At 68.0% G+C, this 51,280-nt stretch carries 52 protein-coding genes and 1 tRNA gene; 22 read left to right on the top strand and 31 right to left on the bottom strand.

The window, feature by feature from the left end:
• The 3 genes from AX744_RS02705 to abc-f form a co-directional block, all read right to left on the bottom strand.
• The coding region (locus AX744_RS02705; protein WP_061015345.1) for a cupin domain-containing protein at positions 1–332 on the bottom strand (332 nt) is incomplete at its 3' end.
• On the bottom strand, positions 329–946 hold the full coding sequence (locus AX744_RS02710) for a pyridoxine/pyridoxamine 5'-phosphate oxidase (RefSeq protein WP_061015329.1): 618 nt from the start codon (positions 944–946) through the stop codon (positions 329–331). The genes AX744_RS02705 and AX744_RS02710, both read right to left, overlap by 4 nt.
• A gap of 89 nt (positions 947–1,035) precedes the next feature.
• The gene (abc-f, locus tag AX744_RS02715) at positions 1,036–2,634 is read right to left on the bottom strand and encodes a ribosomal protection-like ABC-F family protein (RefSeq protein WP_017202270.1); all 1,599 of its coding nucleotides are present in this window, start codon (positions 2,632–2,634) and stop codon (positions 1,036–1,038) included.
• 127 nt (positions 2,635–2,761) lie between these two features.
• Here abc-f and AX744_RS02720 point away from each other — a divergent pair, with 127 nt between their 5' ends.
• From AX744_RS02720 to AX744_RS02735, 4 genes are all read left to right on the top strand, one after another.
• A complete protein-coding gene (locus AX744_RS02720; protein WP_231728726.1) occupies positions 2,762–3,415 on the top strand; it encodes a DedA family protein in 654 nt (217 codons plus the stop codon).
• Positions 3,416–3,420: 5 nt separating this feature from the next.
• Positions 3,421–4,767 carry a sensor histidine kinase gene (locus AX744_RS02725; protein WP_082738381.1) on the top strand — a complete coding sequence of 449 codons (1,347 nt, stop codon included), beginning with the start codon at positions 3,421–3,423 and terminating at the stop codon, positions 4,765–4,767.
• Positions 4,764–5,435 carry a response regulator gene (locus AX744_RS02730; protein WP_046749141.1) on the top strand — a complete coding sequence of 224 codons (672 nt, stop codon included), beginning with the start codon at positions 4,764–4,766 and terminating at the stop codon, positions 5,433–5,435. Before AX744_RS02725 ends, AX744_RS02730 begins: the two co-directional genes overlap by 4 nt.
• 114 nt (positions 5,436–5,549) lie before the next feature.
• Entirely contained in the window at positions 5,550–6,866 is a 1,317-nt protein-coding gene (locus AX744_RS02735) for an acyltransferase family protein (protein WP_061015330.1), read from the top strand.
• A 1-nt stretch (position 6,867) separates the two neighbouring features.
• Here AX744_RS02735 and AX744_RS02740 read toward each other — a convergent pair whose 3' ends face one another.
• Both AX744_RS02740 and AX744_RS02745 read right to left on the bottom strand, forming a co-directional pair.
• The gene (locus tag AX744_RS02740; RefSeq protein ID WP_061015347.1) at positions 6,868–7,461 is read right to left on the bottom strand and encodes an energy-coupling factor transporter transmembrane component T family protein; all 594 of its coding nucleotides are present in this window, start codon (positions 7,459–7,461) and stop codon (positions 6,868–6,870) included.
• On the bottom strand, positions 7,458–8,156 hold the full coding sequence (locus AX744_RS02745) for an energy-coupling factor ABC transporter ATP-binding protein (RefSeq protein WP_058631015.1): 699 nt from the start codon (positions 8,154–8,156) through the stop codon (positions 7,458–7,460). The genes AX744_RS02740 and AX744_RS02745 overlap by 4 nt, the downstream gene beginning before the upstream one ends.
• 64 nt (positions 8,157–8,220) lie before the next feature.
• On the opposite strand from AX744_RS02745, the gene AX744_RS02750 reads away from it, so the two are divergent.
• Positions 8,221–8,805 carry a TetR family transcriptional regulator gene (locus tag AX744_RS02750; protein WP_046749404.1) on the top strand — a complete coding sequence of 195 codons (585 nt, stop codon included), beginning with the start codon at positions 8,221–8,223 and terminating at the stop codon, positions 8,803–8,805.
• On the opposite strand, the gene AX744_RS02755 is transcribed toward AX744_RS02750, so the two are convergent.
• The 7 genes from AX744_RS02755 to sufB all read right to left on the bottom strand — a co-directional run bounded on the left by AX744_RS02755 (position 8,768) and on the right by sufB (position 15,442).
• Complete coding sequence (locus tag AX744_RS02755) at positions 8,768–10,138, bottom strand: MFS transporter (protein ID WP_061015331.1); 1,371 nt, start codon at positions 10,136–10,138, stop codon at positions 8,768–8,770. The two genes, AX744_RS02750 and AX744_RS02755, sit on opposite strands and share 38 nt — an antisense overlap.
• Positions 10,135–11,289 (bottom strand): MalY/PatB family protein, encoded by a 1,155-nt coding sequence (locus tag AX744_RS02760; protein WP_058631013.1) that lies wholly within the window; start codon positions 11,287–11,289, stop codon positions 10,135–10,137. The genes AX744_RS02755 and AX744_RS02760 overlap by 4 nt, the downstream gene beginning before the upstream one ends.
• 92 nt (positions 11,290–11,381) lie before the next feature.
• Positions 11,382–11,711, bottom strand: coding sequence for a metal-sulfur cluster assembly factor (locus tag AX744_RS02765; protein ID WP_021200756.1), 330 nt, complete (start codon positions 11,709–11,711; stop codon positions 11,382–11,384).
• A gap of 9 nt (positions 11,712–11,720) precedes the next feature.
• Complete coding sequence (sufC, locus tag AX744_RS02770; RefSeq protein WP_046749145.1) at positions 11,721–12,491, bottom strand: Fe-S cluster assembly ATPase SufC; 771 nt, start codon at positions 12,489–12,491, stop codon at positions 11,721–11,723.
• Between the two features lie 3 nt (positions 12,492–12,494).
• Complete coding sequence (locus AX744_RS02775) at positions 12,495–12,821, bottom strand: non-heme iron oxygenase ferredoxin subunit (RefSeq protein ID WP_046749146.1); 327 nt, start codon at positions 12,819–12,821, stop codon at positions 12,495–12,497.
• The gene (gene sufD, locus AX744_RS02780; protein ID WP_058631012.1) at positions 12,818–14,023 is read right to left on the bottom strand and encodes a Fe-S cluster assembly protein SufD; all 1,206 of its coding nucleotides are present in this window, start codon (positions 14,021–14,023) and stop codon (positions 12,818–12,820) included. The genes AX744_RS02775 and sufD overlap by 4 nt, the downstream gene beginning before the upstream one ends.
• A complete protein-coding gene (gene sufB, locus AX744_RS02785; protein WP_021200759.1) occupies positions 14,024–15,442 on the bottom strand; it encodes a Fe-S cluster assembly protein SufB in 1,419 nt (472 codons plus the stop codon).
• 233 nt (positions 15,443–15,675) lie between these two features.
• Here sufB and AX744_RS02790 point away from each other — a divergent pair, with 233 nt between their 5' ends.
• The gene (locus AX744_RS02790) at positions 15,676–16,782 is read left to right on the top strand and encodes a COX15/CtaA family protein (RefSeq protein ID WP_061015332.1); all 1,107 of its coding nucleotides are present in this window, start codon (positions 15,676–15,678) and stop codon (positions 16,780–16,782) included.
• A 67-nt stretch (positions 16,783–16,849) separates the two neighbouring features.
• Positions 16,850–17,314 carry a hypothetical protein gene (locus tag AX744_RS02795; protein ID WP_046749148.1) on the top strand — a complete coding sequence of 155 codons (465 nt, stop codon included), beginning with the start codon at positions 16,850–16,852 and terminating at the stop codon, positions 17,312–17,314.
• 104 nt (positions 17,315–17,418) lie between these two features.
• Here AX744_RS02795 and AX744_RS02800 read toward each other — a convergent pair whose 3' ends face one another.
• Complete coding sequence (locus AX744_RS02800) at positions 17,419–18,324, bottom strand: heme o synthase (protein WP_046749149.1); 906 nt, start codon at positions 18,322–18,324, stop codon at positions 17,419–17,421.
• Positions 18,325–18,542: 218 nt separating this feature from the next.
• On the opposite strand from AX744_RS02800, the gene tkt reads away from it, so the two are divergent.
• Genes tkt through pgl form a run of 6 tightly spaced genes read left to right on the top strand, consistent with a single transcriptional unit; the run spans position 18,543 to position 26,656 of the window.
• Positions 18,543–20,654 carry a transketolase gene (gene tkt / locus AX744_RS02805; protein ID WP_061015348.1) on the top strand — a complete coding sequence of 704 codons (2,112 nt, stop codon included), beginning with the start codon at positions 18,543–18,545 and terminating at the stop codon, positions 20,652–20,654.
• A complete protein-coding gene (gene tal / locus AX744_RS02810) occupies positions 20,651–21,763 on the top strand; it encodes a transaldolase (protein ID WP_061015333.1) in 1,113 nt (370 codons plus the stop codon). The genes tkt and tal overlap by 4 nt, the downstream gene beginning before the upstream one ends.
• A complete protein-coding gene (locus AX744_RS02815; protein ID WP_046749151.1) occupies positions 21,760–23,367 on the top strand; it encodes a glucose-6-phosphate isomerase in 1,608 nt (535 codons plus the stop codon). Before tal ends, AX744_RS02815 begins: the two co-directional genes overlap by 4 nt.
• Positions 23,368–23,388: 21 nt before the next feature.
• Positions 23,389–24,939 (top strand): glucose-6-phosphate dehydrogenase, encoded by a 1,551-nt coding sequence (gene zwf, locus AX744_RS02820; protein WP_046749152.1) that lies wholly within the window; start codon positions 23,389–23,391, stop codon positions 24,937–24,939.
• On the top strand, positions 24,936–25,871 hold the full coding sequence (locus AX744_RS02825; protein ID WP_046749153.1) for a glucose-6-phosphate dehydrogenase assembly protein OpcA: 936 nt from the start codon (positions 24,936–24,938) through the stop codon (positions 25,869–25,871). Before zwf ends, AX744_RS02825 begins: the two co-directional genes overlap by 4 nt.
• Positions 25,872–25,876: 5 nt before the next feature.
• Positions 25,877–26,656, top strand: coding sequence for a 6-phosphogluconolactonase (gene pgl, locus AX744_RS02830; RefSeq protein ID WP_058633218.1), 780 nt, complete (start codon positions 25,877–25,879; stop codon positions 26,654–26,656).
• Positions 26,657–26,689: 33 nt separating this feature from the next.
• On the opposite strand, the gene AX744_RS02835 is transcribed toward pgl, so the two are convergent.
• A complete protein-coding gene (locus AX744_RS02835) occupies positions 26,690–27,781 on the bottom strand; it encodes a DMT family transporter (protein WP_058633217.1) in 1,092 nt (363 codons plus the stop codon).
• A 61-nt stretch (positions 27,782–27,842) separates the two neighbouring features.
• Here AX744_RS02835 and def point away from each other — a divergent pair, with 61 nt between their 5' ends.
• Both def and AX744_RS02845 read left to right on the top strand, forming a co-directional pair.
• A complete protein-coding gene (gene def / locus AX744_RS02840; protein WP_082682753.1) occupies positions 27,843–28,409 on the top strand; it encodes a peptide deformylase in 567 nt (188 codons plus the stop codon).
• A 120-nt stretch (positions 28,410–28,529) separates the two neighbouring features.
• A complete protein-coding gene (locus tag AX744_RS02845; RefSeq protein ID WP_061015334.1) occupies positions 28,530–29,045 on the top strand; it encodes a hypothetical protein in 516 nt (171 codons plus the stop codon).
• Positions 29,046–29,106: 61 nt separating this feature from the next.
• Here AX744_RS02845 and AX744_RS02850 read toward each other — a convergent pair whose 3' ends face one another.
• On the bottom strand, positions 29,107–30,525 hold the full coding sequence (locus tag AX744_RS02850) for a PucR family transcriptional regulator (RefSeq protein ID WP_061015335.1): 1,419 nt from the start codon (positions 30,523–30,525) through the stop codon (positions 29,107–29,109).
• Positions 30,526–30,638: 113 nt separating this feature from the next.
• Here AX744_RS02850 and AX744_RS02855 point away from each other — a divergent pair, with 113 nt between their 5' ends.
• The gene (locus AX744_RS02855; protein ID WP_058633211.1) at positions 30,639–31,736 is read left to right on the top strand and encodes an alcohol dehydrogenase catalytic domain-containing protein; all 1,098 of its coding nucleotides are present in this window, start codon (positions 30,639–30,641) and stop codon (positions 31,734–31,736) included.
• Positions 31,737–31,796: 60 nt separating this feature from the next.
• Entirely contained in the window at positions 31,797–33,233 is a 1,437-nt protein-coding gene (locus AX744_RS02860; protein ID WP_061015336.1) for an APC family permease, read from the top strand.
• A gap of 128 nt (positions 33,234–33,361) precedes the next feature.
• Here the strand turns inward: AX744_RS02860 and AX744_RS02865 are convergent.
• From AX744_RS02865 to dusB, 5 genes are all read right to left on the bottom strand, one after another.
• A tRNA-Asn gene (locus tag AX744_RS02865) sits at positions 33,362–33,437 on the bottom strand.
• 97 nt (positions 33,438–33,534) lie between these two features.
• Positions 33,535–34,308: an ATP-binding cassette domain-containing protein gene (locus AX744_RS02870; protein ID WP_061015337.1), complete on the bottom strand. Its 774-nt coding sequence runs from the start codon at positions 34,306–34,308 to the stop codon at positions 33,535–33,537.
• A 36-nt stretch (positions 34,309–34,344) separates the two neighbouring features.
• Positions 34,345–36,204: a DNA primase gene (gene dnaG, locus AX744_RS02875; RefSeq protein WP_061015338.1), complete on the bottom strand. Its 1,860-nt coding sequence runs from the start codon at positions 36,202–36,204 to the stop codon at positions 34,345–34,347.
• Positions 36,204–37,589, bottom strand: a complete 1,386-nt coding sequence (locus AX744_RS02880) for a deoxyguanosinetriphosphate triphosphohydrolase (protein ID WP_046749181.1) — start codon at positions 37,587–37,589, stop codon at positions 36,204–36,206. Before AX744_RS02880 ends, dnaG begins: the two co-directional genes overlap by 1 nt.
• Positions 37,579–38,733, bottom strand: coding sequence for a tRNA dihydrouridine synthase DusB (dusB, locus tag AX744_RS02885; RefSeq protein WP_061015339.1), 1,155 nt, complete (start codon positions 38,731–38,733; stop codon positions 37,579–37,581). Before dusB ends, AX744_RS02880 begins: the two co-directional genes overlap by 11 nt.
• Positions 38,734–38,792: 59 nt before the next feature.
• Here dusB and AX744_RS02890 point away from each other — a divergent pair, with 59 nt between their 5' ends.
• Positions 38,793–39,287: a glutathione peroxidase gene (locus AX744_RS02890; protein WP_046749183.1), complete on the top strand. Its 495-nt coding sequence runs from the start codon at positions 38,793–38,795 to the stop codon at positions 39,285–39,287.
• Positions 39,288–39,301: 14 nt separating this feature from the next.
• Here the strand turns inward: AX744_RS02890 and AX744_RS02895 are convergent, their stop codons facing one another.
• Positions 39,302–39,988 carry a DsbA family oxidoreductase gene (locus tag AX744_RS02895; RefSeq protein WP_058631369.1) on the bottom strand — a complete coding sequence of 229 codons (687 nt, stop codon included), beginning with the start codon at positions 39,986–39,988 and terminating at the stop codon, positions 39,302–39,304.
• A 69-nt stretch (positions 39,989–40,057) separates the two neighbouring features.
• Between AX744_RS02895 and AX744_RS02900 the strand changes: the two genes are divergently transcribed.
• Entirely contained in the window at positions 40,058–40,669 is a 612-nt protein-coding gene (locus AX744_RS02900; RefSeq protein WP_061015340.1) for an AAA family ATPase, read from the top strand.
• Here the strand turns inward: AX744_RS02900 and AX744_RS02905 are convergent.
• Both AX744_RS02905 and recO read right to left on the bottom strand, forming a co-directional pair.
• Entirely contained in the window at positions 40,609–41,412 is an 804-nt protein-coding gene (locus tag AX744_RS02905; RefSeq protein WP_058631371.1) for an isoprenyl transferase, read from the bottom strand. The two genes, AX744_RS02900 and AX744_RS02905, sit on opposite strands and share 61 nt — an antisense overlap.
• Positions 41,409–42,152, bottom strand: coding sequence for a DNA repair protein RecO (gene recO, locus AX744_RS02910; protein WP_046749187.1), 744 nt, complete (start codon positions 42,150–42,152; stop codon positions 41,409–41,411). The genes AX744_RS02905 and recO overlap by 4 nt, the downstream gene beginning before the upstream one ends.
• 34 nt (positions 42,153–42,186) lie before the next feature.
• On the opposite strand from recO, the gene AX744_RS02915 reads away from it, so the two are divergent.
• A complete protein-coding gene (locus tag AX744_RS02915) occupies positions 42,187–42,879 on the top strand; it encodes a trimeric intracellular cation channel family protein (protein ID WP_046749188.1) in 693 nt (230 codons plus the stop codon).
• Between the two features lie 5 nt (positions 42,880–42,884).
• On the opposite strand, the gene AX744_RS02920 is transcribed toward AX744_RS02915, so the two are convergent.
• Entirely contained in the window at positions 42,885–43,628 is a 744-nt protein-coding gene (locus AX744_RS02920) for a TetR/AcrR family transcriptional regulator C-terminal domain-containing protein (protein WP_061015341.1), read from the bottom strand.
• A gap of 66 nt (positions 43,629–43,694) precedes the next feature.
• On the opposite strand from AX744_RS02920, the gene AX744_RS02925 reads away from it, so the two are divergent.
• Entirely contained in the window at positions 43,695–44,075 is a 381-nt protein-coding gene (locus AX744_RS02925) for a VOC family protein (RefSeq protein WP_046749190.1), read from the top strand.
• Between the two features lie 72 nt (positions 44,076–44,147).
• On the opposite strand, the gene leuA is transcribed toward AX744_RS02925, so the two are convergent.
• On the bottom strand, positions 44,148–45,902 hold the full coding sequence (leuA, locus tag AX744_RS02930) for a 2-isopropylmalate synthase (protein WP_046749191.1): 1,755 nt from the start codon (positions 45,900–45,902) through the stop codon (positions 44,148–44,150).
• 193 nt (positions 45,903–46,095) lie between these two features.
• Here leuA and AX744_RS02935 point away from each other — a divergent pair, with 193 nt between their 5' ends.
• Positions 46,096–46,743, top strand: a complete 648-nt coding sequence (locus AX744_RS02935; RefSeq protein ID WP_061015342.1) for a hypothetical protein — start codon at positions 46,096–46,098, stop codon at positions 46,741–46,743.
• Position 46,744: 1 nt separating this feature from the next.
• Here AX744_RS02935 and AX744_RS02940 read toward each other — a convergent pair whose 3' ends face one another.
• From AX744_RS02940 to AX744_RS02965, 6 genes are all read right to left on the bottom strand, one after another.
• Entirely contained in the window at positions 46,745–47,698 is a 954-nt protein-coding gene (locus tag AX744_RS02940; RefSeq protein ID WP_061015343.1) for an NADP-dependent oxidoreductase, read from the bottom strand.
• A 13-nt stretch (positions 47,699–47,711) separates the two neighbouring features.
• Positions 47,712–48,185, bottom strand: coding sequence for a hypothetical protein (locus AX744_RS02945; protein ID WP_058631377.1), 474 nt, complete (start codon positions 48,183–48,185; stop codon positions 47,712–47,714).
• On the bottom strand, positions 48,182–49,162 hold the full coding sequence (locus tag AX744_RS02950) for a hypothetical protein (protein WP_058631378.1): 981 nt from the start codon (positions 49,160–49,162) through the stop codon (positions 48,182–48,184). The genes AX744_RS02945 and AX744_RS02950 overlap by 4 nt, the downstream gene beginning before the upstream one ends.
• On the bottom strand, positions 49,155–49,682 hold the full coding sequence (locus tag AX744_RS02955; protein ID WP_061015344.1) for an RNA polymerase sigma factor: 528 nt from the start codon (positions 49,680–49,682) through the stop codon (positions 49,155–49,157). Before AX744_RS02955 ends, AX744_RS02950 begins: the two co-directional genes overlap by 8 nt.
• Before the next feature lie 54 nt (positions 49,683–49,736).
• Positions 49,737–50,633 (bottom strand): GTPase Era, encoded by an 897-nt coding sequence (gene era / locus AX744_RS02960; protein ID WP_046749411.1) that lies wholly within the window; start codon positions 50,631–50,633, stop codon positions 49,737–49,739.
• Positions 50,626–51,280, bottom strand: a 655-nt coding sequence (locus tag AX744_RS02965) for a CBS domain-containing protein (RefSeq protein WP_157543506.1), incomplete at its 5' end; no start/stop codon positions are given. The genes AX744_RS02965 and era, both read right to left, overlap by 8 nt.

A 51,280-nucleotide genomic window follows, 5' to 3' on the forward strand; every position in this document is an offset into this window, starting at 1 on the left:
CCGGGACTGTCCGGACGAGCCCGCCACGTGCGGGCGACCCCTTGCCCCACACGGACCACGGTCCCCGGCCCGACTTCCACCACATCGTCGTCGAGACCCATCTGCCCTCGCCCGTGAAGGAACACGTACACCTCTTCGATCTTCCGGTGTACGTGCCAGTAGCCGGCTTCCTCCCCCGGCTGCAGGGCATTCGCGGTCATCCCGATGTACTGCATCGTCAGTTCGTGATCCACGACACGACGCCCGTCCCGCGAACGCGCGGCGTCGAAGCCGCCGTGATGCGCTCGCCATTCCTCGAGCGCTCCGATCTCCACCACCTGATAGCCGCTCATGCGTGCTCTTCCTCTCCGGCCGTTGTCCCTGTCATGGCCGCGGCCCCTGTCACCGAGAGATCCCACGCCGCATCCGTTCGGCGATACACGATCCGCGTGTGATCACGGTCGGCCGCCCCTTGCCAGAACTCGACGCGGGTCGGCACGAGCCTCCACAGGGCCCAGTCCCCCGGCGCGATGCCCGCCCTGGCCGCCGCAGACCGCGCCGCGAGATCGGCTGCGCTCTCGCCCTCGCCGGCCTCCTGAACCCGTCCACGTACACGGACGGCTCGCGCCAGCGGCTGCCACCAGAAGTTCAGCGCTCCGGCAGGGGTGCTCGCGAGCTGCGACCCTTTGCGAGACGAACGCGCACCGGCGAAGGCCCACCCTCGCTCATCGACGTTCTTGAGGATCAACGTCCGAGCATCCGGTATGCCGTCTCCGTCGACCGTCGCCAGGGTCGCCGCATGGGGTTCGGCGACTCCGACGGAAGCCGCATGTCGGATCCAGTCCAGGAAGAGCGGAACCGGGTCGACGGGAAGTCCTGTGACATCCAGTGCTGGCGCGACGCCGGTGAGCGCCGCTTGTGCACGCAGCCAGCTCCCGGTGTCGGGCGATCGGGAGTCCGTCGGCATGTTTTCGACTATGCCACGTACCTCAGCCGCCTGAGAATCGGAGCGCGCGCTCGCGCAGCACCCGCTTCGGTCGGGAGGCGACTCCGACGTCAGGCGAGCTCGATGAGGTCCTGGTACTCCTGGCTCCAGATGTCCTCGACGCCGTCGGGCAGGATCAGCACACGCTCGGGGTTGAGCGACTGCACCGCCCCCGGATCGTGGGACACGAGCACGACCGCACCTTCGTAGTGTGCGAGCGCACCGAGGATCTCTTCACGAGAGGCCGGATCGAGGTTGTTGGTCGGCTCATCGAGCAGCAGCAGGTTCGCCGACGACACGACGAGCGTCGCGAGCGACAGACGCGTCTTCTCCCCACCCGACAGGACTCCTGCAGGCTTCAGCACATCGTCGCCTGTGAACAGGAACGACCCGAGCACCTTGCGCGCCTCGGTCTCGGTGATGTGCGGAGCGGCCGAGACCATGTTCTCGAGCACCGAGCGGTTCACGTCGAGGTTCTCGTGCTCCTGGGCGTAGTAGCCGACCTTGAGGCCGTGTCCCGGCTCGAGCTGCCCGGTGTCGGGCTGATCGACGCCGGCGAGCATCCTCAGCAACGTGGTCTTGCCCGCACCGTTGAGCCCGAGGACGACGACCTTGGAGCCGCGATCGATCGCCAGGTCGACATCGGTGAAGATCTCGAGCGACCCGTACGACTTCGAGAGGCCGGACGCCATCATCGGGGTCTTGCCGCAGGGTGCCGGCTTCGGGAAGCGCAGCTTCGCGACCCGGTCTTCCTGACGCACCTCGTCGAGCCCCGCCAGCAGCTTCTCCGCACGCGCGATCATCTGATGCGCCGCAGCGGCCTTCGAGGCCTTCGCACCGAAGCGGGCCGCCTGCAGCTGCAGGGTCGTGGCCTTCTTCTCGGCGTTCGCGCGCTCCTTCTTGCGGCGCTCCTCATCGGCCACCCGCTGACGCAGGTAGTTCTTCCAGTTCATGTTGTACGTGTCGATGACCTGACGGTTCGCGTCGAGGTAGAACACGCGGTTGACCGTCTCACCGACGAGCTCGACATCGTGGCTGATCACGATCAGCCCGCCCTTGTAGCCCTTGAGGAACTCGCGCAGCCACACCACGCTGTCGGCATCGAGGTGGTTGGTCGGCTCGTCGAGGATCATCGTCTGCGCGTCGGAGAAGAGGATGCGCGCGAGCTCGATGCGGCGACGCTGTCCACCGGAGAGGGTCGACAGCGGCTGATCGAGGATGCGGTCGGGGAGCGAGAGGTTGTTGGCGATCGACGCCGCCTCCGCCTCCGCCGCATAGCCGCCCTGGGCCTCGAACTGCTCGGTGAGGCGGGCGTAGCGCTTCATGGCCTTGTCGGCCACTGCGGGGTCGTCCGACCCCATCGCGAGGGCCGCCTCCGTCATCCCGAGGTTGAGCTGACCGAGCCCACGGGCGTCGAGGATGCGCGTGCGCGCGAGGTCTTCGGGGTTGCCCGAACGCGGGTCCTGCGGAAGGTAGCCCAGTTCGCCGGAGCGGGTCACGCTTCCGCCGGACGGCAGCACATCGCCGGCGAGCACCTTGGTGAGCGTGGTCTTCCCGGCCCCGTTGCGGCCGACGAGTCCGATCTTGTCTCCGTCGGCGACGCGGAACGAGACGTTCTCCATCAGCAGGCGCGCGCCAACGCGGATCTCGAGGTCGTGCACGGCAAGCACAGCGGACGTCCGTTCTTTCGGGGAGGGTGTTCGGCCGATCGGCCAGCCTCCCAGTATAAGCCGCGTCCCCGAGAGTCGCGGTCAGCAAGATCAACCTGGAGAGTGAGCACGCCGATACTCCGGTGGGATGCCGCCCCTCCCACTCCCCGAATACCGTGCCGGAGTGGACATCCTCAACGACCTGATCATGCAGGCGATCGCCTCACCCTGGCTGTACCTGGTGCTGTTCGCCGTCACCATCGTCGACGGCTTCTTCCCCCCGGTGCCCAGCGAGACCGTGCTCGTGGCCGCAGCCGCCGTGGCCGCCTCGACGGGAGAGGGGAATCTCCTTCTTCTCGGGGCAGTGGCTGCCATCGGGGCGGCGATCGGTGACAACGTCGCGTTCCTGATCGGACGAGGGCTGGGCACCACCCGCTTCGCGTGGATGCGCCGACCGCGCGTCGCCGCAGCGTTCGCGCATGCCCAACACGCACTCGATCGCCGCAGCGCCACGCTCATCCTCGGTGCCAGATACATCCCCGTCGGAAGGGTGGCGGTCAACATGTCGGCCGGGGCTCTCGATTTCCCGTGGCGCCGGTTCCTCCCGTTGAGCCTGATCGCCGGAATCAGTTGGAGCGTGTTCAGCCTCGTCATCGGTCTGCTCGCGGGCGCCTGGATCAAGGACCAGCCTCTGCTCAGCGCGGGGCTCGGCATCGTCATCGCGCTGCTCATCGGTCTGGTGATCGATCGGATCGCCGCCGCTCGCCGCCGCCGTGCCGCGGCGCCGCAACTGGCAGGATGAGAGCCATGGCACGCCGCCGCGAGCGTTCACCTCGCCGAACACGCATCAGCCGTCGCACCGCCGCCTTCGTGGCACTGTGCACGGCAGTGGCGGCGCTGTTCACGGTGCTCGTCTCGCTGCAGAGCGTCCTGTACGGCACACCCGTCCCGTTGTCGTTCATCCTCGGAGCGGCTCTGTGCGTCTCCCCGCTGCTGGCGATCTCTCATCCTCGCTGGGCCGTCGGGCTCTTCACGGCCGGGGCGCTCGCTCTCCCACTCACCGTCGTTCCCGAGCTCGCGATCGCGTCCCCATGGCCCTGGTCGGTCCCTGCGCTGCTGACATTCATCCTGTTCGTCGGAGTCGTCACATTCCTCCACGGTGCACGGCTCGGCGCGTTCGCTCTCATCCTCGGGGCCATCGCCTCGCTCGTCTCGCCGATGCTCCGCCCCGACATGGTGGCCGTGCCGGAATCGTCCGCCAGCGCCACGGCCGACCTCATCGTGACGACCTCCCTCGCCTCGGCCATGTTCCTGATCGCTTCGCTGATCGCCGGACGCGTCAGGGTGGCGGCCGAGCTTTCACGGGAGAGGGAGCACAGCGCGCTCGAGGAGGCCAGACGCGCACTCGTGGAAGAGCGCACGAGGATCGCTCGCGAGCTGCACGACGTCGTGGCACACAGCATGTCGGTGATCCAGGTGCAGGCCTCCACCGCGAAGTACCGCATCCCCGACCTGGATGACGTGGCCGTCGCGGAGTTCGAGGACATCGCCGCGACCGCACGGAGTTCGCTCGCCGAGATGCGGCGCATGCTCGGCGTGCTGCGCACCGAGGATCAGAGTGCCGAGCTCGCTCCGCAGCAGGGCATCGACGACATCCCCTCCCTGGTCGACAGCATCCGCCGCGCCGGCGTCGAGGTCGGACTCGTCCTGGAGGGTGGGGACGCCGCTACGGCGGCGACGCCCGCCGTCCAGATCGCCGCCTTCCGCATCGTCCAAGAGGCTCTGAGCAACGCCGTCCGTCACGCCCCTGGGGCACAGATCGCCGTGCGCGTGCGCGCCGAGTCCCGATCGATCCGGATCGTGGTGCACAACACCGCCCCGCCCCGCCTTCCGGACGGTCACGTGGGCGGATACGGTCTGCGCGGCATGCGGGAACGCGCGGAACTCCTCGGTGGGAGCCTCTCCGCCGGCCCCTCGACCGACGGGGGCTGGGAGGTCGAGGCCGTCCTCCCGGTCAGTCCGGACAGCCCGAATGATCCCTCACCGGCCGACCTCCCTTCATCTGCCACTCCTCTCGGTGCCACCCCTCGCGACACCGCCCTTCGCGACACCGCCCCTCACAACACCGCCCCTCACAACAAGGAACGCTCGTGACGATCAACGTGCTCATCGCCGATGACCAGGCCATGGTCCGTGCCGGCTTCGGGGCGCTCCTCGACGCCCACGACGGCATCAGGGTGGCCGGCCAAGCGGCCGACGGTGCGGAGGCGGTCACGCTCGCGGCGCGCCTCGACCCCGACGTGATCCTCATGGACGTGCGGATGCCGGAACTGGACGGCATCGAAGCCACTCGTCGCATCCTCGGGCCTTCGTACCCCGCGGCGCATGTCCCCCGGATCATCATGCTCACGACGTTCGACATCGATGACTACGTGTACGACGCGCTCGAGGCCGGTGCCAGCGGTTTCCTGCTGAAGGATGCGCTGCCGGAGGAGCTCGTGCACGCCGTGCGCGTCGTCGCCGGCGGTGATGCTCTCCTCGCTCCCAGCGTGACACGACGCATGATCGAGCAGTTCGCCGGACGCCGACCCCGGACTCCACGCGCAGCGACGGCGCTCGCCGACCTCACCGACCGCGAACGGGAAGTCCTCGTGCTCATCGGTCGAGGCCGCTCCAACACCGAGATCGCCGCCGAGCTGTTCATCGCCGAGCAGACCGTCAAGACACATGTGGGCAAGGTTCTCGCCAAGCTGAACCTCCGTGACCGCGTGCACGCCGTGATCCTGGCGTACGACACCGGGCTCGTCGAGCCTTCGTCCTGACGACGCATCGCCGCGACTCATCCCGTCGTAGGGGGGTACGACGGGACCCGAGGGTGATGTCTCCGCCCGCACCACGTCCATAGTCTCCTGGAACATCGCTTCCGAGGAGGACTCATGGCCATCGTCCAGACACCGCCCGTCGCCGCCGGGCTGCGCACATCCCGCGATACGGGCATCGACTTCCTGCGGGCTCTCTGCGTGCTCGGGGTCGTGTTGCTGCACGCGATCATGGTGGGCGTCACGGTCGGCGATTCCGGACCGATCTTCGAGAACGCCAGCGACGGCACCGCGTGGATCGCTCCGCTGAGCTGGCTCCTGCAGGTGATGCCGCTGTTCTTCGTGATCGGTGGATTCTCCGGATTCCTCGCGCATCAGCGCATGCGGCAGCGCGGCGGAACGGCGGTCGGATTCGTCGCCGGCCGCGTTCACCGACTGTTGCGCCCCGCGATCGTGACGATCGCGGTCGTCGGGCTCGCGCTCGCTCTGCTCACGATCTTCGGCGTTCCCGCCGACCTCATCGCGACGGCCGGGTTCCGTTATGGCCAGCCGCTCTGGTTCCTCGGGGTCTTCCTCCTCTGCCAGGCGCTTCTCCCCCTCTTCGCCGCCGCTCACCGGCGTGCGCCGCTGTGGACGATCGGTGCCCTTGCCGCTGCCGCGATCGCGATCGACGTCCTCCGCGGAGTCTCCGGCGTCGAGGGTCTGGGCTTCCTGAACCTCGCCTTCGTGTGGATGGCCCTCCAACAACTCGGCTTCTTCCTCGCCGATGGACGCATCGAGCGCCTCAGCCGACGGATCCGCATCGTTGCGGGCCTCGCGGCCGTCCTCGCGCTCATCATGACCTTCGCCGTCGGCGTCTACTCCGCCGACCTCATCGCGAACATCAATCCGCCGACGGCCGCCCTCCTCCTCGTGGGGGTCGCGCACACGAGCCTGCTCTCCCTGCACCGCGAGCGTCTCGAGCGATTCAGCCGACAGCCGCACGTGGCCGCGTTCACCGCCTTCGTGACGGTGCGGACCATGACGATCTACCTCTGGCACATGCCCGTGCTGCTGCTCATGGCGGGCGCTACCGCCGCCTTTGCGCTCCTGACCGGCGCCTCGCTCCCGGCACTGGACAGCGCGGCGTGGTGGTCGGGACGCCCGCTGTGGCTCGCGACCGCGCTCGCTCTCACGGCCGTCGTCGCCGTCGCGTTCACGCGGTTCGAATCGCAGGCCGCACCCGCCGCCGCGTCTTCGCTCGGTCGCATCGTCGCCAGCGCTCTCAGCGCCCTGGTCGGGATCGTCTTGCTGCTGGTCCTCGGCACGTCCGTCGCAACCGCCCTGATCGCACTCGCGATGATCGCTGGTTCTCTGCGGCTGGCTTCGCTCCCGACGCCACGGACCGCAAGGCAGCGACCGTCGACGGTCCCCGTCGCGCCGGCCCTCGTGTGAGTCAGCCGATGCCTCTGGCCGCCAGGGCGTCTCCGACATCATCCGCATGCTTCAGAGCGAGCACGAGCAACGGCACCACCGTGCGGATACCCAGCCGTGCACCACGAGCCTGCTCCGCCTCCCGCACGCGTACGGCGAACCCCGCGATCACCGGGACGGTCGTGAGGGTCAGGGAGATCGTCAGGGCCACCGCCTCGGGATCGACTCCGAGCCGACGCAACGGTCGCAGCAGCTGCTGCAGGACATCGAGCAGCGCCGACGTCCTCGTGGTCAGAGTGAGCAGACCGGCGAGGAGCAGCACCGCGACCACACGTCCTGTGCTGATCCATGCCGCCTCGGGCGACACGAAGATCAGGAGCGCAGCCGTGAGCACGAGCACGATCCAGCGCAGGCGCCACGCCTCGGCGGCGAGCACGCGGAACGGGAGTCCACTCACGCGGTAGAGCCCCACCACCACGAGGAGCGCGACCGCGATGCTCACCGGATCGTGCGGATACAGCGACAGGACGAGGGCTCCGAACGCCAGCATCCCCAGCTTGAGCGCGGCCGGCGCCCGATGCACGATCCCCGTCCCCGGGTGATACAGCGCGATCACGCGCACGCCTCCCGGTACGCAGCGATCACACGCGAGGGCACGCCGGAGGTCACGATGCGTCCCTCGTCGAAGAGCAACGCGCTGTCGCAGCGAGAGGCCAGTTCGAGGTCGTGTGTCACGATGACGATCTGTGCCCGGACCCCGAGCAGCAGATCGGCGATGCGACGGGAATTGCGCAGATCGAGCAGGGTCGTCGGCTCGTCGGCGACGATCACATGTGGATCGGCGATCAGCACGGAAGCCAGGGCGAGCAGCTGCTTCTGCCCGCCGGACAGGGCGGCCGCCGGAACGTCCGCGTGCTCCGCCAGACCGTGCGTCTCGAGCGTCTCCCTCACGAGTTCGGACACCTCGGACTTCGGACGCCCTCGGAGCGAGAGCGCGAGGTCTTCGGCCGGAGTCGGCATCAGGATCTGCGCATCGGGGTTGGTGAAGACGAAACCGACGAGCTTGCGCACGGCGGCGCGGTCTCGGACGGTGTCGAGTCCGTGTACCGAGACGGTTCCGTCTCGCGGCGCGACGAGGCCGTTGAGGAGGCGCGCGAAGGTCGACTTGCCTGAGCCGTTGGCTCCGATCACCGCCGTCGTCCGTGCGGTCAACCCGACGCTGACGTCGTGCAGGACCATGCGCCCGTCGATCTCGACCGACACCCGGTCGAGGGTGATCGGAGCGGGTCCGATCGATGAGGAACTCTCCACCGCTGCTTCCTCCGCGTCGCACCTGAACACTGTTCACCTGAACGTCGTTCACTATAATCGGAGCATGAGCCCAGAGCCCAATCCGGCCCGACACGACCGCGACAGCGTGGCACGGAGCGCACTCGCCCTGCTCGATGAGGTCGGACTCGCCGACCTCTCCATGCGACGTATCGCCGCGGGCCTCGACCTGCAGCCGAGCGCCCTCTACTGGCACTTCGCGAACAAGCAGGAGCTGCTCGCCGAGCTCGCCGACCGGATCACCGCGTCGATACCGCACGGTGGAACGGACATCATCGTCACAGCGCGCGGCATCCGCGATGCCCTCTTCGCCTATCGTGACGGTGCCGAGCTGGTCCTCAGCACCTACGCACTCCAGCTCGGTTCCTCCACTGCGCAGAAGGCTCTGGTCGACACCCTGCGTGCACAGGGTGCCTCGGATGCCGAGGATCGAGGAATCGCCATCCTCCACTTCGTGCTGGGCCACGCCACGCTCGTGCAGCAGCGCATGCACGCCGACAGCCACGGCGCGCTCCCGGCCGCGGAGGATGCGGATGTCACCGCCGGACTCGACCGCGTCTTCGACCTCGGGGTCGCTGCCCTCGCGGGAGCGCTCAGGTCGCCGGAGACTCGGCCGCGTGCCCGAGCCTGAGACCGGGCACCACAGCCAGCGCCACGAGGGCGATGCCGAACGCGAAGACGGCGCTGAACGCCCCGGCCCCGCCGCCGAGCGTCGCCACACCGAGACCCGCCAGCGCGATCGCGACAGCCGATCCTGAGGCGTCCGAGATCGACAACGCGGACGAGTTGAACCCCTGATCGGTCTCGTTCGAGTACGCGAGCGTCAACACGGTCAGGCGCGGGTAGAGCAGGCCCATCCCACCGCCGGCGAAGGCCCAGCCGACGACCACCAGAGCGGGCGAGACATCGAAGACCGCAGCGAAGAGCACGCACAGCATCGCGATCAGCAGCGAGCCCAGGCTGATCGCCGTGATGCGGCGGTTGCCCAGACGCTCTCCGAACCGCCCCTGCAGGGCTGAGGCGCCTGCCCACGCCAGTGCCGCCAGCATCAGGGCGATGCCCGCCCAGGTCGCACTGAAGTCGAACTTCCTCATGAGTAGATACGGGATGTAGGCCTCCGTGGCGAAGAACGCACCGGCGACGATGCCGCGCATCAGCACGACGCTGGGCAACCCGGGTCCAGCTCGAAGCGTACCCCGTGGCAACAGCGGCAGCACCGCGAACCCGATCGCCAGCACGGCTCCGATCGCGACGGGCCACCCGATCGACGGCTCCATCTCGGCCGAGAAGCCGATGACGACCGCGAGTACCGCCACCACCACTGCGAGCAGCAGCCGGACGACGAGCGCCCTCCGATCCTGCGGTTCCCCCTGCCCCAGGTCGACCCCACGGAGCCGCACCGCGATCATGAGGAAAGCCGAAGCGGTGAGCACGGCCACGCCGAGGAAGGCCCAGCGCCAGTCGAGATACTCGGCGACGGCTCCCGCGAGGAACGGACCGACCATCGACGGAACGACCCAAGCCGCGGCGAAGGCGGCGAAGATGCGCCCGTGCAGGTGAGGCGGGTACAGCCGCGCCACCACGACATAGAGCGCGACCGTCTGTCCACCCGTCCCCAGCCCCTGCACCAGTCGCCCGATCAGGAACTGGTGCATCGTGACGGCGAAGCCCGAGATCAGCAGGCCGACGATGAAGAGCGACACGGCGACGTACAGCGCGCCGCGGGGACCCCGGGCGTCCGACCATGCTCCGGTCGCGACCATGCCGATCACGCTCGTGGCCAGCGTCCCCGCGAAGGCGACGGCGTAGAGCGCCTCTCCATTCAGGGCCGCGCTCACGATGGGCATGACGGTCGTGACGGCGAGAGCCTCGATCGCCGCGAGGAAGATCAGTGCGACCGCGCCGAGGGTCACCCAGATGCGGTGACGATCCCAGATCGTCGCGGCCTCGGACGGGGCGGTCATCGGCCGACGAGCGACGCGATGCGCTCGATGGCCTCGGTGAGGATCTCCGGACTGGTGCCGAAGTTCAACCGCACGTGGCCTGCGCCCTCCGCGCCGAAGGCGGGCCCGAAGTGCAGGGCGACCTTCGCGTCCTTCAGGATCCGTCTGGCCGGGTTTTCGCCCCACTCCAACGCGGTGAGGTCGATCCACGCCAGGTAGCCGGCATCGGGAATGCGGTACCGCGCTCCGGGGAGGTGCGCGGCGAGCAGATCCTCGAGCAGCAGGCGGTTCTCGTCCAGAGTGCGCAGCAGCCCGTCGAGCCACTCGTCGCTCTCCTCCGAGAACGCAGCGACGGCGGCGAGCAGACCGAACTGCCCGGTGCGCCATTCGACCTCGACCGGGAGTCCGCGCACCACGGCGCTCGTCTCGTCGTCGGCCGTGACCATGAGAGCGCATTTGAGCCCGGCGAGGTTGAAGGCCTTGCTCGCGCTCACGAGCGCGTACCCCACCCGCTGCGCGACATCACTCACCGCGAGGAAAGGTGTGAACCCCGAACCCGGCTGGGCGAGCGGCGCGTGGATCTCGTCCGACACCACGGCGACACCGAACTCGTCGGCGAGCTCCGCGAGAGCAGTGAGGCTGTCGCGTCCGTGCACCGTACCGGTGGGGTTGTGGGGGTTGCAGAGCAGGATGGCCGTCGCTCCGTCTTCGAAGGCGGCGCGGATCCCGTCCAGATCCAGCTCCCACCGGGTCCCGGTGTCGCGGAGGGGAACCCGCTCCACCTCCGCACCGGCTTCGGCGACCAGGTCGTAGAAGGGCGGATAGACCGGCGGCGTCACGACCACGCGCTCCCCCGGCTGCGTGACACGGCGCAGGATCTCGACGATCCCCATGCTCACATCCGCCGTGCTGCGGATTCGCGCGGGGTCGGGCTCCCACCCGTAACGGCGGGATGCGAAGTCCGAGAAGGCCTGCGCAAGAGGAGTCCTCGACGCCATATAGCCGGTGTCGCCGATCTCTACCGCACGCTGCAGGGCCGCCGTGATGGCAGGCGCGAGAGGGAAGTCGGTCTCGGCGACGAACAGGGGAAGCACGTCGGCCGGATACTCCCGCCACTTCTCGCTCGTCCGCTCGCGAAGCTCGGCCAAGGGCAGGGCTTTCACCTGAAGCATTCGTTCTCCCGAGTCTCGCCCCGCACCGGTGCGGAGTCAGCGAAGCGGGCGCGTAGTCGCGCCCGCTTCGTCCTGCTTGACGTTCTGTGCGGTCAGATCGCGAATCCGAGAGCGCGCATCATGTCGCGCCCGTCGTCCGTGATCCGCTCCGGACCCCACGGGGGCATCCAGACCCAGTTGATCCGGAAGCGATCGACGACGCTGTCCAGAGCCTGAGCGGTCTGATCCTCGAGGACGTCGGTGAGCGGGCAGCCGGCGCTGGTCAGCGTCATGTGGATGACGAGAGCGTCGTTTTCGTCATCCCAGGCGAGGTCGTAGATGAGGCCGAGGTCGACGACGTTGATCCCGAGCTCGGGGTCCATGACGTCTTTGAGAGCCTCGGTGACCGCGTCGTACTTCTCGTCCGTGAGGGTCGCTGTCATGCGATCAGCCTACGCCTCGATGGGGGCTGCGGGGTCGAGGAAACGGTCGTATCCCTCGTTCTCCAGCCGGTCTGCGAGCTCGGGGCCGCCCTCTTCGACGATCTTTCCCGCGACCACCACGTGGACGAAGTCGGGGCGGATGTAGCGGAGGATGCGGGTGTAGTGCGTGATCAGCAGCACGCCGAGTCCGGTGGACTCCTTCGCGCGGTTGACGCCCTCGGAGACGATCTTGAGCGCGTCGACGTCGAGGCCGGAGTCGGTCTCGTCGAGCACGGCGAACTTCGGCTTCAGCACCTCGAGCTGGAGGATCTCGTGGCGCTTCTTCTCGCCACCGGAGAAACCCTCGTTGACGTTGCGCTGCGCGAACTTCGGGTCCATGCGCAGGTTCGACATGGCCTCCTTGACGTCCTTGGTCCAGCCGCGGATCGCCGGCGCTTCGCCGTCGAGGGCGGTCTTGGCCGTGCGGAGGAAGTTCGTCACCGTCACGCCGGGGATCTCCACCGGGTACTGCATCGCGAGGAACAGGCCGGCACGGGCCCGCTCGTCGACGCTCATCTCCAGCACGTCCTGACCGTCGAACGTGATCGAACCGGACGTCACCGTGTACTTCGGGTGACCGGCGATCGTGTACGCCAGCGTGGACTTGCCGGAGCCGTTGGGGCCCATGATCGCGTGGGTCTCCCCCGTGTTCATGGTGAGGTTGATTCCGTTGAGGATCGGGGTGGTCCCCGCCTCGGTCTCGACCGTCACATGCAGGTCGCGGATCTCGAGAACAGACATTCTTCAGACTTCCTTAATCACAGTCGGATCGATGAGCACGTCGTCGCCGTCGATCTGGACGACGTAGACCGGGACCGGCTCATACGCGGGGAGATTCTGGGGCTTGCCGGTGAGGAGGGAGAACGCGGAGCCGTGTGCCCAGCACTCCACCGTGTCGCCCTCCACGAAGCCCTCGGACAGCGAGATGTCGCCGTGCGTGCAGGTGTCGCCGATGGCGTGGATCACTCCTTCGCCGTCCTTGATCACCGTGATGGGCACGCCGCTCGGGTCCACGCGCAGCGGTGTGTCCTGTTCGAGGTCGGAGACTCCGCAGACGCGTTCGGCGGTCATGCGCTCACCTCGGCGAGCTCCGCCTCGATGGCCGCCAGCAACTCGGTCTCGAGGGCGGGGATGCCGAGGCGCTGCACGATATCGGTGAGGAATCCGAGCACGACCAGACGACGGGCCTCCTCCTCGGTGATGCCGCGGGCCTGCAGGTAGAAGAGCTGCTCGTCGTCGAAACGACCGGTCGCACTCGCGTGCCCGGCTCCCAGGATGTCGCCGGTCTCGATCTCGAGGTTCGGGATCGAGTCGGCACGAGCACCCTCGGTCAGCACCAGGTTGCGGTTCGCCTCGTAGGAGTCGGTGCCCGTGGCGTCGGCACCGATCAGCACGTCGCCGATCCAGACGCTGTGTGCGCCCTCGCCCTGCAGCGCGCCCTTGTAGAGCACGTCGCCCTTGGTGTGCGCGCCCTTGTGGTGCAGGTAGACCTGGCTCTCGAGGTGCTGACCGCCGTCGGCATAGGACAGCCCGTAGAGGTATCCCTCGGATCCGGCGCCCGTGAGCTCGACGCTCGGGTTCACACGCACGACACCGCCGCCGAAGCTGATGACGAAGTGCTTCAGCGTGGCATCGGCACCGACGGTGGCCTGGTGAGCCGCGGCGTGCACCGCGTCATCGTCCCAGCGCTGCAGGCTGATGACGGTCAGGCTCGCGCCGTCGCGCACGATGATCTCGACGTTCTGCGCGTACTGCGCGGAACCGGAGTGGTCGAGCACGACGGTGCCGCGCGAGTGCGGCTTCGCCTCGATGAGGATCTGACCGAACGCACGCTTATCGGCGCCCGTGCCCGTGATCGGGACCACGACCGGCTCGTCGAGCTCTGCCTCAGCCGGGAGCTGGATGTGCAGTCCACGCGGGCCATGCTTCCAGGCGAGGGCGCTGGAGAGATCTTCAGGACGGAAGAACTCCCCGTAGGGCCCTTCCTCATCCGAGGAGGGCTCCAGGAACGCCTCGACAGCGTCGAGACCGTAGGTCACGGCGTTCTCCTCGCCCGGCTCATCGGAGAAGAGTCCGGCGAGCTTCGCCACCGGCGTGTGCTTCCAGTTGACCTCGCGTCCGGTCGGTGCTCCGAAGTCGGACGGTTCGAACGAGTGCGGCCGCTCGGAGCGGGTCTGCACCGGGACGAAGCCCGCCGCCGCGACCTGAGCCGCAGGGTCGATGTGCGCGTTCGTGTGCTGCGCCTCACTGGGCGCTGTCGTCGAGGCCGCCATTTAGCCGACCGATCCTTCCATGCCCATCTCGATGAGCTTGTTCAGTTCCATGGCGTACTCCATCGGCAGTTCTCGGGCGATCGGCTCGATGAAACCGCGCACGATCATCGCCATGGCCTCGTCCTCGGGCATACCGCGGGACTGCAGGTAGAAGAGCTGCTCCTCGCTGACCTTGGAGACCGTGGCCTCGTGGCCCAGCTGCACGTCATCGACGCGGATGTCGATGGCCGGGTAGGTGTCGGAGCGCGACTTCGTGTCCACGAGCAGGGCGTCGCAGCGCACGGTGTTCGCGGAGTGGTGCGCAGCGGCATCGACACGGACCTCGCCGCGGTAACCGGCACGGCCGCCTCCGCGTGCGATCGACTTCGAGACGATCGACGACTGCGTGTACGGCGCCATGTGGATCATCTTCGCGCCAGCGTCCTGGTGCTGACCGGGACCGGCGAAGGCGACGGACAGGGTCTCGCCCTTCGCGTGCTCGCCCATCAGGTAGATCGACGGGTACTTCATCGTCACCTTGGAGCCGATGTTGCCGTCGACCCACTCCATGGTCGCGCCTTCGTAGGCCACGGCACGCTTGGTGACGAGGTTGTACACGTTGTTCGACCAGTTCTGGATCGTCGTGTAGCGCACACGGGCGTTCTTCTTCACGATGATCTCGACGACGGCCGAGTGCAGGGAGTCCGACTTGTAGATCGGGGCCGTGCATCCCTCGATGTAGTGGACGTAGCTGTCCTCGTCGGCGATGATCAGGGTCCGCTCGAACTGGCCCATGTTCTCGGTGTTGATGCGGAAGTAGGCCTGCAGCGGGATCTCGACGTGCACGCCCTTGGGGACGTAGACGAACGATCCGCCCGACCAGACAGCGGTGTTCAGCGCGGCGAACTTGTTGTCACCGGCGGGGATGACCGTGCCGAAGTACTCCTCGAAGAACTCGGGGTGCTCGCGCAGCGCCGTGTCGGTGTCCATGAAGATGACGCCCTGGGCCTCGAGGTCCTCGCGGATCTGGTGGTACACGACCTCGGACTCGTACTGCGCGGCGACTCCGGCGACCAGGCGCTGACGCTCGGCCTCGGGGATCCCGAGACGCTCGTAGGTCTCGCGGATCTCGGCGGGGAGGTCTTCCCACGTCTGCGCCTGCTTCTCGGTGGAGCGGACGAAGTACTTGATGTTGTCGAAGTCGATCTCGCTGAGGTCTGCACCCCACGTCGGCATCGGCTTGCGCCCGAAGAGCTGGTATCCCTTGAGCCGGGTCTTCAGCATCCATTCGGGTTCGTTCTTGAGGCTCGAGATCCCCCGGACGACATCTTCGGAGATGCCGCGTTTCGCGATGGCACCCGCAGCATCCTCATCGTGCCAGCCGAATTCGTACACCCCCAGACCGTCAAGCTCCGGGCGGTCGATCAGCACATCCGACATCCAACACTCTCCTCACAGGTCCCAAACGGTGTCATCCGCCCCGACACACCTGATCCCCGTCGAGTCTGCGGGAGCGGGTGCCGTTGGTGGGCCCTCATCACCGGCGCTTCCATCGCGCCTAAACTGTTGACGATGCTTCAGCGCTGTCAGCGCCCATCGCAACAATCCGATTCTACAGGTTCCGCCTGGCGGACGGGCCATGCCCGCCACGTCTCGCGCGGTCCGGAGGACTTATGCCCGAGACGTTGATCCCCACCACCTCGACGACGCGAGGGGTCGCTCCTCGTTCCGCGTCCTGGGGGCGTGCGTTGACGGTCTTCGCGTGGTTGTCGTTCCTCAGCGAGACCATCATCATCGGCACCGGCGGAGCCGTCCGCCTCACCGGTTCGGGCCTCGGATGCTCGGACTGGCCGCTGTGCACCCCGGACTCCCTCGTTCCCATCCTCGAGGTGCAGGGCATCCACGGGATCATCGAGTTCGGCAACCGCCTGATGACCGGTGTCGTCGGGATCATCGCCCTCGTCGTCGTGCTGCTGGTGCTGCACCTGTTCACCGGAAAGCGCGGCCTCGTCAACGCGCTCTGGTTCGCCTTGGGCGGGATCGTCGCGGCTGCCGCCGCGTTCGCCATCGCCGCTCCTCTGCACTTCCCCGCCTCGCCGATCGCCCTGGGGGTGCTGCTGGTCGCCGTGATCGCTGCGGCAGTCCGCTCCGTGCGCTCGACTCCCACCAGGCGCGACCTCGTCCTGCTCGCCTGGCTCGTGCTGATCGGCGTCGTCGCGCAGGCCCTCGTCGGCGGCATCACCGTCCTGACCGGGCTGAACCCGTTCATCGTCGGTTTCCACTACACGTCGTCGCTGCTGCTCGTCTGCATCACCGCGGCGTTCCTGGTGCGGCTCCGGACTCCCGCCGGCCCGCGAGAGCGCGCAGTGCCCGCCTGGTTCGCAGCCGTGACCCACGTGACGGGCCTCGCACTCGCCGTCACGATCGTGTTCGGCGTCCTCACGACGGGGTCGGGACCGCATTCCGGTGACGCCGACGTCCTGCGCCACGGCTTCGACGCGACGGTGCTTGCGCACGTGCACTCCTGGCCCGGCTACATCCTCGCCGCGCTGGTCATCTTCCTGACGGTGACCGCCTGGGTACAGCGTCTGGAGCCCCGCCGCTGGCTCCTCGTCCTCGTGCTCGCGATCCTCGTCCAGGTCGGTGTGGGCGTGTGGCAGGCACGGGAGGGCCTCCCCCCGCTCCTCGTCGGGATCCACATGGTTCTGGCCTCGCTCTCGGCAGCCACCTACACGGTCGTCGTGCTGCATCTGAAGCGCACGGCCGCCGTCGAGGACTGATCTCCGCACAGTCGACTCATAGCTCCCGCATCGCGGGCTCATCAGCGCATCCGCAAGGGTGGGTGTCATGAACAAGTCACTCACTCGAAGCATCGGATTCTGGCTGCTCCTGGTCGTCTCCCTCGCCACGACGGCCGTCGGCGCCTGGCTGATCTCCGGTCAGATCGCCACGATGACGACCACGCTGCTGGATGGCACCGCCACCGGCGTCGAGGTCTACGTCGGACAGTCGCTCGTCGTCGTGGGTGCCGGAGTGCTCGCCGCAGGGATCGTCGGCATCCTGCTCACGCTCGGACTCGTCGCCGCCCGCGCACTCGTCGCGTCCCCCGCTCCTGCAGTCGTCGAGGCGATCGACTGGACCGCCGCCCCCGACGAGACGCACGCTCCTGTCACGGACACCGCTTCGCCCGTCACGGACACTGCGGCGGACGCCGACGCGGGATCCGACGCCGCTGCGGCGCCGGCGGCCGCGCTCGATGACGCGCCGGCGAAGGACGCGAACTCAGACGACTCCCCGTCGATCACCCGCTGAGCGCCTGTGCGCAGGTGATCCCTGAGCACAGAACGACGGAGCGGCGCCGAGGACATCCTCGGCGCCGCTCCGTCGTTCTGGGAGACCAGCCTCCCTGCGTCAGGTCAGAAAGGAAGCAGCGGGTCGACCGCGACCGCGACGAAGATCAGCGTCAGGTATGTGATGGACGCATGGAACACGCGCATCGGACGCGGCTCGGTCCCGTGGACGGCGCGGTTGTAGAGACGATGCGATTCGTAGATGAACCATCCACCGAACACGGCGGCTGACACCGTGTACACGAGCCCCATGCCCGCGATCGGCACCAGGAGGAGCGAGCAGGCGACGGTGGCCCACGCGTAGAGGATCACCTGGAGGCCGACCTGGGAGGCGTTGCGCGTGACACCCAGCATGGGGACGTCGACGTCTTCGTAGTCGTCCTTGTACTTCATCGACAGCGGCCAGTAGTGCGGCGGCGTCCACAGGAAGACCAGGAGGAACAGGATGAAGGCGGGCCAGTCGAGCGAGCCGGTGACCGCCGACCACCCGATCAGCACGGGGAAGCAGCCGGCGATACCGCCCCAGATGATGTTCTGCTCGGTACGGCGCTTGAGGATCATCGTGTAGATCACGACGTAGAAGAAGATGGCCGTCGCCGACAGCGCAGCGGTGAGCCAGTTGGTCGTCAGCAGGAGCCAGCCCGTGGAGGCGACCGCCAGCGTCCAGGAGAAGATCAGCGCGCCGCGCGGGCTGACCTCGCCCGTGACGAGCGGACGGTTCTCGGTGCGATGCATGTGCGCGTCGATGTCGCGATCGAGGTACATGTTGAAGGACGCCGCGGAACCGGCGCTCATCGAGCCGCCGATGACGGTGGCCAGCACGAGCCACAGGTTCGGCATTCCTCCCTGCGCAAGGAACATCACCGGCACGGTGGACACGAGCAGGAGCTCGAGGACACGCGGCTTGGTGAGGGTGATATAGGCCTTCACCGTGCGACCGACGGACGACTTCCTCACGGTCTGATCAGACATCGTCGAGATCTCGATCGCCTCCTCCGCACGTGTGACCGGACAACCTCTCCAGTGTATGACACGGGATGACGTGTTCCGGCTCCCGGTCCCGCGTAGTGCGACTCACGTCACCGCTATGCTGAAACCACTCGCGCGCCCGGCGATGTGCACCTCACCGTGAAGTCGCGGACCTGCCAGGGAATACGGGCGCCCTCGAAACTGTCGGAAAGGGCATGAACGTGTCGGAATTGCAGTGGGATGAGATCGATCGACGCGCGGTGGACACCGCACGGATCCTGGCGGCCGATGCCGTCGAGAAGGTCGGCAACGGTCACCCCGGCACCGCGATGAGCCTCGCTCCCGCCGCGTATCTCCTGTACCAGCGCGTTCTGCGCCACGACCCGACCGATGTCGACTGGCTGGGGCGCGACCGCTTCATCCTGTCGGCCGGCCACTCGTCGCTCACCCAGTACGTCGAGCTCTACCTCGGCGGCTTCGGGCTCGAGCTCGACGACCTCAAGGCTCTCCGTACGTGGGGTTCCCTCACGCCGGGCCACCCGGAGTACGGCCACACCAAGGGCGTCGAGATCACGACCGGTCCTCTCGGGCAGGGCCTGGCCTCCGCCGTGGGCTTCGCCTACGCCGCACGCTACGAGCGCGGCCTGTTCGACCCGGAGGCCGCGGCGGGCACGAGCCCGTTCGACCATTTCGTGTACGTGATCGCCGGTGACGGCGACCTGCAGGAGGGCGTGACCAGCGAGGCCTCGTCGCTCGCGGGCCACCAGCAGCTCGGCAACCTGATCGCGATCTACGACTCCAACCAGATCTCCATCGAGGACGACACCAACGTCGCCTTCACCGAGGACGTCGCCGCTCGCTACGAGGCCTACGGCTGGCAGGTGCAGGTCGTCGACTGGAAGAAGACCGGCGAGTACGTCGAAGACGTCGCCGAGCTGTACGCGGCGATCGAGGCCGCCAAGGGTGAGACCTCGAAGCCGTCGCTCATCATCCTCAAGACCATCATCGGCTGGCCGTCGCCGGGCAAGCAGAACTCCGGCAAGATCCACGGCTCCGCGCTCGGTGCGGACGAGCTCGCCGCGACCAAGAAGGTCCTGGGCTTCGACCCCGAGGAGCACTTCGCGGTCGCCGACGACGTGATCGAGCGCACTCGCGGGCTCGCCGCCCGTGCGGCCGAGGTGCGTGCGTCCTGGCAGGAGTCGTTCGACGCGTGGGCCGTCGCCAACCCGGAGAAGAAGGCCCTTCTCGACCGCCTCGAAGCACGCGAACTGCCCACCGACATCGCTGCCGCGCTCCCCGCGTTCGAAGCCGGCAAGGAGGTCTCGACCCGCGCCGCGTCCGGTCAGGTCATCAACGCCCTCGCTGCGGAGCTTCCGGAGCTGTGGGGCGGTTCCGCCGACCTCGCCGAGTCGAACCTCACCACGATCAAGGGCGCCCCGTCGTTCATCCCCGCTGAGTGGTCGACGCATGAGTGGTCCGGAAACCCCTACGGTCGTGTGCTGCACTTCGGCATCCGCGAGCACGCCATGGGCGCGATCGTCAACGGCATCGTCCTGCACGGTCCGACCCGGGCGTTCGGCGGTACGTTCCTGATCTTCAGCGACTACATGCGTCCGCCGGTCCGTCTGGCCGCGCTCATGAACGTGCCCAGCATCTTCGTCTGGACCCACGACTCCGTCGCCCTCGGCGAGGATGGCCCGACGCATCAGCCGATCGAGCAGCTCGCCACCCTCCGCGCGATCCCGAACTTCACGGTCGTGCGCCCTGCTGACGCGAACGAGACCGCCGCCATCTGGCTGGAGATCCTCCGCCGCCACGAAGGCCCCGCCGGCATCGCGCTGACGCGCCAGAACATCCCGGTGTTCGAGCGCGGCGATGGTGCGGCCGAAGGCGACACCTTCGCCTCCGCCGACAACGCCGCCAAGGGCGCCTACGTTCTCGCCGAGGCGCCGAACGGCACGCCGGACGTCATCATCGTCGCCACCGGGTCCGAGGTGCAGCTGGCGGTCAACGCCCGTGAGGCTCTCGCCGCCGAGGGCGTCAACGTGCGTGTCGTCTCCGCCCCGTCGCTGGAGTGGTTCGACGAGCAGGACGCCGAGTACCGCGAGAGCGTGCTCCCTGCCGCCGTCACCGCCCGCGTGTCGGTCGAAGCGGGCTCCGTGCTCAGCTGGCGCGGCATCGTGGGCGACCTCGGCCGCTCGGTCGGCATCGACCACTTCGGCGCCTCCGCCGACTACAAGACCCTCTTCGAGAAGTTCGGCATCACCACCGAGGCCGTCATCGCGGCCGCCCGCGAGACCATCGCGGCCAACAGCACCAAGGAGAACGCATGAGCACCCCTACCGCGCAGCTCGCCGCCGCAGGCGTCAGCATCTGGCTCGACGACCTCTCCCGCACCCGCATCTCCTCCGGCAACCTGCAGAACCTCATCGACACGAAGAATGTCGTCGGCGTCACCACGAACCCGACGATCTTCGCCAACGCGATCACCGACAAGAACGACACGTCGTACGACGCGCAGGTCACTGAGCTCGCCGGCTCCGGTGCCACCGCGGAGGAAGCGGTCTTCGCTGCCACCACGCAGGACGTCGCCGCAGCCCTCGACGTGTTCCGCCCCGTGTGGGAGGCCTCCGACCACGTCGACGGCCGCGTCTCGATCGAGGTCTCCCCCGACCTCGCGCATGACACCGCGGGTACCGTCGCGCAGGCCAAGGAGCTGTGGGCCAAGATCGACCGCCCCAACCTGCTCGTCAAGATCCCCGCGACCAAGGCGGGGCTTCCGGCCATCGCCGAGGCCATCGGCGCCGGCATCAGCGTCAACGTGACGCTGATCTTCAGCCTGGAGCGCTACGCCGAGGTCATCGACGCATACCTGACCGGGCTCGAGACCGCGAAGGCGGCGGGCATCGACCTGTCGACCATCCACTCGGTCGCCTCGTTCTTCGTGTCGCGCGTCGACACCGAGACCGACAAGCGCCTCACCGCGATCGGCACTCCCGAGGCGGAAGCACTCAAGAGCAAGGCAGGCCTCGCCAACGCCCGCCTCGCGTACGAGCTGTTCGAGAAGACGTTCGCCGGAGATCGCGCCACGGCGCTGCTCGGCGCGGGGGCGAATCTGCAGCGCCCGCTATGGGCGTCGACCGGCGTCAAGGACCCGGCTCTTCCCGACACCCTCTACGTCACCGAGCTCGTCGCCCAGGGCGTCGTCAACACCATGCCGGAGAAGACGCTCGACGCCACCTTCGACCACGGCGTCGTCACCGGTGACACCATCACCGGCGGCTACGACGACGCCCGCGTCGTGTTCGCGGGGATCGCCGAGCTCGGCATCGACTTCACCGACATCACACAGGTGCTCGAGGACGAGGGGGTCGCGAAGTTCATCGACTCCTGGCACGATCTGCTCGCGCAGGTCACCGAGGCTCTGGAGTCGCAGCGATGACCTTCTCGATCCACACGTCCGGCGCCGCGCGCGCCGCGATCGACGAGACGGTTCCCGCCCTCGTCCACGACCTCGTCGCCTCCCGCATCACCAGTGGCGACGCGACGCTCTGGGGTCCTGCGGCGGAGGCGGAAGCGTCTGTACGACTCGGATGGGTGGAAGCCGTCTCCGTCTCGCGTCCCCTCGTCGCCGAGATCGTCGCGCTCCGCGCCGACCTCAACGCCAAGGGCGTCACCCGGGTCGTGCTGGCCGGCATGGGCGGCTCCTCGCTCGCGCCCGAGGTCATCGCGCAGACGGCCGGCGTGCCGCTGACGATCCTCGACTCGACCGCTCCCGGCCAGGTGCTCGCCGCCCTCGATGAAGGGCTCGCCGACACGGTGCTGGTCGTGTCGTCGAAGTCGGGCTCCACCGTCGAGACCGACTCCCAGCGCCGCACGTTCGAAGCCGCGTTCCGCGATCTCGGGATCGACCCCGTCGAGCGCATCGTGGTCGTCACCGATCCCGGCTCACCGCTCGACGCCTCCGCCCGCGAGGCCGGATACCGCGTCTTCAACGCGGACCCGAACGTCGGCGGCCGCTACTCGGCGCTCACCGCCTTCGGGCTGGTGCCGTCGGGACTCGCCGGCGTCGACATCGACGAGCTTCTGAACGAGGCCGAGGCTTCGCTGCTCGAGGTCGCCGTCGACTCGGCCGAGAACCCCGCTCTGCGACTGGGGGCGGCGATCGCGGCCACGAACCCGCGACGCGACAAGCTCGGTCTGATCACCGATGGCACGCACATCAAGGGCCTGCCGGACTGGATCGAGCAGCTCATCGCCGAGTCCACCGGCAAGGAGGGCACGGGGATCCTCCCGGTCGTGCTTCTCCCCGTCTCCCCCGAGCTCGATCCGGTGCCGGCCGACCTCCAGATCGTGCGACTGGTCGACGACGCCAACGAGTTCCACCTCCACGAGCGTCATGAGGGCGAGATCCTCGTCAGCGGGACGCTGGGCGCCCAGCTCATCGTGTGGGAGTACGCCACCGCGATCGCCGGACACCTGCTGCACATCAACCCGTTCGATCAGCCCGACGTCGAGTCGGCGAAGGTCGCCGCCCGCGGACTGCTCGACGCTCGCCCCGAGCCCACGGCGCCGGCGTTCGTCGAGAACGGTGTGGAGGTCCGGGTGTCCGACCCCGCCCTCGCCGCCTCTGGCACGGTCGAAGGCGTGCTGGACGCCCTCTGGGCCCAGCTCCCCGCCGACGGCTACGTGTCCATCCAGGCGTACGTCAACCGTCTCGAGGTTCCGCAGCTCCAGGGCCTGCGTGAGCTCGTCGCAGCAGACTCCGGGCGGCCGACCACGTTCGGGTGGGGACCCCGATTCCTGCACTCGACCGGCCAGTACCACAAGGGCGGCCCCGCGCAGGGAGTGTTCCTGCAGATCCTGGAGCGCACCGAGGTCGACCTCGAGATCCCCGACCGGCCCTTCACCTTCGGGCAGCTCATCCAGGCGCAGGCCGCCGGTGATGCCGCCGTTCTCGCCGAGCACGGGCGTCCCGTCGTCACCCTGACGATCACCGAGTCCTCGGACGACGTGCTCGCCCTCTTCGAAGCCGCACAGAAGTAACAGCAGGAGAATCCCCCACCGATGTCTGTTCCCATCTCGCGCGGGCACAACCCGCTGCGTGACCCCGATGACCGCCGTCTCAACAGGATCGCGGGCCCCAGCGCCCTCGTGATCTTCGGCGTCACCGGAGATCTCTCACGCAAGAAGCTGATGCCAGCGGTCTACGACCTCGCGAACCGCGGTCTGCTCCCTCCCGGGTTCGCCCTGGTGGGATTCGCCCGACGCGACTGGGAGGACCAGGACTTCGCCCAGGTCGTCTACGACGCCGTGAAGGAGCACGCCCGCACGCCGTTCCGCGAAGAGACGTGGACCCAGCTGCTGCAAGGCATCCGCTTCGTCTCGGGTGAGTTCGACAACCCGGACTCCTTCCGCAAGCTGCGTGACACCATCGAGAAGCTCGACGTCGAACGGGGGACGATGGGCAACCACGCGTTCTACCTGTCGATCCCGCCGAAGGACTTCCCGCTGGTCGCGAAGCAGCTCAAGGAATCCGGTCTCGTCGGCGAGAACAGCGACGATGACGAGCGCTGGCGTCGTGTCGTGATCGAGAAGCCCTTCGGACACGATCTCGAGTCCGCGCGGGCTCTGAACGCCGCTCTCGAGGTGGCCTTCCCCGCGGACTCGATCTTCCGCATCGACCACTACCTCGGCAAGGAGACGGTTCAGAACATCCTGGCCCTGCGCTTCGCCAACGAGCTGTACGAGCCGATCTGGAACCGCAACTACGTCGACCACGTGCAGATCACGATGGCCGAGGACATCGGCGTCGGCGGGCGTGCCGGGTACTACGACGGTATCGGTGCCGCACGAGACGTGATCCAGAACCACCTGCTGCAGCTGCTGGCGCTGACAGCGATGGAGGAGCCGATCAGTCTCTCGGCCGAGCACCTGCGCGCCGAGAAGGAGAAGGTTCTCGCGGCCGTGCATGTGCCCGACGACCTGTCGCTCGCGACCGCCCGCGGGCAGTACGCGGGCGGATGGCAGGGTGGCGAGAAGGTCACCGGCTTCCTGGAAGAGGAGGGGATGAACCCCGAGTCGACCACGGAGACGTACGCCGCGATCAAGCTCGAGATCGACACCCGTCGCTGGGCGGATGTGCCCTTCTACCTGCGGACGGGGAAGCGTCTGGGCCGTCGTGTGACCGAGATCGCCGTGGTCTTCAAGCGCGCGCCTCAGCACCTGTTCGGCCGCGGCAACGCGTCCGAGCTCGGACAGAACGCGCTCGTCATCCGCGTGCAGCCGGACGAGGGCGTCACGATCCGCTTCGGCTCGAAGGTGCCTGGTAGTGGCTCCAACGTCCGCGACGTGACGATGGACTTCGGCTACGGCCACGCCTTCACGGAGGCGAGCCCTGAGGCGTACGAGCGTCTGATCCTCGATGTCCTGCTGGGCGATCCGCCGCTGTTCCCGCGGCACGAGGAGGTCGAGCTCTCCTGGAAGATCCTCGACCCGGTCGAGAAGTACTGGGCCGCCCAGGGCGGTCCGGTGGAGCAGTATGCGCCCGGCTCGTGGGGACCGGCATCCGCCGACGACCTGCTGGCCCGCGATGGACGAGTCTGGAGACGCCCGTGATCATCGACCTTCCCGACACGACCGTCAGCCAGGTCGCGAAGCAGCTGGTCAAGGTGCGCGAGGAGGGCGGAGCTGTCGCCCTCGGCCGCGTGCTGACCCTCGTCATCGCTGCCCGCAACGGAGTGGCGGAGGCGGCGATCGATGCCGCCAACGACGCTTCGCGGGAGCACCCGATGCGTGTGATCGTGATCACCACAGGTGAAGGCGAGTCCCGTCTCGACGCGCAGATCCGCGTCGGCGGCGACGCCGGCGCCAGCGAGGTCGTCGTCCTGCGCGCCTTCGGGGATGCCGCGAGCAACGAGGAGAGCCTCATCACGGGCCTCCTGCTGCCCGACGCCCCCGTGGTCGCCTGGTGGCCGGAGTCCGCGCCCGTCGCACCGGCGCAGTCCCCGCTCGGCAAGATCGCTCAGCGCCGCATCACCGACGCCGCGACGGCGCACGATGTCCGCGACCGGCTCGCGCTCCTCGGTGAGACTCATGCCCCCGGCGACACCGACCTGGCCTGGACGCGCCTGACCCACTGGCGCGAGCAGCTCGCGGCCGTGCTCGACCAGCCGCCGTACGAGCCGATCACCGGGGTCGAGGTGCGCGGAGCATCGGCATCCCCGTCCACCGCGCTGCTGGCCGCGTGGCTGCAGATGGCTCTCGATGTGCCGGTGCAGTGGTCGTACGAAGACCCCGACCAATGGGCTGAGGGCATCAAGTCGGTGCGCCTGACGCGTGATTCGGGAGACATCCTCCTCGAGCGCCCGACGCCGGGCGTCGCCGTGCTCACGCAGCCGGGCCAGCCGAACCACGACCTGCACCTTCCCCGACGCACACTTCGCGAATGCCTCGCAGAGGAGCTGCGTCGACTGGACCCCGACGTCCTGTACGGTCGGGTGATCACCGAGGGCTGGGAGAAGCTGGGTCCGCCCGAGACTGGAGAGTGACGTCGATGACGACATCGTCCGCAGAGAAGCGCGTGGTGGTGGAAGCCACCCCCGCTGCCCTCGCCACCCGTGTGGCCGACCGATTCCTGACGCGGGTGCGTGCGCGCACCCGCAACGGTCGGCTCGCACACATCGCCCTCACGGGAGGATCGATGGGTGGAGCGGTGCTGCGTGCCGCGTCCGAACACCCTCGTGCCGCCGAGATCGACTGGTCTCTGGTGCACTTCTGGTGGGGCGACGAACGCTTCGTCCCGCGCGACGATGTCGACCGCAATTCTCTGCAGTCGCGACAGGCGCTGCTCGACCACATCGCCGTGCCCGCGGAGAACGTGCATGAGGTCGCCGGCCCCGACAGCGGCCTGACCCTGGACGAATCCGCCGCGGCTTACGCCGAAGAGCTCGCACGGTTCGGCACCGACGAGCACCCGTGGCCCTCGTTCGCCGTGTGCTTCCTCGGTGTCGGCCCCGACGGCCACGTCGCCTCGCTCTTCCCTGATCGCGAGGAGGTCACGGTGACGGATGCCGCCGTTCTCGCCGTGCGGGACTCCCCCAAGCCTCCGCCGGAGCGCGTCACTCTGACCCGCCCCGTGCTCAACTCGTCCAAGCGCGTATGGCTCGTACTGACGGGGGCGGACAAGGCCTCCGCGCTGGGCCTCGCTCTTGCGGGCGCCAGCTACACGAGTGTCCCTGCAGCCGGGGCGAAGGGCCGCAAGCGGACGGTCTTCTTCGTGGACGAAGCTGCCGCCTCCGAGGTCTCCGCCGACCTCATCGACCAGGCCTACTGAGTCCTGCGAGCACAGCCCCTCCCGGGGACTGCGTCACGGGTGTTCCGAGGATCCATCGCCCCGCTGCGGCGCATCCGGCCCGACGGTGCCGTCGGCGCGCTCGGGAGCGCCCATCGCCGAGGGCGATGCCGTGGAGTCCTCCTGCCCGCTCCGCCCGGGGGCGCCCGGCGCACTGCCGCGCGGTATCCCCAGTTCCTGGCTGTCGCTGAGCACCTGGGGATGGTACCGGGCGAGCCCGACGACACCCCATACGGCGATCCCGCCGGCCACGGCGAAGATCACGAGCACCCACCACGGCGCGGCGGCTGCTTCGCCCAGCACGACCATTCCGATGAGCACCGCCACGAGCGGGTCGACGACGGTGAGTCCGGCGATCACGAGGTCGGGCGGACCCGAGCTGTACGCCGTCTGCACGAAGTAGGCACCGACAGCCGCAGCCGAGATGAGGGCGAGCACGCAGATGGCGGTGATCCACTCGAACTGGCCCGCCTCGATGCGCTTGATGACGACCTTGGCGAGCGTGGCCACGAATCCGTAGAGGATGCCGGCGCCGATCACGTAGAACAGCGCACGCATGCGGCGACGCAGGATCAGCCAGCATGCGCCGAGGACGATGATGACGGCGAGCAGGAGCGCCAGGATGGTGAAGAGCTCGCGGTCGGTCACCTCTTGCTCTGTCGCGTAGATCGCGGCGAAGAACACGAAGAGGAAGATCCCGCCGACGCAGCAGATGATGGCGGTCAACGATTGTCGTGTCGGCGAGTGGCCGGAGATCCGCGCATTGAGCAGCGTCGTGATCACGAGCGCGATCGCTCCGAGCGGCTGAACCACGATCAGCGGCGCCTGCACGAGCGCGGCGAGCTGACAGATGACGGCGAGCCCGAGCATGAGCGTGCCGATGAGCCACGACGGGCGGGTCAGGAGCCGCTTGAGCTGATCGAAGCTCAGTCCCGACGCGCCGGTGGCACCGCTGAGACGCTCGACCTTCTCGACGCCGCGGTGCTGGTATTGCGCGCCGAGGGACATGAAGACGGCGCCGGCGAGGGCGAGCGGGATGCCGAGCAGCAGACCGGGGTTCTGGAACGCGCCGACGAGCTGATCGCCGACGTCCTCGACCGCATTCATCCACACCCCAGCACTCACAGTACGACCCTACCTGGCGCGCACCGCCGACTAGGGTTGTGACGTGGCTGTACTTCCGATTCGCATCATGGGCGATCCCGTCCTGCACTCCCCCGCCTCCCCCGTCGACGAGATCACCGACGACATCCGAAGCCTCGTCGCGGACATGTTCGAGACGATGGATGCCGCACCGGGAGTCGGCTTGGCCGCCCCGCAGGTCGGCGTGCCCCTGCGGATCTACACCTACGCATATGTCGATGACGACGACCAGCCGTGGCGTGGTGTCCTCATCAACCCCGAGCTCTGGATGGTTCCGCTCGAACCGGGCGAGCCCGATCCGGACCTCGAGTCAGAGGGCTGCCTCTCGTTCCCGGGCGAGCGATTCCCCCTGCGCCGGTCGGAGCGCGTGCACGTGACCGCGACGGACCTGGAGGGGCAGCCGGTCTCGATCGACGTGGACGGCTGGCGTGCCCGCATCATGCAGCACGAGTTCGATCACCTCGACGGCATCCTGTACGTCGACCGTCTCTCCGACGGGGACTGGAAGACCGTGCAGAAGATCGCCCGCAAGCGCGGCTGGGGGCGGCCAGGCGCGAGCTGGATGCCCGGCGTCGACGACCTCGAGGGGTGAGCCGCTCCCAGCAGAACCACAGCCTCCTCCGAGTTGCATCACAGACTCGGTGACGGCTAACGTGTTCGCGGCGGGGGCTTTCATCGTGCCTCCACATCACGCTTCGGAGGGGAAACAATCATGATGAAGATGCGCGATCGACGGGCTCTGATGCTCGCAGGATCGGCAGTGGCGCTCTCGGTCGCCCTGACCGGTTGCAGCGCCCTCAACGGTATTCTCGGCAGCGGTTCCGGCGACGCCAACCGCGATGAGGAGACCGGCCAGGTCACCGAGAGCTCGAACGTCGGCGTCTTCTCGGTGAAGCTGGGCGACTGCATGCTCGACACCGGAACCGGCATGCTCACGGATGCCAACGTCCTCCCCTGCACCGACCCGCACGACCAGGAGGTGTACTACGAGATCACGATGCCGGACGGCGAGTTCTCCGACACCGACATCGACGCGGCGACGCAGGAGTGCGTCGGAGACGCGTACACCTCGTTCGTCGGCGTCGCCTACGACGACTCCGCTCTCAACGTCACCACGCTCGTTCCCACCAAGGACTCCTGGGAGAAGAACAACGACCGCGTGATCCAGTGCATCATCTTCGACCCGGCCGGGCAGACCACCGGCTCGCTGGCCGGCGCCGCACGCTGACCCGCAGTCGCAGAGAAGGGCTCCGCCTCGTGGCGGGGCCCTTCTTCGTACCCGCGATGGTTCAGTCGTCCGAGGCGCGCAGAGCCAACCAGGCAGCCACGCGGTCGTCGGGGTCGGCCATGGACAGTCCCAGCAGATCCTCGATGCGTCGGATCCGCGCCGCCAGCGTCTGCCGATGGATTCGCAGTCGCGTCGCGCTCTCGCCCCAGGCGCTGTTCGTGGCGAGGAAGACACGCAGGGTCTCGATCAGCTCCGGGTGCTGTTCAGCACCCCTCAGCGGGTCGAGGAGCCTCCCGATGCGCTGCGTCTGATCCGGTCCCAGGTGCCCGAGCACCAGGGACACCGTGGGGATGGACTCGTACCTGACGACGCGCTCACCACCCGCCCGCGCGGTCTCGCTCGCCTGGCGGGCTTCGTCGACGCTGCGCGCGAGCGCGTCCGTCGCACTCGGACGACCGAGACCGAGGTAGAGCGTCGAGGCGAAGGTCCGCACACGATGCGCGATCTCCTCCGCGTGTTCCTCCCGGACGACACCGCGGATCAGTCCGCGCTGAGCGGCGAACACATGCTCGGCCCCGAGCTCGTCGAGCCATAGTGCGAGCAGATGCTCGGTATCGACGCCGCTCGTGCGCGAGACGAGGGCGAATCCCATGAGACTTCTCTCGTGCACACCCCAGCGGCGGAGGAGCCGGGTGGCATCCTCCCCACCCTCGAGCACGGTCTCCAGCATCATCGAACGTCCGAGACGCTCGAGGTGGCTGCTGTCGCGCGTGCGCATCAGCAGGTCCAGCAGGGCCGCCGCTTGAGAGCTGAGTTCCCTTCCGCGCCCTGAGCTGTCGTTGCGCGGGGCGGTGACGAGCTGCGCGGTGATGTCTTGACCGGGGCCGACCGGATGCACCTGCAGGGCGCGATGGCGCACCCGGACGGGGCGACCGACGGCGACCGCGATCGCGTCGTCGATATGCAGGCTTCCCGCCCCGGCCGTCGTGATGACCTCGCCATGTCGGTCGAGAAGCACCGCCCAGCCGTCGATCCGGTGCGCGAGTTCGGCGATGACACCGGTGATCCCGCTTCGTCGAGCGGCGAGGGTCAGCACGCGCATCGCAGAGGTGATCGCCCTGGCTTCGGCTGCCTGATCGACGGCGAGCAGCGCGGTCAGCGTCGGCGTCAACAGGTCGTCGGCGATACCCGCTCCGACGATCGACGTGATGCGTCGTTCCTCGAGCACCTGGTGCACCGCCGGCGTGTCCGCGGCGGTGACCACGACCGCGTCCTGGAGCAGTGCGAGCTTCTCCGGGTCGTCGACCAGTTCGCCGAGCTGAGCGACCTCGACGACGACCAGGGTGGTGAAGAGGTGCTCGGAAGGAGCGCTGAAGGAGTCCAGACCGACGACGGAGTTCACGTGACGCGAGCTCGGCACCGCTCCGTCCAGAAGCCGTCCTTGGAGGTATCGCGCCACGGAGGCGACATCACGAGCCACCTGCCGATCATACAAAGTGTGACTCCCGCGCAGTGAATCCACACATTCGTCGAATGCCTCCAGGTCGGCAGTCTCCTAGCATCGTCGGCATCCCCACTTACCCGAAGGATGTCATGAAAGCTGTTGTCTTCCGCGATCCGCAGTCTCCGATCGAGTTCGTCGACGTCGACCTCGCTCCGCCCCGCGCCGGCGAAGTGCGCGTCCGCATCGCCGCTGCGGGCGTCTGCCACTCCGACCTCCATGTGAAGCGCGGCGAGTGGGATGCTGCCGCGCCGCTGGTGATGGGGCACGAGGGCTCCGGTGTCGTGACCGAACTCGGCGAGGGCGTCACGACCCTGGCGGTCGGCGACCACGTGGTCCTGAGCTGGGTTCCGCCGTGCGGGGAATGTCGATACTGCCGCGCCGGCCATGAGGCGCGCTGCCAGAAGGTGGCGACGGTCGTCGCTCCCTTGGGCGTGCTCTTCGATGGCACATCGCGCCTGAGCCGCGATGGCGAGCAGCTCCACCACTACCTCGGCGTCTCCTCCTTCGCCGAAGAGGTCGTCGTGCCCGCGTCGGGTGCCGTCAAGGTCCGTGACGACGCCCCGCTCGATGTCGTCGCGGTCGTCGGTTGCGCCGTGGCCACCGGGGTGGGTGCGGTCCTCAACACGGCGGCGGTCGAACCGGGATCGACCGTGGTCGTGATCGGCTGTGGTGGCGTCGGCCTCAATGTGGTCCAGGGCGCGCGACTCGCCGGTGCGGAGCGCATCGTCGCGATCGACGTGCGTCCGGAGAAGACGCAGATGGCGTTGCAGTTCGGCGCCACGGACCGCATCGACGCCTCCCAGGGCGATGCCGTGGCGCAGCTGCGCGAACTCATCCCGGACGGTGTCGATTACGCGTTCGACGCGATCGGACGCACCTCCACCACCGAGCAGTCGATCCAGATGCTCGGCCTCGGTGGTGCGGCCGTGATCGTCGGGCTTCCCCCGACGGGCGCCCGCGCATCATTCGAGCCCCTCGTCCTCGCCGAGGCGGATCAGCGCATCCTCGGCTCGAACTACGGCTCGGTGCGCCCCTCCATCGATGTCCCGGCCCTCGTCGACCGCTACATGGACGGACAGCTCAAGATCGATCCGCTGATCTCGGGCCGCCGTCCTCTTGCCGAGGCCGCAGCAGCGCTCGACGACCTCGAGACCGGCTCGGCGCTGCGTACCCTGCTCATCCCCTGAGCACCCCATCCCCTGACCGCCCTTCACCCCCTCCACCCTGAACCCGAATCCAGGAGAACCATGTCAGACACCGTCGTCGCCCCGCCTGGCGCACCCCGGGATGCCGGTCTTCGCACCGGCGTCATGAGCGGACCAGAGCTCGCCGCCCAGGCCATCGCCAACATCGCTCCCAGCGCCGTCATCGCCTTCACGGCGGCGGCCATCTTCCTCGGTGCGGGTAACGGCACCATCTACGCCTTCGCCCTCGCCACGATCGTGATCCTGTGCGTCGGGTACTGCGTGGTGGTGTTCGCCCGCAAGCACGCCTCCGCCGGGTCGCTGTACACCTACGTGTCCAAGGGCCTCGGCCCGTTCGGCGCGTTCCTCGCTGGTGTGACACTGCTGATCGGCTGCTTCGGCATCGCGGCGGCCTCCCTCAGCGGGTCCGTGAGCTACATGGCGCAGTTCCTCAGCATGCTGGGACTCCCCGCCCAGGGACTCGGCTGGGACATCGGCCTCGCGATCGTGCTCGGCGGCCTGGCGACGCTGTTCACCATCCGCGGCATCCGCCTGTCCGCGCGGGTGTCGCTCGTCCTCGAGCTCGTGTCCGTCGGCATCATCCTCGTGCTCCTGATCGCCGCGCTGGTCTGGGCGGGTCCCGCCGCCTGGGACCCCGCGCAGGTGCTCGCGACAGGATCGTCGTTCCAGGGAATCGCGTCCGGCATGGTGCTCGGCATCCTCGGCTTCGTGGGTTTCTCCTCCGCCGATGCCCTCGGGCGCGAGGCCAAGGAGCCGTACAAGGCGATCCCCCGCGCGATCATGTGGAGCGCTCTCGGCGTCGGCGTGCTCTACGTCTTCGCCGCCTACACGCAGATCACCGTGCTCGGTGACGATCTCGCCACCGCCTCCAGCCCGCTGGAGAGCATGTCGGCCCTGATCGGGATGCCCGGCTGGTTCGCCGCCGTGCTCACCTTCGGCGTCTCCGCGTCGTTCTTCGCCGTCGTGGTCGCACCCCTCAACGTGATCGGCCGCATCGTCTACGTGATGGGCAAGGAGGGCGTCGTCGCCGAGCGCTTCGGACGCACGCACGAGCAGCACCTCACACCCCACCGCGTCCTGATCATCGCCGGAGCGGCGGCCGTCGCAGTCGACATCGTGCTGCTGCTCTCGGGAGCGGCGACCGGCGAGATCCTCGTGTGGGTGAACACCTGGGGCACCTACGGCTACATGGTCGCCTACGCCCTCGTGGCGATCGCCTGCGTGGTCTACACGCAGCGGGCGAAGGTGCGCAACGGTCTCGTGAAGGTATGCGCGACCGTCGCGGTCGGCACCATGGGCTACGTCTTCTTCGCGAACGTGTGGCCGGTGCCGGCGTTCCCGTACAACGTGATCCCCTACGTGTTCCTGGTGACGGTCGCCCTGGCGCTCACCCGGTACGCCTATCTCGCCCGACGTCGTCCCGACGTCATCGCCCGCATCGGCAACACCGAGACGAGCGCGATGGAGGGCGTCGGCTGACCCGACACCGCCGATCGAAGGAGCCTCTCCCCACGGAGGGGCTCCTTCTGTCGAGTCTGGACTCGACAGGATCTCTCGGCCCGCCGGAGAACGAGAAAAGCCCCCTCCGTGGAGGGGGCTTTTCCGATTGGCTCCCCGGCTTGGACTCGAACCAAGAACCTGCCGGTTAACAGCCGGCTGCTCTGCCAATTGAGCTACCGAGGAATGTGCGCCGCTGAGCGGGCAACTCGTCAAGCTTAGCAAACTCCCGGAGGTGTTCACGACACGGCGGCACGGTTCCGGGATGCCGGGCGTGTCGGGGTCAGTGCCGTGAGTCCGACTCCGCGTTCGGCACCCAGAGCAGGTCCTTGCCGACTCCGCGGGCCACGACATGCCCGCTGCGGAGCATGAGGGTCTCGGCGTTCAGTTCGCGGATGAAGTCGGCGTCGTTGGTCACGAGGAGGGCCGCCATCGACTGCTCCCTGCGACGGCGGGTGATCGCGTCGAAGACCACCGGACGCACCTCGAGGTCGAGGTTCGCGAGCACCTCGTCGGCGATGAGCACCTTCGGCTCGAGCACGAACGACCGCGCGATGGCCACACGCTGGCGCATGCCGGCGCTGAGTTCGTAGGGGAACTTCGACGCGGTCCCGAGCGGCAGGTGCAGCTCGTCGAGCAGCATGGCCACGCGGATCGAGAGGGCCTTGGTGTTCACCCGGCGCTCCCGGATGAGGATCGGCTCCGCGATCACCTCGTTCACGGTGAGCCGAGGCGGCAGGTCTGCCCCGGCGCCCTGCGGAACGAAGCCGGTGCGATAGGTGAGGATGCGGTGTTTGCGACCGGGACGGCGCACATCGACGCCGCAGACCTGGGCGTTGCCTCCGACGACCTTGACCGAGGGGTCGGTGGAGCCGGCAAGGGCGGCGACCAACGTCGACTTTCCTGAGCCCGTGGGTCCGGCGACGCAGATGAGCCCACCGGGCGCCAGCGAGAACGTGACACCGTCGACCGCGCGCGTCGGCATCCCGTGGCCGATGCGGTCGATCACCAGATCGGAGCAGTCGATCGCGTTCGTTGATTCGGGCCTGCGGGACATGACTCCATCCTGCCGCCTGCCGGCCCCCGCTCCCCGTTACGACTCGGCGAAGCGCTGACGCTCTGCGTCGATGTCGCGCAGGCGCATCCGCAGCGCGCGACCACCATCGGAATCGGCAGGCACGCGTTGCACCGCACCGAGGAGCTCCTGCTTCTCGTGCTCGAGCTGCCGGAGCACGAGCCTGCGGGCGAGGTCGGTCACAGTGGCGACGGCCCGCTCCTCCGTCCGCTCGGGGAACGGCGTCATCAACAGCTCCCCCGCGAGGGAGCGGTAGGGTTCACGCACGCCGTTCACGGCCTCGGTCACCCAGCCGGCCCTGGTGCGGTCCGGAGCCGCCGCAACCGCCTCACGCACGGCGTCCAGCCCTGGAGTCCGGAAGGATGCCTCCAACGCCCGGTTGAGCAGCGCCTGATCGACCTGGTGTCCGTACTGGAGCGCACCCATCAGCGCGTCGCGTTCGACCGCGACGTCGGGGCTGCGCGGCAGACTCGCCAGCGTCACCGGGGTGACGAGGGGAGCCCCCGTGACCGAGTCGATCTGCGAGGCCTCCCGACGCGGCTGCTGCGGGGTCGAGGCTCCGCGAGCGGCGCGTTCGACCTCACTGCGCACTTCGGTGGGGTCCATCCCGAGCCGCCGCGCCAGTACGCGTTCGTACCCCGGGCGAAGAAGCTGATCGCGGATCTCCGCCACGATGGGAGCGGCCGCCCGCAGAGCACCGACGCGCCCTTCCACCGTGGAGAGGTCGAAGCCGCCGAGTTTGCGGTCGATCGCGAACTCGAACATCGGCTGCTTGGTGTCCATCAGCCCCCGAACCGCGGCATCTCCTCGCCGGAGTCGCAGGTCGCACGGATCCATACCGTCGGGCGCGACCGCGACGAAGGTCTGGGCGTTGAATCGGTCATCCTCCGTGAAGGCACGCAGGGCCGCCTTCTGACCGGCTTCATCACCGTCGAAGGTGAAGACCACCTCGCCTGAGGCGTTGTCGTCGCCCATCACGCGGCGCAGCACCTTGATGTGCTCGGTGCCGAACGCCGTACCGCATGTGGCGATCGCCGTCGTGAGTCCCGCGAGATGGCAGGCCATCACATCGGTGTAGCCCTCGACCACCACGACCCGGCGTGGGTCGCCTCTGGCGATGTCGCGCTTGGCGAGGTCGAGCCCGTACAACACCTGCGCCTTCTTGTAGATCGGCGTCTCCGGGGTGTTCAGGTACTTCGGCCCCTGGTCGTCGTCGAACAGCTTGCGGGCGCCGAAGCCGATCGTCTGCCCCGACACGTCCCTGATCGGCCACACGAGACGCCCGCGGAATCTGTCGTAGACACCGCGCTGTCCGGTCGAGACGAGGCCGGCATTGCTGAGCTCCTCGCGGGTGAACCCCTGCGCGGTGAGCGCCTTCAGCATGCCGTCCCAGCCACGCGGGGCGAAGCCGACTCCGAAATGCGCTGCAGCACCTGCATCGAACCCGCGCTCCCCGAGGAAGCGACGTCCTGCCTCGGCGTCCGGGGTGAGCAACTGCGCGCGGAAGAACTCCGCGGCTGCGGTGTTGGCTGCATACAGCCGACTCCGCCCACTCGTCTCGGGGGCGGCTCCGCCGTCCTCATAGTGCAGCGTGTACCCGATGCGGCCGGCGAGACGCTCCACCGCCTCCGTGAAGCTGACGTGGTCCATCTCCCGGAGGAAGGAGTACACGTCTCCGGACTCCCCGCATCCGAAGCAGTGGTAGTACCCCACCTGCTGCCGGACATGGAAACTCGGGCTCTTCTCGTCGTGGAACGGGCACAGGCCCTTGAGGGATCCGACTCCGGCGGGCTTCAGCGCCACGCGCTCGCCGATGATGTCGGCGATGTTCGTGCGCGCCTTCACCTCATCGACATCGGCCTGACGGATCCGCGGCATCAGTGCGCTCTTTCCGCGACGGGAACGCGCTCGGTGTGCGGCCGCGCACCGGGGCGGGCGTGACGGGGAGTCCAGATCCCCACCTCGGCCGGGTCGATCTCCCCGACGAGACGGTTGTGCCAGTCGATGGCGCTCTGATCGGTGAGGCTCGCGATCTGATCCACGACGACTCTGGCGCGCTGGGCGTCGGTCTCCGCCGCGATGAAGTCGGCGGCGAACGCGGGCTCGAGCACATCGGAACCCGCGGACCACAGCGCATCGGTCGACCAGAGGGCGTCGGCGAGCCTCTTCAGCACGCGCCGCTGCTCCTTGTAGACGCCCTTGCGGGCTTCGATCGTGACGATGGCCTGGCCCATGATGCCCTTCAACACGGCGATCTCCACCTCGATCACCCGCGGGACGATGACATGGGCGTTGTACCGGACCAGCGCCTTCGTACCGTACGCCTCCCTGGTGGCGGAGACCGAAGCACGGGCGAAACGTCCGATCAGGTCACTTGTGAGGTTCTTGAGCCGCGCGAGAGCCTGACGGGAACGGTCGAACGAGGAGAGCCACATCGGCTGCGACGCCAGACGGTAGAGCGCGTCGGCGAGCTCGTCACGCGTGAAGTCGTACCCGACCCACTGCTGGATACGCCCGACGAGTGCGTCGTGCTGAGCGGGGTCGGCGAGCTGGGCGACGTCGACGTAGCCGTTGACGATCGCATCCTCGAAGTCGTGGACGGAGTAGGCGATGTCGTCCGAGAGGTCCATGATCTCGGCCTCGATGCACCGGAGTCGACCAGGAGCGCCTTCGCGCATCCAACGGAACACGGCTTCATCCTCGGGGTACACGCCGAACTTCAGACGTCCACCGGGATCGGGGACCGGGCTGTCGACCGTCCACGGGTACTTGCACGTCGCGTCGAGGCTGGCGCGGGTCAGGTTCAGGCCGACCGAGCGGTCGCTGTCGTCGAGCACCTTCGCCTCGAGTCGGGACAGGATGCGCAGGGACTGGGCGTTCCCCTCGAACCCCCCGATGGGCTCTGCCCACTCGTTCAGTGCCCGCTCGCCGTTGTGACCGAAGGGAGGATGCCCCAGGTCGTGGCTGAGGCACGCGGTGTCGACGACATCGGCCGACACGTCCAGTGCGACAGCGAGCTCGCGCCCGACCTGAGCGACCTCGAGGGAATGCGTCAGACGGTTGCGGGCGAAATCCGCGGTGCTGGCAGGGCTGAGCACCTGCGTCTTGGCGGCGAGTCGGCGCAGCGCGGCAGAATGCAGGACACGGGCACGATCACGAGCGAAGTCGTTGCGCTCGGATCGATGGGTCTCGGCGAAGAAGCGTTCGGCGTCTCGCGCGTCGTAGCCGTCGGCACGCAGGCCTGGCCGGGGGTCAACCGCCACTGTTCTCGATCTCCGCTCCACGCATCATCTCCGAGGTGTCGGATGCGATCTCCCGCGACTCCAACCACTTGTCCGGCAGGGCCGTGCGCTTCGGGTGTCCCGCCCGCCCGCGCTGCCCCTCGGCGTCCGCACCGGGATACGGTGCCGTGTGATCGAGCCGGCCGAGGAGGTCGTCGATCTCGGCGAGGCTGGACGCCGTGGCGAGTCCGGTGCGGATGTCGCCCCCGACCGGGTAGCCCTTGAAGTACCAGGAGACGTGCTTGCGGATGTCACGGCATCCGCGATCCTCATCCTCGAAGAACTCGACGAGGAGCTCGGCGTGGCGGCGGAAGGCGTCAGCGACGAAGCCGAGCGTCGCGTCGACCGTCTTCCCCTCCCCGCCGAACGCGGTCGCCAACTCGCCGAACAGCCAAGGGCGTCCGAGGCAGCCGCGCCCGACCACCACTCCGTCGCAGTCGGTCTGCGCCATCATGCGCACCGCATCGTCGGCCGACCAGATGTCGCCGTTCCCCAGCACCGGGATGCTCGTGACCGCCTGCTTCAGCTCGCCGATCGCGTTCCAGTCCGCGAACCCGGAGTAGTACTCGCCGGCAGTCCTGGCATGCAGCGCCACGGCGGCGGCCCCGGCGTCTTCGGCCGCACGCCCTGCATCGAGGAACGTGAGGTGATCCTTGTCGATGCCTTTGCGCATCTTCACGGTGAGAGGGATGTCGCCGGCGGCTTTCACCGCCTGGTCGACGATGTCGGCGAACAGCTTCGACTTCCACGGCAGCGCCGCTCCCCCGCCGCGACGGGTGACCTTCGGCACCGGGCACCCGAAGTTGAGGTCGATGTGGTCGGCGTGATCCTCGGCGACGATGATGCGCACGGCCTCCGCGATGGTCTTCGGGTCGACGCCGTAGAGCTGGATGGACCGCGGCGTCTCGGACTCGTGATGCCGGATGAGTCGCATCGTGGTCTCGTTGCGTTCGACGAGCGCCCGCGAGGTGATCATCTCGCTCACGTAGAGCCCGGCGCCGTACTCGCGACACAGACGTCGGAAGGCGGTGTTGGTGATCCCCGCCATGGGTGCGAGGACGACCGGCACGTCGAGATCGATCGGGCCGATGCGAAGAGGGCGGGCGGGGGCGGTGGCGAGAGTCATGTCCTGTCCATTCTCCCAGACGCGGAGCCCGGAGGGATGCGGCGATCTAAGCTGTGCATATGACCGAATCCTCGCTCCGCACCATCCCGTTCACCGACGCGAAGGGCGAGGAGAAGACGCTCGACGATCTGGGCGCCGATGTGGTGCTCGTGGTCAACGTCGCGTCCAAGTGCGGGCTGACGCCGCAGTACGAGCAGCTGGAGGAACTGCAGCGTCTGTACGGCGATCGCGGATTCACCGTCGTCGGCTTCCCCTGCAATCAGTTCTTCGGTCAGGAGCCCGGCTCTGTCGACGACATCCTCGAGTTCTGCTCGACGACCTACGGCGTCACCTTCCCCGTCAACGACAAGGTCAAGGTGAACGGCAAGAACGCCGCCGAGCTCTACAAGGCGCTCAAGGAGACTCCCGACGCCGGTGGCAAAGCCGGGCGCGTGGAATGGAACTTCGAGAAGTTCCTCGTGCTGCCGGACGGGGACGTCCTGCGCTTCCGGCCGAAGCAGAAGCCGGACGCCCCCGAGATCGTCAGTGCGATCGAAGCGGCGCTGACCCGCTAGAGCGCGCCGGCCCGTCAGACGGCCGCGGTCTCCGGCTCGGCCTCTCCGCGCTTGGACCAGAGGTCGCGGAGAACGTTCTCGAACGCCGCGGGCGGTTGCGCGCCGCTGATGCCGTACTGGCCGTCGACGACGAAGAACGGCACGCCCTGGATTCCGTAGGCGCGGGCCTGCGCCTGGTCCTGACGCACGGCGGGCAGGTACTGCTCGCTCTCGAGTGCTGCGCGGGCACGGTCTGCGTCGAGCCCGACCTCGACAGCCAGCTCGACGAGATCATCGATGCGACCGACGTGCTTGCCCTCGGTGAAGTAGGCGGACATGAGCCGCTCTTCCATCTCGTGCTGCAGCCCCTCTGCCTTGGCGAAGTGCAGCAGCTCGTGCGCCTTCACCGTGTTCGTGTGCTGCAGCAGATCGAACCGGTACTCGAGGCCGGCGTTCGCCGCCACACCCGTCACGTTCGAGAGCATCTGCTCGACCTGCTCGCGCGGCATGCCCTTGTGGCCTGCGAGGAAGTCGATCTCGTCACCGTCGAAGTCGACGGGGGTGTCGGGCGAGAGCTCGAACGAGTGGAAGGTGATGTTGACCTGCGGTGCGTCCTCGTCGGCCGCGACCGCTTCGAGACCCTTCTCGAGGTTGCGCTTGCCGATGTAGCACCAGGGGCAGGCGATGTCGGACCAGATGTCGATGGAGATGGGTTCAGTCACACTGCTATGCAACCGCATGCACCTACGGGCTATTCCGAACCCGATCCGAGCCGCGGATAGGATTCTCGGATGCTCTCCGCCGAAGACCCGCTGCCCTCCGTCCCCGAGCGCGTGCTCGTCGCCGGCGTCTCAGGGTCCGGCAAGACCACGCTCGCCCGACGGCTGGCCCGCCTGTGGAACCTGCGCCATGTGGAGATCGACGGCCTGTTCCACGGCCCCGAGTGGACGCCGCGCCCCGAGTTCCTCGACGACGTGCGGGCCTTCGCAGCGGAGGAGCACTGGATCACCGAGTGGCAGTACACGAGCAAGGGAACGGACGACATCCTCCCCCCGCGCGCACAGCTCGCGATCTGGCTCGACTACCCGTACCGCGTGGTGCGAGGCCGCCTGATCCGGCGCACGCTGGCTCGAGGCGTGCTGCGGCTCGAGCTCTGGAACGGCAACCGCGAGAAGGGGCCGTGGACCATGTTCCGCCGTGATCCGGAGGAGAACATCCTCGCGTGGCAGGCAGCGACACTTCACAAGTGGACGGAGCGCTTCCCCGCGTTGCAGGAGCGCTTCCCGCACCTCACGATCGTCCGTCTCCGTCATCCGCGGGAGACGAGACGGTGGCTGCGTGCTCAGGCAGAGGCGTCGGGAACGTCGATCGCACCGCCGAAGCGACGGTCGCGCGACAGGTAGATCCCGATCGCCCGCCACAGCTCCTCGCGCGAGAAATCGGGCCAGAGCGTGTCGAGGAAGACCATCTCGGCGTATGCCGACTGCCACAGCAGGAAGTTCGAGGTACGTTGTTCGCCCGAGCTGCGCAGGAACAGATCGACGTCCGGCATGTCGGGGACGTACAGATGGCGGCGGATCATCTTCTCGGTGATCGCCTTGGGCTTCACGCGCCCTGCCGCGACATCGTCGGCGATCGCCCGCATGGCATCCACGAGTTCGACCCTGCCGCCGTAGTTGACGCACATCGTGAGCGTGAGCACGTCATTGTCGCGGGTCAGTCGCTCAGCGTGCTGCAACTCCTTGATGACGCTGCCCCACAGGCGCGGCTTGCGGCCGGCCCAGCGGATGCGCACACCCCATTCGTTGAGCTGATCGCGACGGCGGTGCAGGACGTCGCGGTTGTAACCCATGAGGAAGCGGACCTCTTCCGGCGAACGCGCCCAGTTCTCGGTCGAGAAGGCGTACACCGAGAGGTGCTTGACCCCCGCCTGGATCGCGCCGGCGACCACGTCGAGCAAGACCTCCTCCCCCGCCTTGTGCCCCTCGATGCGGTTGAGTCCCCGGCGGTTCGCCCACCGGCCGTTGCCGTCCATGACGATCGCCACGTGCTCGGGCACGGCCCGGAACGCGGGCGGGTACGAACCTGTCCAGTCCAGCGGTCGATAGGGGACGGCGTCCTTGTGCGTATAGGGCTTCGGGCTCACCGTGCTCCTTCTGAAGTGATGTCTGACACATGGGAGAGGGAGCGGATGCCGCGCTCCAGGTGCCATTGGGCGTACGCGGAGACAAGTCCCGAGGCTGCGGCGGTGTCGGCCGGCGCCGCTGCGTCGATCACGTCCCACTCCCCCGCGATGAGCGAACGGAGCAACGCCAGGGTCTTCTCTGCGACACGCGGGCTGCCTGCCGGGGCGCAGTTCTGGCAGACGAGCCCACCGAGCTGAGCGACGAATCGCGAGTGCGGCCCTGGGGTGCCGCAGCGGGCGCACTCGTCGAGCGATGGCGCCCAACCCGACAGCGACATCACCCGCAGCAGGTACGAGTCGAGGATGCTCCGTGCGACGTGCTCTCCCCGCGACAACGCCCGCAGCCCGCCGACGAGCAGCAGGTACTGATCGGGAGTGGCCTCCGCGTCGCTCAGACGGTCCGCCGTCTCCACCATGGCGTTGGCCGCGGTGAAGCGGTCGTAGTGTGCGGCGATGTCGGTGCCGTAAGAGCCGAGGGACTCGGCCTGCTGCACGATATCGAGCGAGCGGCCCTGGTAGAGCTGCACGTCGGCGACCATGAACGGCTCGAGCCTGGCGCCGAACTTGGACGACGTCCGGCGCACTCCCTTCGCCACCGCGCGGACCTTGCCGTGCCGTCTCGACAGCATCGTGACGATGCGATCTGCCTCACCGAGTTTGTGGGTGCGCAGGATCACCGCTTCGTCTCGATAGGTGGGCACCCTTCGATTATCCTCCGTGCGCGAGAATGAACGGGTGACCGAACCGCTCTTCATCATTCCGCTCTGGGCGGACCTGCTCGGCGTCGGCCTCGGCGGAGTCCAGGGCGCGATGTTCGCATCGGGTTTCCAGGGTCAGAGACGGCTCGACTGGCTCGGGGTGGCCATCATCGGCATCATGATCGGGATGGGCGGTGGTCTGATCCGCGACATCCTGCTCGGGCAGACCCCCGCCACGCTGCAGAATCAGTGGTACCTGGTCACTGCGGCCGGCGCCGCGCTTCTGGGCATGCTGCTCGCCGGGCTCTTCACCCGCCTGAACACCGCCATCGTCGTCCTCGATGCCGTGGTGATCGGCATGTTCGGCGCCTTCGGCACGAGCAAGGCCCTCGCCTTCGGGATTCCCGAGGTGCCGGCGGTCTTCATCGGCGTCTGTGCCGCGGTCGGAGGAAGCGTGCTCCGCGACATGCTGATGGGCCTGCCGACCGCGATCATGCACGTCGGCTCGCTGTATGCGGTCGCTGCCGGAGCGGGGTGCACGTTCATCGTGATCGCCGTCGCACTCGGGATGCCGATTCCCCTCGCGGCGGTCATCGGCATCGTCGTGACGGCCGTGATCCGGATCCTCGCGGTGACGTTCGATGTCTCACTCCCGGAGCAGCGCCGTCTCTACCGCCGTAAGGTCGCCGCGGAGACCGGTGCGATCGCGATCGTGAAGCCTCAGGACTGACCGGTTCAGGTGCCGCGGAGGCGGTCCGCGCCGCGTACCATGCCGGCGAGTCCGTCGATCACTCGCTCGAGACCGAAGTCCCACGCCGTTCGAGCGTCGTAGGGAACGCCCATGGCTTCCCCCGCAGACTGACCCACCGACCTGGCGAGGGGCATCTCCTCACCGAGGTAGGCCGCCAGACGCGGTGCGGCCTCTGCCCACGATGCCGCGAACGCCGCTGCGCGCTGCTCCTCGCGCATCCGAGCCGCCGCAGAGAGAGTGAAGTCCAGCACGAAGCTCAGCGCCGCGTCACGCTCCACGTCGCTGAGACCGAGGTCGTCGAAAGCATGGAGTTCCCGGTCGTACTTGGCGATGGTGCCAGGGCCGAATACGACACGGGGATCGTGGATGTCGATGAGCCATGGATGAGCGCGGAGGAGGTGCAGGTTGTCCTCGGCGACCGCCCGGACCGCCGCACGCCAGCCCGAGGCCTCCGCGGGCTCACTGCGAAGACTGGCGTGCATCGCATCCGCCATCAGCACGAGCAGGTCGGCGCGGCTGTTGACGTGCGTGTAGATCGACATCGGGGTGAGGTCGAGGGACTGCGCCAGCGAGCGGATCGTCACCGCGCCGAGGCCGTCGGCGTCAGCCAGTGCGACGGCACGATCCACGACGTCATCCGCCGAGTGACGTGCCTTCGGCCCGCGCTGGCGGGTCACGGGAACCGCGGGGCTGTGCCGCCAGAGCAGATCGACGAGATTCTTGGCCATCGGGAATAGCCTAGACCGCTTCCACCTTCACCTTGTACACTGTACAGACTTTTGGAATGGAGAACCGTGAACATCACTCAGACCGCCCTCTCGTTCAACGTCCCCGACGTGGCGGCCTCCGCCGCCTTCGCCACGACGCACTTCGGCTTCGAGGAGGCGATGTCCGCGGACGGCTTCGTCTCGTTGCAGCACCCGGGGCCCGTCCCGAACATGATCTTCCTCCAGACCGGGCTCTCGACGTTCCGCCCACAAGAGATCGCCGGCTCCGCCGGTCAGGGCACCCTGATCGTCTTCGTCGTCGACGATATCGACCGGGAGTTCACCCGCATCGCCGACGCAGGCGCTCGTGTGGTCACCCCTCCGGAGACTGAACCCTGGGGTGAGCGCTATGGTCAGTTCGCCGACCCCAACGGCCTCATCTGGCAGCTGGTGCAGTGGGTGGACTGACCTCTACCTCGAATCGCGCGATCGGTCCCCTCCTGTCGACGGACACGACCGATCGCGCGATTCGAACCGGGATCAGACGGTTGCCAGCTCCTGCTGACGCGTGCGGATCGAACGGTTCACACCCGAGACGATCGCCTTGAGCGATGCGGTGGAGATGTCTCCGTCGATGCCTACACCCCACAGGCGCTGGTCGCCGACCTGCAGCTCGACGTAGGCCGCGGCCTGCGCGTCTCCGCCGGCGCTGAGAGCGTGCTCGACGTAGTCGTAGACCGTGATGTCGAAGCCCTGTCCACGCAACACCTCGACGAACGCCGCGACCGGACCGTTGCCGTTGCCCGTGACGGACACTTGCTGATCGTCGTCGCGGAGCACCACGTCAAGTGCCACGTCGCCCGACATGTCGCTCCGGGTCTGGGTCGCGAGCAGTTCGAAGCGCCCCCACTTGGCTGCGGTGTCGGCGGCGGGGAGGTACTCGTCGTTGAAGATCGACCAGATCTGCTCGCTGGTGACCTCGCCGCCCTCGGCATCCGTCTTGGCCTGCACGACTCCGGAGAACTCGATCTGCAGCTTGCGGGGCAGATCGATCGCGTGGTCGGCCTTGAGCAGGTAGGCGACGCCACCCTTGCCGGACTGCGAGTTCACGCGGATCACGGCCTCATAGGAGCGACCGAGGTCCTTCGGGTCGATGGGCAGGTACGGCACCGCCCACTCGATCTCGTCCACCGTGACGCCCTGCGCCTCGGCCTTGGCCGCCATGGCCTCGAACCCCTTCTTGATCGCGTCCTGGTGGGAGCCGCTGAATGCCGTGAAGACGAGGTCACCCGCCCACGGGCTGCGCTCGGGCACCGGCAGCTGGTTGCAGTACTCGACCGTGCGCTTGACCTGGTCGATGTCGCTGAAGTCGATCTGCGGGTCGATGCCCTGCGTGAACATGTTGATCCCCAGCGCGACGAGGTCGACGTTGCCGGTGCGTTCACCGTTGCCGAACAGGCAGCCTTCGATACGGTCGGCCCCGGCCATGTATCCGAGCTCGGCGGCCGCGATCGCGGTGCCGCGGTCGTTGTGCGGGTGCAGCGACAGAATCACGTTCTCGCGGTGCGCGAGGTTGCGGCTCATCCACTCGATCGAGTCGGCATACACGTTCGGCGATGCCATCTCGACGGTCGCCGGGAGGTTGATGATGACCTTGCGGTCGGGCGTGGGCTCGAAGACCTCTATCACCTGGTTGCAGATGTCCACGGCGAACTCGAGCTCGGTCCCCGTGTAGCTCTCGGGCGAGTACTCGTAGTACACCTTCGTGTCGGGGATCGTCTTCTCGAACTCCCGGCACAGCCGGGCGCCCTCGAGTGCGATGTCGATGATGCCCTGCTTGTCGGTGCGGAAGACCACCTCGCGCTGCAGCACGCTCGTAGAGTTGTACAGGTGCACGATGGCCTGCTTCGCTCCCGCGATCGCCTCATAGGTGCGGGCGATCAGGTGCTCGCGCGCCTGCGTCAGGACCTGGATCGTGACATCGTCGGGGATGAGGTTCTCCTCGATGAGCTGACGCACGAAGTCGAAGTCGGTCTGGCTCGCCGAGGGGAAGCCGACCTCGATCTCCTTGTACCCCATGCTGACGAGCAGCTCGAACATGACGCGCTTGCGCTCGGGCGACATCGGGTCGATGAGCGCCTGGTTGCCGTCGCGGAGGTCGACCGCGCACCAGCGGGGCGCCTCGGTGATGCGGGCATCGGGCCAGGTGCGGTCCGGCAGCTGGACGGTGATCTGCTCGTGGAACGGCCGGTACTTGTGGATCGGCATCGCGGACGGGCGCTGAGTGTTCTGCATGATGGGGCTTCTTCTCTTCGTCAGGGTAAACGGGCCAACACAAGCGCCGCGACGAGGAAGGCCCTAGCTTTAGGACTCGTCGCGGCAGCTAAGAAGAAGCAGACCGCCGAAAGGCATGTGGTCATGCTAGCAGGGTTGACTCCGCCGATTCGACGGGTGTGAGACGTTTCCTTCGCTGTCGACACTCCCCGATATGAGCACATCGCCGCGTCGCCTGACCCTCGCCGTCGCCTCCGTCTTCGGCCTCCTGCTCCTGAGCGCCTGCACCTCCGGGCCCGGAGGCTCCGCGGCGCCGACGAGCACGTCTGCACCATCAGGGCAGGGGCTCGAAGACGTCCGGCCTGACCTCCCGGAAGGGCGCGTGATCGGCGTGGGCACGGTGCTCGATGTGGCGGGCGAGGTACAGCTGTGTCTGGGAGCGATCATGGAATCGTATCCGCCCCAGTGCAGCGGAGTGCCTCTCGCCGGCTGGTCCTGGGCTGGACTCGAGGGCAGCGAGTCCAGCGGAGAGACGACCTGGGGCGCCTACGCCGTCTACGCGACCTACGACGGTGAACGGCTCACCAGCACCGATCCACCGGTCATGCTCGCGTTGTTCGACCCGATCCCAACGGAGGATCCGACGGGCGGCGTCGACGGCACCACACCGGCCGACGAGCTCACGAGGATCCAGGACGACATCGCCACCCGTCTCGGTGGAGAGGCGCTCACCGTCAGCACGGACCGCGGCTACGTCCGGCTCAGCGTCACGTGGGATGACGGTGCCATCCAGGAGGCCGCTGACGCGGAGTACGGTGACGGCGTCGTGATCGTGACCTCAGCGCTTCGGGAGATCGACTGAGCTACGGGATCAACGCGAGCTTGCCTCCGGGGTGACCCGTGGCGAGGAGTCGGTGGGCCGCGCGTGCCTCGGAGAGCGGAAACGTGCGGGCCAGGGGAACGACGAGATCGCCGTTCTGCGCCAGAGCGATCAACTCGCTGCGGACCTCATCCCGGAAACGTGCGCTCTCGGGCATGGAGCCGGCGATGGCGAGGATGCCGTCGGCCGTCGCGCGGTCAGCCGCGGCGATGGTCACGATCCGCCGACGATCGCCTACCAGTTCGAGCGATGCATCCACCGCTTCGTGCGTCCCCACGGCGTCCAATGCCGCAGCGATCGGCCCGTCCGCCAGAGCGCGCACACGTGCGGCGAGCCCCGAGCCGTAGCGCACCGGGAGCCCTCCGAATCGTCGCACCTCGTCGAACCGGGACTCGCTCGCCGTTGCGATGACGCGTATGCCGCGCAGGCGTGCCTGCTGCAGCACGCTCGCACCGACAGCACCGGAGGCACCGTGGAGCAGGATCGTCTCCCCCGGCGCCGCACCGGTGACGGCGAGCATCTCCGCGGCAGTCGTACCCACGAGGAGCAGGTTCGCCGCCTCCGGATGCGTCAGGGTGGAGGGCTTCGCGAAGACCTTCTCAGCCGGGACGGTGACCGCGGTCGCATAGCCGCCTCGCACGCGGAAGGCGATGACCTCGTCGCCGATGTCGACAGCGCCCGAACCGATGCGGGTACCCTGGCCGATGGCCGAGACCTCTCCCGAGACCTCATACCCGATCGGCACCGGCAGCTCGACGCCCGGTCGGGCAGCAGCGACATGTTTCGCATCAGCGGGGTTCACCCCGGCGGCGAGGACGCGAATGGTGACCATGCCGTGCTCCGGAGCCGGAATGTCGTGCTCGACGAACTCCCAGAGGTCGGGCGAACCCCACCCCGCGGCGACCCAGTGCCGCGCTCGAGAGACCACCACCGTCATCGCTCGGACCTGCTCAGAGGACGCAGCGGAGGTTGTTGACCGTGCCTGCGAGGTTCGCCCAGCTTCCCGCGTTGACGGTGGTGACCGTGGTGCTGCCGTTTCGCGCCTGCACGTGACCGGAGCTCCGCGCATTGGCGACCGACTTCGCGATGAACGTGGAGGGAATCGTGTTGACGCTGCACACGCTGAACGTGAGCTTGTTGCCGCCGAGCGACCCGGCGCTGTAGGCGCAGAACCGATCGGTCGCACAGCTCCCGACCGAAAGCGCCGACCGGAGCGCGATGGTCCCGATCGCGAGTTCCATGCCGAGCGCGGGCCACGCCGCATGCGTCGAATCGATGATCACACCGCCGGGCACTTCCTCGAGCATCGCGATGATCTCGGGAGCGACAGCGTCGTCGCCCTCCAGAGCAGCCTGCGCCGGTGCCGCACTGAGAAGCAGTATTGCGCTCAGCATCGTCGCAGCGACGATAACCCTCGGCCTCATCTGATCTCCTCCTCATCGAGGTCCCACATCTGATACGAGATGATCGAACCGGCGGCGAAGACGTCGTCTGCGATCAACACGGTGCGTTCGACGCCCACGATCCTGCCGGTGTCACGGGAGACCAGGATCAGATCGCTGGCGGCGCCATCCGGCGATATGACCCTGACGCCGTTCACTTCCCGCCCCAGACGGTCCTTCGTCATCCCGAGCGCTTCCCCGCCCTGCGCCTCCTCGAGGAGCGCGAGCAGCTCGCGGTGCTGCGCGTTCGTCAGCGTCCACTGGTCGAGGACCGACGTGAAAGCCACCTCGACGTCGTACGCCGTCGGGTTCTCAGGCATGCCGAAGGCACGGAGGATGGCGATCATGTCCTGACGCGTCTCGCCCGGCACGTCCGTCCAGGGGGTGTAGAAATCGCCCGGCGCCATGACGAGGTCGGTGACGACCTCCCCACTGCTGGTCACCTCGGCGGCGTTGCTCGCCACCGCGTCCTCCGGATCGTAGGGGACGCCGGCGACGATCGTCATCCGGCCCGAGCCGTCCGGTTCCCACGTGAGCGTGGAGAGCTGCGGGACGACCTTGCTGACCTTCGCCTCGACCTCGACCGAGAACCCCCAGAAGGCGGTCCGCACGGCGCGCTCCGGCGCTGCGGGTCCGGTCGGACCGGCGAGAGCCGCGTCCGCGTCATCCACCGTCTGCGCGACCGTGGTCGAGCCTTCGAAGTCGAGAGGCGATGGCATCCCGGCCACCGCGGCGCCCTGGGGCGAGAAGACGGCGAAGGCCAGGGCGGTGGATGCGGCGACCGCCGTCAGCCCGGAGGCCCAGCCGATCGCCCGCCGACGTCTCCTGCGAGGCGCCGCACTCGTGCGGAGGATACGATCCCTGGTCGCGAGAGCCAGGGCATCCGGTGCCGCCTCACGCGGCGTCGGTGCGGGATCGGCGTCGATCAGCATCCGTTCGAGTACGGCATCGTCAATCATCACCCGTTATCAGCCCCTCCAGACCCAGCTCCGCACGCAGGCGTTCCCGCGCACGTCCCAGCGACTTCCGCACCCGGAACTCGGAAGTGCGCGACAACTCCGCGATCTCCCCCACCGTGAGTCCGTCCCAGTACGTGAGCATGATGATACGCCTCTGGCGGGGAGTGAGGACAGCCAAAGCCCGCATGACCGCCACCCTGCCGACAGGATCGGGTTCACCTTCCTCGCCGGAGACGCCGAGACGCACGGCATCGAACACACCGTGCGGTGCTGACGTACGACCGGAGCGGTCACCCAGTCGCCGATCAGCTGCCCGCAGAAGCCAGACCCGGCTCGGCGGACGGGCAGGGCGCAGCTTCGTCCAGGCGAGGAGGAAGACCTCCGAGACGATCTCGGTGACCTCGGCCTCGGCGCCGACCACGCCCTCGATGTGGTGTCGAACGGCTGCCCAGTGTTCGTCGAACACCCGGCTGAAGACCTCGTCGCGCAGCGGATTCGGGTCTTCGCTGCGGCCGCTCATGTCGTCGGGGTCGGCGGCCTTCCCGCCGCCATCGACGTAGTGCCGGATGTCATCTCAGAACCCGAGTCTGCCGAGCTGTTTCGGGTCGCGCTGCCACTCCTTCGCGACCTTCACATGCAACCCGAGGAAGACGCGCGTCCCCAGCAGTTCCTCGATGCCCGCACGCGCTCGCGCGCCCACCTCGCTGAGACGCTTGCCCTTATGCCCGATGATGATCGCCTTCTGGCTGTCACGCTCCACGACGATGGATGCGTGCACGTCGGTGAGGTCGGTGCCCTCCCTCGGCGCGATGTCGTCGATGACGACGGCGATCGAATGCGGAAGCTCGTCGCGCACGCCCTCGAGAGCGGCCTCGCGGATCATCTCGGCGATCCGGTCCTCCTGCGACTCGTCGGTCGTGATGCCCTCCGGGTACAGCGCGGGCCCCTTCGGCATCAGCGTCAGGATCTCGTCCGACAACACGTCGAGCTGCTCGCGGGTGAGGGCGGACAGCGGGACGACCGCGGCCCAGTCCTCGCGCAGCGAATCGACCTCCAGCAAACGCTCCGTGACCTCGTCACGGCCGGCCGCATCCATCTTGGTCACGATCGCGATCTTCTTCGCGCGCGGGTACCCGTCGAGGGATGCCGCGATCCGCCTGTCCCCCGGGCCCACCTTCTCATTCGCAGGAACGCAGAATCCGATGACGTCGACGTCGCCCAGCACCTGCTCCACGAGGTCGTTCAGCCGCTCGCCGAGCAGCGTGCGCGGCTTGTGGATCCCCGGGGTGTCCACGATGACCAGCTGCCCCTCCGGGCGATTGACGATGCCGCGGATAGCGCGACGTGTCGTCTGCGGCTTCTCGCTCGTGATCGCGATCTTCTCGCCGACGAGGGCGTTCGTGAGCGTCGACTTCCCGACGTTGGGGCGGCCGACGAAGGTCACGAAACCGCTTCGGGTGTCGTCAGTCATCGTCTCGATCTCCTTCATCCTGCGAAGCGTCGGGTTCCCCCGCCGCACGTTCCACGAACACCGTCGCGATACCTCGTCCACGCCCCCGCGATGCACCGCCGGTGAGCACCAGACCTTCCACGGTCGCCGTGGCGCCGGGCTGGGGAACCTGTCCCAGCGCCTTCCCGAGCAGACCGCCGATCGAATCCACGTCCTCGTCCTCGAGCTCGAGCCCGAACAGATCGCCGACGTCTTCGAGCGAGAGGCGAGCACTCACGCGGTATCGTCCGTGACCGAGATCGACGAACTCCGCCGATACCTGATCGTACTCGTCGGAGATCTCGCCGACGAGTTCCTCGATGAGGTCCTCGAGAGTCACGAGACCCGAGATCCCGCCGTGCTCATCGATCACCAGACAGACGTGCACGGCATCGCGCTTCATCTGCTGCAGGAGGGTCTCCGCTCGCATCGATTCGGGGACGAAGGTCGCCGGCCTCGCGATCGGACGGATCGACGCCGCGCGCCACGCACTGTCGTCGCGGTAGGCGAACTGCACGAGATCCTTGAGGTACAGCACTCCCACCACGTCATCGGCCTCGTCGTCGACGACGGGCATCCGGGACACGCCGCGGTTCAGGAAGAGTGCCATCGCCTCGTCGGTGGTCGCC

Origin of the sequence: Microbacterium sp. CCH5-D1, assembly GCF_001557335.1 — a bacterium.
Classification (GTDB): domain Bacteria; phylum Actinomycetota; class Actinomycetes; order Actinomycetales; family Microbacteriaceae; genus Microbacterium; species Microbacterium oxydans.

What these genes read in the sequence shown, in the direction of transcription:
- AX744_RS02870 (WP_061015337.1), bottom strand. Translation starts at nt 34,308, where the DNA reads ATGTCCCGCAGGCCCGAATCAACGAACGCGATCGACTGCTCCGATCTG.
- AX744_RS02950 (WP_058631378.1), bottom strand. Translation starts at nt 49,162, where the DNA reads ATGATTGACGATGCCGTACTCGAACGGATGCTGATCGACGCCGATCCC.
- AX744_RS02790 (WP_061015332.1), top strand. Translation starts at nt 15,676, where the DNA reads ATGCCCGAGACGTTGATCCCCACCACCTCGACGACGCGAGGGGTCGCT.
- AX744_RS02760 (WP_058631013.1), bottom strand. Translation starts at nt 11,289, where the DNA reads ATGCTTCAGGTGAAAGCCCTGCCCTTGGCCGAGCTTCGCGAGCGGACG.
- AX744_RS02940 (WP_061015343.1), bottom strand. Translation starts at nt 47,698, where the DNA reads ATGACGGTGGTGGTCTCTCGAGCGCGGCACTGGGTCGCCGCGGGGTGG.
- AX744_RS02710 (WP_061015329.1), bottom strand. Translation starts at nt 946, where the DNA reads ATGCCGACGGACTCCCGATCGCCCGACACCGGGAGCTGGCTGCGTGCA.
- sufB (WP_021200759.1), bottom strand. Translation starts at nt 15,442, where the DNA reads ATGTCGGATGTGCTGATCGACCGCCCGGAGCTTGACGGTCTGGGGGTG.
- dusB (WP_061015339.1), bottom strand. Translation starts at nt 38,733, where the DNA reads ATGACTCTCGCCACCGCCCCCGCCCGCCCTCTTCGCATCGGCCCGATC.
- sufC (WP_046749145.1), bottom strand. Translation starts at nt 12,491, where the DNA reads ATGTCTGTTCTCGAGATCCGCGACCTGCATGTGACGGTCGAGACCGAG.
- AX744_RS02900 (WP_061015340.1), top strand. Translation starts at nt 40,058, where the DNA reads ATGCTCTCCGCCGAAGACCCGCTGCCCTCCGTCCCCGAGCGCGTGCTC.
- AX744_RS02815 (WP_046749151.1), top strand. Translation starts at nt 21,760, where the DNA reads ATGACCTTCTCGATCCACACGTCCGGCGCCGCGCGCGCCGCGATCGAC.
- AX744_RS02860 (WP_061015336.1), top strand. Translation starts at nt 31,797, where the DNA reads ATGTCAGACACCGTCGTCGCCCCGCCTGGCGCACCCCGGGATGCCGGT.
- tal (WP_061015333.1), top strand. Translation starts at nt 20,651, where the DNA reads ATGAGCACCCCTACCGCGCAGCTCGCCGCCGCAGGCGTCAGCATCTGG.
- AX744_RS02845 (WP_061015334.1), top strand. Translation starts at nt 28,530, where the DNA reads ATGATGAAGATGCGCGATCGACGGGCTCTGATGCTCGCAGGATCGGCA.
- AX744_RS02765 (WP_021200756.1), bottom strand. Translation starts at nt 11,711, where the DNA reads ATGACAGCGACCCTCACGGACGAGAAGTACGACGCGGTCACCGAGGCT.
- AX744_RS02755 (WP_061015331.1), bottom strand. Translation starts at nt 10,138, where the DNA reads ATGACCGCCCCGTCCGAGGCCGCGACGATCTGGGATCGTCACCGCATC.
- AX744_RS02725 (WP_082738381.1), top strand. Translation starts at nt 3,421, where the DNA reads ATGGCACGCCGCCGCGAGCGTTCACCTCGCCGAACACGCATCAGCCGT.
- AX744_RS02735 (WP_061015330.1), top strand. Translation starts at nt 5,550, where the DNA reads ATGGCCATCGTCCAGACACCGCCCGTCGCCGCCGGGCTGCGCACATCC.
- dnaG (WP_061015338.1), bottom strand. Translation starts at nt 36,204, where the DNA reads ATGCCGCGGATCCGTCAGGCCGATGTCGATGAGGTGAAGGCGCGCACG.
- AX744_RS02890 (WP_046749183.1), top strand. Translation starts at nt 38,793, where the DNA reads ATGACCGAATCCTCGCTCCGCACCATCCCGTTCACCGACGCGAAGGGC.
- AX744_RS02775 (WP_046749146.1), bottom strand. Translation starts at nt 12,821, where the DNA reads ATGACCGCCGAACGCGTCTGCGGAGTCTCCGACCTCGAACAGGACACA.
- zwf (WP_046749152.1), top strand. Translation starts at nt 23,389, where the DNA reads ATGTCTGTTCCCATCTCGCGCGGGCACAACCCGCTGCGTGACCCCGAT.
- era (WP_046749411.1), bottom strand. Translation starts at nt 50,633, where the DNA reads ATGACTGACGACACCCGAAGCGGTTTCGTGACCTTCGTCGGCCGCCCC.
- sufD (WP_058631012.1), bottom strand. Translation starts at nt 14,023, where the DNA reads ATGGCGGCCTCGACGACAGCGCCCAGTGAGGCGCAGCACACGAACGCG.
- AX744_RS02720 (WP_231728726.1), top strand. Translation starts at nt 2,762, where the DNA reads ATGCCGCCCCTCCCACTCCCCGAATACCGTGCCGGAGTGGACATCCTC.
- AX744_RS02835 (WP_058633217.1), bottom strand. Translation starts at nt 27,781, where the DNA reads ATGAATGCGGTCGAGGACGTCGGCGATCAGCTCGTCGGCGCGTTCCAG.
- AX744_RS02935 (WP_061015342.1), top strand. Translation starts at nt 46,096, where the DNA reads ATGAGCACATCGCCGCGTCGCCTGACCCTCGCCGTCGCCTCCGTCTTC.
- AX744_RS02795 (WP_046749148.1), top strand. Translation starts at nt 16,850, where the DNA reads ATGAACAAGTCACTCACTCGAAGCATCGGATTCTGGCTGCTCCTGGTC.
- AX744_RS02750 (WP_046749404.1), top strand. Translation starts at nt 8,221, where the DNA reads ATGAGCCCAGAGCCCAATCCGGCCCGACACGACCGCGACAGCGTGGCA.
- AX744_RS02945 (WP_058631377.1), bottom strand. Translation starts at nt 48,185, where the DNA reads ATGAGGCCGAGGGTTATCGTCGCTGCGACGATGCTGAGCGCAATACTG.
- pgl (WP_058633218.1), top strand. Translation starts at nt 25,877, where the DNA reads ATGACGACATCGTCCGCAGAGAAGCGCGTGGTGGTGGAAGCCACCCCC.
- leuA (WP_046749191.1), bottom strand. Translation starts at nt 45,902, where the DNA reads ATGCAGAACACTCAGCGCCCGTCCGCGATGCCGATCCACAAGTACCGG.
- AX744_RS02920 (WP_061015341.1), bottom strand. Translation starts at nt 43,628, where the DNA reads ATGGCCAAGAATCTCGTCGATCTGCTCTGGCGGCACAGCCCCGCGGTT.
- AX744_RS02855 (WP_058633211.1), top strand. Translation starts at nt 30,639, where the DNA reads ATGAAAGCTGTTGTCTTCCGCGATCCGCAGTCTCCGATCGAGTTCGTC.
- AX744_RS02800 (WP_046749149.1), bottom strand. Translation starts at nt 18,324, where the DNA reads ATGTCTGATCAGACCGTGAGGAAGTCGTCCGTCGGTCGCACGGTGAAG.
- AX744_RS02955 (WP_061015344.1), bottom strand. Translation starts at nt 49,682, where the DNA reads ATGAGCGGCCGCAGCGAAGACCCGAATCCGCTGCGCGACGAGGTCTTC.